Annotated in this window: 46 protein-coding genes and 6 rRNA genes (2 of these 52 only partly in view); 38 read left to right on the top strand and 14 right to left on the bottom strand. The window is 61.9% G+C overall.

The genetic code is table 11. From position 1 onward, the window contains the following. The 5 genes in view from AC0J5Z_RS01420 to AC0J5Z_RS01400 are tightly spaced (at most 56 nt apart) and all read left to right on the top strand, a layout consistent with a single transcriptional unit that may run on beyond the window. Positions 1-943, top strand: partial view of a glycosyltransferase gene (locus AC0J5Z_RS01420; protein ID WP_475036947.1) — the 3' portion only. The gene continues 125 nt to the left of window position 1, outside the view; 943 of the gene's 1,068 nt are visible here — the last part of the coding sequence; the start codon falls outside the window, past its left edge; the stop codon is at positions 941-943. Continuing rightward, entirely contained in the window at positions 940-2,208 is a 1,269-nt protein-coding gene (locus AC0J5Z_RS01415) for a glycosyltransferase (protein ID WP_475036945.1), read from the top strand. The genes AC0J5Z_RS01420 and AC0J5Z_RS01415 overlap by 4 nt, the downstream gene beginning before the upstream one ends. A 56-nt stretch (positions 2,209-2,264) precedes the next feature. After that, positions 2,265-2,924, top strand: a complete 660-nt coding sequence (locus tag AC0J5Z_RS01410) for a D-sedoheptulose-7-phosphate isomerase (RefSeq protein ID WP_475039491.1) — start codon at positions 2,265-2,267, stop codon at positions 2,922-2,924. Beyond that, a complete protein-coding gene (locus tag AC0J5Z_RS01405) occupies positions 2,921-4,330 on the top strand; it encodes a PfkB family carbohydrate kinase (RefSeq protein WP_475036943.1) in 1,410 nt (469 codons plus the stop codon). Before AC0J5Z_RS01410 ends, AC0J5Z_RS01405 begins: the two co-directional genes overlap by 4 nt. Positions 4,331-4,361: 31 nt before the next feature. Beyond that, positions 4,362-5,057 (top strand): SDR family oxidoreductase, encoded by a 696-nt coding sequence (locus AC0J5Z_RS01400; RefSeq protein ID WP_475036941.1) that lies wholly within the window; start codon positions 4,362-4,364, stop codon positions 5,055-5,057. Here the strand turns inward: AC0J5Z_RS01400 and AC0J5Z_RS01395 are convergent. Then, positions 5,023-6,198 (bottom strand): glycosyltransferase family 9 protein, encoded by a 1,176-nt coding sequence (locus AC0J5Z_RS01395; RefSeq protein ID WP_475036939.1) that lies wholly within the window; start codon positions 6,196-6,198, stop codon positions 5,023-5,025. The genes AC0J5Z_RS01400 and AC0J5Z_RS01395 overlap by 35 nt on opposite strands. A gap of 157 nt (positions 6,199-6,355) precedes the next feature. Here AC0J5Z_RS01395 and rfaE2 point away from each other — a divergent pair, with 157 nt between their 5' ends. Continuing rightward, positions 6,356-7,924, top strand: a complete 1,569-nt coding sequence (gene rfaE2 / locus AC0J5Z_RS01390) for a D-glycero-beta-D-manno-heptose 1-phosphate adenylyltransferase (RefSeq protein ID WP_475036937.1) — start codon at positions 6,356-6,358, stop codon at positions 7,922-7,924. Between the two features lie 11 nt (positions 7,925-7,935). Continuing rightward, positions 7,936-8,970, top strand: coding sequence for an NAD-dependent epimerase/dehydratase family protein (locus tag AC0J5Z_RS01385; RefSeq protein WP_475036935.1), 1,035 nt, complete (start codon positions 7,936-7,938; stop codon positions 8,968-8,970). 4 nt (positions 8,971-8,974) lie between these two features. Here the strand turns inward: AC0J5Z_RS01385 and AC0J5Z_RS01380 are convergent, their stop codons facing one another. After that, positions 8,975-10,057, bottom strand: a complete 1,083-nt coding sequence (locus tag AC0J5Z_RS01380; RefSeq protein WP_475036933.1) for an FUSC family protein — start codon at positions 10,055-10,057, stop codon at positions 8,975-8,977. Between the two features lie 183 nt (positions 10,058-10,240). Here AC0J5Z_RS01380 and AC0J5Z_RS01375 point away from each other — a divergent pair, with 183 nt between their 5' ends. Genes AC0J5Z_RS01375 through AC0J5Z_RS01365 form a run of 3 tightly spaced genes read left to right on the top strand, consistent with a single transcriptional unit; the run spans position 10,241 to position 12,158 of the window. Further along, entirely contained in the window at positions 10,241-11,137 is an 897-nt protein-coding gene (locus AC0J5Z_RS01375; protein ID WP_475036931.1) for a hypothetical protein, read from the top strand. Further along, positions 11,134-11,565 (top strand): phage holin family protein, encoded by a 432-nt coding sequence (locus tag AC0J5Z_RS01370; RefSeq protein ID WP_475036929.1) that lies wholly within the window; start codon positions 11,134-11,136, stop codon positions 11,563-11,565. Before AC0J5Z_RS01375 ends, AC0J5Z_RS01370 begins: the two co-directional genes overlap by 4 nt. Continuing rightward, on the top strand, positions 11,562-12,158 hold the full coding sequence (locus AC0J5Z_RS01365) for a DUF3618 domain-containing protein (protein ID WP_475036927.1): 597 nt from the start codon (positions 11,562-11,564) through the stop codon (positions 12,156-12,158). The genes AC0J5Z_RS01370 and AC0J5Z_RS01365 overlap by 4 nt, the downstream gene beginning before the upstream one ends. A gap of 104 nt (positions 12,159-12,262) precedes the next feature. Here AC0J5Z_RS01365 and AC0J5Z_RS01360 read toward each other — a convergent pair whose 3' ends face one another. From AC0J5Z_RS01360 to AC0J5Z_RS01335, 6 genes are all read right to left on the bottom strand, one after another. Next, positions 12,263-12,862 carry a hypothetical protein gene (locus AC0J5Z_RS01360; RefSeq protein ID WP_475036925.1) on the bottom strand — a complete coding sequence of 200 codons (600 nt, stop codon included), beginning with the start codon at positions 12,860-12,862 and terminating at the stop codon, positions 12,263-12,265. A 58-nt stretch (positions 12,863-12,920) separates the two neighbouring features. Beyond that, positions 12,921-13,556, bottom strand: coding sequence for a hypothetical protein (locus AC0J5Z_RS01355; RefSeq protein ID WP_475036923.1), 636 nt, complete (start codon positions 13,554-13,556; stop codon positions 12,921-12,923). After that, entirely contained in the window at positions 13,543-14,178 is a 636-nt protein-coding gene (locus AC0J5Z_RS01350) for an RDD family protein (protein WP_475036921.1), read from the bottom strand. The genes AC0J5Z_RS01355 and AC0J5Z_RS01350 overlap by 14 nt, the downstream gene beginning before the upstream one ends. A gap of 46 nt (positions 14,179-14,224) precedes the next feature. Continuing rightward, a complete protein-coding gene (locus AC0J5Z_RS01345) occupies positions 14,225-15,001 on the bottom strand; it encodes a hypothetical protein (RefSeq protein WP_475036919.1) in 777 nt (258 codons plus the stop codon). Then, complete coding sequence (locus AC0J5Z_RS01340; RefSeq protein ID WP_475036917.1) at positions 14,998-16,011, bottom strand: hypothetical protein; 1,014 nt, start codon at positions 16,009-16,011, stop codon at positions 14,998-15,000. Before AC0J5Z_RS01340 ends, AC0J5Z_RS01345 begins: the two co-directional genes overlap by 4 nt. Positions 16,012-16,190: 179 nt before the next feature. Continuing rightward, positions 16,191-16,679 carry an inorganic diphosphatase gene (locus AC0J5Z_RS01335; RefSeq protein ID WP_014920365.1) on the bottom strand — a complete coding sequence of 163 codons (489 nt, stop codon included), beginning with the start codon at positions 16,677-16,679 and terminating at the stop codon, positions 16,191-16,193. A gap of 146 nt (positions 16,680-16,825) precedes the next feature. Between AC0J5Z_RS01335 and dacB the strand changes: the two genes are divergently transcribed. The 19 genes from dacB (at position 16,826) to rrf (AC0J5Z_RS01240) (ending at position 39,134) form a co-directional block, all read left to right on the top strand. After that, positions 16,826-18,262, top strand: coding sequence for a D-alanyl-D-alanine carboxypeptidase/D-alanyl-D-alanine endopeptidase (gene dacB / locus AC0J5Z_RS01330; protein ID WP_475039489.1), 1,437 nt, complete (start codon positions 16,826-16,828; stop codon positions 18,260-18,262). Between the two features lie 60 nt (positions 18,263-18,322). Further along, positions 18,323-19,444, top strand: a complete 1,122-nt coding sequence (locus tag AC0J5Z_RS01325; protein WP_475036915.1) for a zinc-dependent metalloprotease — start codon at positions 18,323-18,325, stop codon at positions 19,442-19,444. A gap of 92 nt (positions 19,445-19,536) precedes the next feature. Beyond that, positions 19,537-20,607: a tRNA lysidine(34) synthetase TilS gene (tilS, locus tag AC0J5Z_RS01320; RefSeq protein ID WP_475039487.1), complete on the top strand. Its 1,071-nt coding sequence runs from the start codon at positions 19,537-19,539 to the stop codon at positions 20,605-20,607. Between the two features lie 31 nt (positions 20,608-20,638). Beyond that, positions 20,639-21,190, top strand: coding sequence for a hypoxanthine phosphoribosyltransferase (gene hpt / locus AC0J5Z_RS01315; RefSeq protein WP_011772910.1), 552 nt, complete (start codon positions 20,639-20,641; stop codon positions 21,188-21,190). Between the two features lie 131 nt (positions 21,191-21,321). After that, complete coding sequence (locus tag AC0J5Z_RS01310) at positions 21,322-22,146, top strand: hypothetical protein (protein WP_475036913.1); 825 nt, start codon at positions 21,322-21,324, stop codon at positions 22,144-22,146. Between the two features lie 209 nt (positions 22,147-22,355). Further along, a complete protein-coding gene (ftsH, locus tag AC0J5Z_RS01305; RefSeq protein ID WP_475036912.1) occupies positions 22,356-24,425 on the top strand; it encodes an ATP-dependent zinc metalloprotease FtsH in 2,070 nt (689 codons plus the stop codon). Between the two features lie 10 nt (positions 24,426-24,435). Next, the gene (gene folE, locus AC0J5Z_RS01300) at positions 24,436-25,071 is read left to right on the top strand and encodes a GTP cyclohydrolase I FolE (RefSeq protein WP_475036911.1); all 636 of its coding nucleotides are present in this window, start codon (positions 24,436-24,438) and stop codon (positions 25,069-25,071) included. Positions 25,072-25,076: 5 nt separating this feature from the next. Continuing rightward, the gene (gene folP / locus AC0J5Z_RS01295; RefSeq protein ID WP_475036910.1) at positions 25,077-25,982 is read left to right on the top strand and encodes a dihydropteroate synthase; all 906 of its coding nucleotides are present in this window, start codon (positions 25,077-25,079) and stop codon (positions 25,980-25,982) included. Between the two features lie 12 nt (positions 25,983-25,994). Beyond that, positions 25,995-26,354, top strand: coding sequence for a dihydroneopterin aldolase (gene folB, locus AC0J5Z_RS01290; protein ID WP_024818972.1), 360 nt, complete (start codon positions 25,995-25,997; stop codon positions 26,352-26,354). Then, the gene (gene folK / locus AC0J5Z_RS01285; protein WP_475036909.1) at positions 26,351-26,890 is read left to right on the top strand and encodes a 2-amino-4-hydroxy-6-hydroxymethyldihydropteridine diphosphokinase; all 540 of its coding nucleotides are present in this window, start codon (positions 26,351-26,353) and stop codon (positions 26,888-26,890) included. Before folB ends, folK begins: the two co-directional genes overlap by 4 nt. 2 nt (positions 26,891-26,892) lie before the next feature. Next, the gene (locus tag AC0J5Z_RS01280) at positions 26,893-27,414 is read left to right on the top strand and encodes a DUF3180 domain-containing protein (RefSeq protein ID WP_475036908.1); all 522 of its coding nucleotides are present in this window, start codon (positions 26,893-26,895) and stop codon (positions 27,412-27,414) included. Further along, a complete protein-coding gene (locus tag AC0J5Z_RS01275) occupies positions 27,395-27,907 on the top strand; it encodes a PH domain-containing protein (RefSeq protein ID WP_475036907.1) in 513 nt (170 codons plus the stop codon). Before AC0J5Z_RS01280 ends, AC0J5Z_RS01275 begins: the two co-directional genes overlap by 20 nt. Next, positions 27,904-29,475 carry a PH domain-containing protein gene (locus tag AC0J5Z_RS01270; protein WP_475036906.1) on the top strand — a complete coding sequence of 524 codons (1,572 nt, stop codon included), beginning with the start codon at positions 27,904-27,906 and terminating at the stop codon, positions 29,473-29,475. Before AC0J5Z_RS01275 ends, AC0J5Z_RS01270 begins: the two co-directional genes overlap by 4 nt. Further along, positions 29,468-30,376, top strand: coding sequence for a Rossmann-like and DUF2520 domain-containing protein (locus tag AC0J5Z_RS01265; protein WP_475036905.1), 909 nt, complete (start codon positions 29,468-29,470; stop codon positions 30,374-30,376). The genes AC0J5Z_RS01270 and AC0J5Z_RS01265 overlap by 8 nt, the downstream gene beginning before the upstream one ends. A gap of 5 nt (positions 30,377-30,381) precedes the next feature. Then, entirely contained in the window at positions 30,382-31,284 is a 903-nt protein-coding gene (gene panC, locus AC0J5Z_RS01260; protein ID WP_475036904.1) for a pantoate--beta-alanine ligase, read from the top strand. Positions 31,285-31,389: 105 nt separating this feature from the next. Then, a complete protein-coding gene (locus tag AC0J5Z_RS01255) occupies positions 31,390-32,907 on the top strand; it encodes a DHA2 family efflux MFS transporter permease subunit (protein WP_475036903.1) in 1,518 nt (505 codons plus the stop codon). A 743-nt stretch (positions 32,908-33,650) separates the two neighbouring features. Further along, positions 33,651-35,173: ribosomal RNA gene (locus AC0J5Z_RS01250) — 16S ribosomal RNA — on the top strand. Positions 35,174-35,720: 547 nt separating this feature from the next. Further along, positions 35,721-38,876: ribosomal RNA gene (locus tag AC0J5Z_RS01245) — 23S ribosomal RNA — on the top strand. Between the two features lie 141 nt (positions 38,877-39,017). Beyond that, a 5S ribosomal RNA gene (gene rrf, locus AC0J5Z_RS01240) occupies positions 39,018-39,134 on the top strand. The 16S, 23S and 5S rRNA genes sit together here, the layout of an rRNA operon. Positions 39,135-39,408: 274 nt before the next feature. On the opposite strand, the gene AC0J5Z_RS01235 is transcribed toward rrf (AC0J5Z_RS01240), so the two are convergent. Continuing rightward, positions 39,409-39,825: a GNAT family N-acetyltransferase gene (locus tag AC0J5Z_RS01235; RefSeq protein ID WP_475036902.1), complete on the bottom strand. Its 417-nt coding sequence runs from the start codon at positions 39,823-39,825 to the stop codon at positions 39,409-39,411. Positions 39,826-40,105: 280 nt separating this feature from the next. Beyond that, the gene (locus AC0J5Z_RS01230; RefSeq protein WP_475039485.1) at positions 40,106-40,699 is read right to left on the bottom strand and encodes an HhH-GPD-type base excision DNA repair protein; all 594 of its coding nucleotides are present in this window, start codon (positions 40,697-40,699) and stop codon (positions 40,106-40,108) included. Positions 40,700-41,205: 506 nt separating this feature from the next. Between AC0J5Z_RS01230 and AC0J5Z_RS01225 the strand changes: the two genes are divergently transcribed. From AC0J5Z_RS01225 to rrf (AC0J5Z_RS01215), 3 genes are all read left to right on the top strand, one after another. Next, a 16S ribosomal RNA gene (locus tag AC0J5Z_RS01225) occupies positions 41,206-42,728 on the top strand. Between the two features lie 560 nt (positions 42,729-43,288). Beyond that, positions 43,289-46,444, top strand: a 23S ribosomal RNA gene (locus AC0J5Z_RS01220). Positions 46,445-46,585: 141 nt separating this feature from the next. Continuing rightward, a 5S ribosomal RNA gene (gene rrf / locus AC0J5Z_RS01215) occupies positions 46,586-46,702 on the top strand. Positions 46,703-46,835: 133 nt separating this feature from the next. Here rrf (AC0J5Z_RS01215) and AC0J5Z_RS01210 read toward each other — a convergent pair. Beyond that, positions 46,836-48,055 (bottom strand): IS3 family transposase gene (locus AC0J5Z_RS01210; RefSeq protein WP_475036900.1). Its coding sequence is split into 2 segments (ribosomal slippage): positions 46,836-47,788 and positions 47,788-48,055, totalling 1,221 coding nucleotides; the frame shifts between segments, so codons are not numbered across the junction. 17 nt (positions 48,056-48,072) lie between these two features. Beyond that, positions 48,073-48,945, bottom strand: coding sequence for a LysR substrate-binding domain-containing protein (locus AC0J5Z_RS01205; RefSeq protein ID WP_475036899.1), 873 nt, complete (start codon positions 48,943-48,945; stop codon positions 48,073-48,075). 71 nt (positions 48,946-49,016) lie between these two features. Between AC0J5Z_RS01205 and AC0J5Z_RS01200 the strand changes: the two genes are divergently transcribed. Together AC0J5Z_RS01200 and AC0J5Z_RS01195 are read left to right on the top strand one after the other, a co-directional pair. Beyond that, positions 49,017-49,934, top strand: a complete 918-nt coding sequence (locus AC0J5Z_RS01200; RefSeq protein WP_475036898.1) for an alkaline phosphatase family protein — start codon at positions 49,017-49,019, stop codon at positions 49,932-49,934. After that, positions 49,931-50,788, top strand: a complete 858-nt coding sequence (locus AC0J5Z_RS01195; protein WP_475036897.1) for an EamA family transporter — start codon at positions 49,931-49,933, stop codon at positions 50,786-50,788. The genes AC0J5Z_RS01200 and AC0J5Z_RS01195 overlap by 4 nt, the downstream gene beginning before the upstream one ends. 35 nt (positions 50,789-50,823) lie before the next feature. Here AC0J5Z_RS01195 and AC0J5Z_RS01190 read toward each other — a convergent pair whose 3' ends face one another. Further along, positions 50,824-51,657: an alpha/beta fold hydrolase gene (locus AC0J5Z_RS01190; protein WP_475036896.1), complete on the bottom strand. Its 834-nt coding sequence runs from the start codon at positions 51,655-51,657 to the stop codon at positions 50,824-50,826. A 359-nt stretch (positions 51,658-52,016) separates the two neighbouring features. After that, complete coding sequence (locus AC0J5Z_RS01185) at positions 52,017-52,913, bottom strand: alpha/beta fold hydrolase (protein WP_475036895.1); 897 nt, start codon at positions 52,911-52,913, stop codon at positions 52,017-52,019. A gap of 75 nt (positions 52,914-52,988) precedes the next feature. On the opposite strand from AC0J5Z_RS01185, the gene lysS reads away from it, so the two are divergent. The 4 genes from lysS to AC0J5Z_RS01165 form a co-directional block, all read left to right on the top strand. After that, on the top strand, positions 52,989-54,518 hold the full coding sequence (lysS, locus tag AC0J5Z_RS01180; protein WP_475036893.1) for a lysine--tRNA ligase: 1,530 nt from the start codon (positions 52,989-52,991) through the stop codon (positions 54,516-54,518). A 2-nt stretch (positions 54,519-54,520) separates the two neighbouring features. Continuing rightward, positions 54,521-54,694, top strand: a complete 174-nt coding sequence (locus AC0J5Z_RS01175) for a hypothetical protein (protein ID WP_475036890.1) — start codon at positions 54,521-54,523, stop codon at positions 54,692-54,694. A gap of 132 nt (positions 54,695-54,826) precedes the next feature. Further along, a complete protein-coding gene (locus tag AC0J5Z_RS01170; protein ID WP_475036889.1) occupies positions 54,827-55,153 on the top strand; it encodes a histone-like nucleoid-structuring protein Lsr2 in 327 nt (108 codons plus the stop codon). 375 nt (positions 55,154-55,528) lie between these two features. Next, a protein-coding gene (locus AC0J5Z_RS01165) for an ATP-dependent Clp protease ATP-binding subunit (protein WP_475036888.1) crosses the window boundary here: on the top strand, positions 55,529-57,671 show its 5' portion. 350 nt of this gene lie beyond the right edge of the window; 2,143 of the gene's 2,493 nt are visible here — the first part of the coding sequence; its start codon is at positions 55,529-55,531; its stop codon lies off the right edge, out of view.

Raw genomic sequence — 57,671 nt, 5'->3', positions numbered from 1 at the left:
GTGGCCTGCCGCCGCCCAAGAGGTGGACCTGGACAGCCTCGACCCGGACAGTGTGGACGCTGTGGTCCTGCAACGGCCCGAGGAAATCGCAGCTGTCGCCCGGACCCTGGGCCGCCGCCCCGGCATAGACCTGCCCGCCGTGTACCTGGAGCACAACACCCCCAAGGGTGACGTCCCGTTCACGCTCCACCCGCTGGCAGACCAGAGCACTATTCCGGTGGTCCATGTTACCCATTTCAACCAGCTCTTCTGGGACACGGGCACGGCAACCACCACGGTGATCGAGCACGGCATTCCTGATCCCGGGCGCTTGTACACCGGCGAGCAGGAAGAAATGGGTGTGGTGGTCAACGAACCCGTTCGACGCGGCCGCGTCACCGGGACGGACCTCCTGCCCGGATTCGCCAGTGTGGGGCCGCTGCGCGTGTTCGGCATGGGTACAGAAGCTTTGCCGGAAGCGCTGAACCTCAAAGGATTCGGGCTGAGCGAGGAACGGCTCCACATTGCCGGCGACATACAGGCACCAAAACTCCACCAGGAACTGGCCCGCTGCCGCCTATACCTGCACCCGCTCCGCTGGACCTCACTGGGGTTGGCCCTGCTGGAAGCCATGCACCTCGGCATGCCCGTCCTAGCTCTTGCCACTACCGAAGCGAGCCGCGCTATACCGCTCGGGGCCGGCCTGGTCTCCAATGACATCGACGATCTCCAAAGGTTCGCCCGGCGGCTGCTGGACGACCCCGACGACGCGTACGCCATGGGCATGATCGCTCGCGAGGCCGCACTGCAACGCTACGGACTCGACAAGTTCCTTCGAGCCTGGGACGAACTCCTGGCCGAACTCCCCAAGGGCACACGTGGGGGAAGCCGTCCGCAACCCGGTATAGCTTCCGCCGGCCATGCCACAGACGCCAGCCATGACACAGAGAGGACACACCTATGAAAATCTCCATGGTCTCCGAACACGCCAGTCCGCTGGCTGCCTTGGGGGGCGTTGACGCCGGAGGACAGAACGTCCACGTGGCGGCACTTTCATCAGCCCTGGCAGATCGCGGACATCAGGTCACGGTGTATACGCGGCGTGATGACCCCGGCCTACCAGCAAAGGTGCACGTAGGGCAGGGGCTCACCGTCGTTCACGTAGACGCCGGCCCGGCACGCCGCATCGCCAAGGACGAGCTCCTGCCTTTCATGGGGGAGCTGGCCGACGGTATCTGCGAGGACTGGGGAGGCCAGTTGCCGGACGTGATGCACGCGCACTTCTGGATGTCCGGCCTCGCTGCCATCCAAGCGTCCAGACGGGCTGGAGCGGCAGATCCCGTGCCTGTAGTGCAGACTTTTCACGCCCTCGGATCCGTGAAGCGCCGCCACCAAGGGGCCGCGGACACCAGCCCACCCGCCCGGGAATGGCTGGAACCGTGGGTGGGCCGCACCGCCGATTGGGTCATTGCCACATGCCCGGACGAAGTGTTCGAACTCAAGGCCCTGGGCATCAGCCGGTCAAAGATCTCCATTGCCCCCTGCGGCGTGGACCTCACCCTGTTCCCTGGAACGTCCGACGCCGAAACCAAGTCGCGGACGCATCGCATCCTCAGTGTGGGACGCCTCGTGCAACGCAAGGGCGTGGACCTGATCATCCAGGCCCTGCCGCTCCTCGCGGAGGCGGGCTTCAACGACGTCGAGCTCCTGATTGTTGGTGGTTCCGGCGATGCCCTGACACTTGAAGAAGACCCGGAGGCCCAGCGGCTCCATACCTTGGCGAAGGAACTCGGAGTCGAGGACAAGGTAACCATGCGCGGCCAGGTCCCACGGGATGCGATGCCGGGTATTTTCCGGAGCGCGGACGCCGTGGTCTGCGCCCCTTGGTATGAGCCCTTTGGCATCGTGCCGCTCGAAGCCATGGCCTGCGGAGTGCCCGTGGTGGCGGCGGCCGTGGGCGGACTCCGGGAGACGGTCGTTGACCAGAAAACCGGCCTGCACATCCCGCCCCGGGACCCGGAAGCCCTCGCGGAAGCCCTCGGAAAACTGTTGGGAGATCCGGAGCTCCGGGCTGACATGGGGCGGGCCGGGGCTCGCCGGGCCCGCTCCCGCTACTCCTGGGAACGCATCGCAGCGGACACCGAGAAAGCCTATCGGTCCGTCCTGGCTGCCGGGCTGTCCCGGCAAGCCGACCAAGACTTGGAACCCTTGGAAGGAACGGCGCTGTGATTATCAAAGGCCTTGCGACCACCGAATCCACCGTCCCCGCCACTGTCCCGGACACACTGCCGGCCCGTTGGTCCCCGGACGTCAGTAATTCCACGCATCACGCCGAGGTCACAAACCACCTGGACAACGTCTTGCCAGCGCTGGAGTCGTTGCGCTCGCAATCGGGGCGCTTATCCGAGTGGGGAACCGAACTCGCCAACCGGCTGTTGTCCGGGCAACGCTTGCTGGCAGCCGGCAATGGTGGTTCAGCGGCTGAGGCGCAACACCTCACGGCCGAGCTCGTGGGCAGGTTCGATGATGAGCGCGCACCATTCTCCGCGATATCGCTCCACGCCGAGTCCTCCGCCGTCACGGCCCTCTCCAACGACTACGGCTACGAGGAAGTGTTCGCACGCCAAGTCAGGGCGCACGGCCGGGCGGGCGACGTCCTCATTCTTCTTTCTACTAGTGGACGCAGCCCCAACCTGCTCAAAGCCGTCCGCGCAGCACGGGAACGCGGCATCACCACGTGGGCACTTACCGGCACCGGCCCCAACCCGCTCGCCGATGCCTGCGATCAAGCCATTACCGTGGACGCGATCGCCGCGAACGCCCAGGAAGGACACCTCATCGCCGTCCACGCTGTGTGCCGGGCCTTTGATGCCGAGGTGGCCAAGCGTGCCACGTCTTTCGGCGCCGGCTACGGCCCAGGCTCCTCCGGGGGCGGGCAACCATGAGGATCACGATAGTAGGGGACGTTCTCCTCGACGTCGACATCAACGGGGCCGCCACACGACTCAGCCCCGACGCGCCGGTGCCGGTGGTCGATGTGGCCGACATCCGGCGTCGGGCAGGCGGCGCGGGACTCGTGGCTACCGTTCTTGCACAGGACGGCCACGACGTTGCGCTGGTCACCGCACTGTCCGACGACGACGGCGCCAGCCACCTCGGGCGCGCACTGACCGGTGTGTCGGTGCTTGCCGGGGCCCCGCTCGCCCCAACGCCCACCAAGACCCGAGTGCGGATCGGGACGCATCCAGTGGTTCGGTTCGACGAAGGGTGTGGCCCGGCACCGGTTCCGTCGAACACGGGGGAGATGCTTGCTGCCATTGCTTCCGCCGAGGCTGTTGTGGTGGCTGATTATGGCCGTGGGATCACCGCCAACCCGAACATCCGTGCCGCGCTCGCCGAGGCCGCCCGCCGAGTCCCTGTGGTCTGGGATCCGCATCCGGCCGGTTCCGAGCCCGTGGCGGGGGTCGCCGTCGTGACTCCAAACCTCTCCGAAGCGAAGGCATCCGCGAAGGCGGGCGGACTTGAACCGTCCCGCACAGGCGCCGAAGAAGCAGGCCGGTACCTACTGGAAAAGTGGGGGAGTCACGCTGTGCTTGTGACCAGGGGCGAAGACGGGGCGCTCTTGCTGTCAGCGGATGTTGCGGCGCAGGGCATCCCCGCGCCCAGGACCAACGTCAGCGATCCTTGCGGCGCCGGCGATCGACTGGCAGGAAGCCTTGCCGTGTATCTGGGGCTCGGGCTGAAACTCGCGCAGGCCGCCACCCGGGCTGTGGAGGACGCGTCAGCATTCCTCGCCGCTGGGGGAGCGGCGGTGCTGGCGGAGGTGACTGAGGCGCCTGGGGCCAGTCCCGTCGTCGAACTCAAGGGCCTGGAACTGGTTGACACTGGCGACCTTCACCCCGACGGCGTCCAGCTCGCCAGGTCCATCCGCCAATCGGGAGGAACCGTGGTGGCGACGGGCGGATGCTTCGACCTCCTTCACGCAGGTCATGCCCGCACCCTGGCTGCCGCTCGCGGCATGGGAGACTGCCTCATCGTCTGCCTGAACTCCGATAAATCGGTCCGGCGGCTCAAAGGCGCACACCGGCCCATCGTCAGCGTGGAAGACCGCGCGGAATTGCTGCTGGCACTGGAATGTGTTGACGCCGTGGTGGTCTTCGGCGAGGACACCCCCGAAGCCTGCCTCATCGAAATCCGGCCCGATATCTGGGTCAAGGGTGGCGATTACAACCCCGAAGAATTGCCGGAAGCCCGCCTGGTTGCGGGCTGGGGAGGGCAATGCGTCACTGTGCCCTTCCATCCGGCGCGCTCCACCAGCGGCCTGGCTGCGGCGCTTGCCAAGGTCGGCTGACATTCAGCAGAAACCAAACGAAAGGAACCGCATGAACACGCAAACACCTGGCCGCGTCATCGTCACTGGAGGCGGCTCCGGCCTGGGCGCTGCGATCGTGGAAGCCATCCGCGATGCCGGCGGCACGCCGTTCGTCTTCGACCGGGATGTCAGCAATGTCTCCGGTGCCAAGGCGCTGGAAGTGGATGTTTCCAATCGAGAAGCCGTGGAAGCTGCCGTCCAGGAGGCCGCCGAAACCCTTGGGGGACTGGACGGAGTGGTGACGGCGGCAGGCATCGATCGCTGCGGCAAATTGGGCGACGTCCCGGCGGAGGAATGGGAAAAGGTCATCGGAGTGAACCTGTTGGGCACGGTCTCCGTGGTCCGCGCGGCACTACCGTACCTGAAGGAATCCCGCGGCAGGGCCATCACCATCGCCTCCACACTGGGCCTCAGGGCACTGCCGGATGCCACGGCCTACTGCGCCTCAAAGTTTGGCGTCATCGGCTTCAGCCGGGCACTCGCGGCTGAGACCGGGGGCGTCATTGGTGTCACCACCATCATCCCGGGCGGTATGAAGACCCACTTCTTCGACGACCGCGACGAACAGTACAAGCCGCAGGACGCTTCCAAGCTCAACGACCCCGCCAACGTGGCGCAGGCCGTGGTGTTCGCCCTGTCCCAGCCGTTCGGCAGCGAGGTCCGCGAGCTCCTTATTTGCCCCGCAGAAGAAGGCTCGTGGCCGTAAGGTCCAGCACGTCCTGAACAACGTCGGCCACGGCGATGCCCTTGATGAGGGTGTCGTCGTGGCCGCAATGCGGCGCGGTCCAACCCACTTGCGTAACGTCCGCCCCGCAGCGCGGACACAGGATCACCCACGACATATGGACGCGGTGCATGCCCCTGCCCCTCGGGCCCGCATTGAACGCGTTGCCCACCCAATAGATCCCTACCGTCGGAGTCCCCACTGCCTGGGCAAGGTGCCGGGGGCCGCTGTCACTGGCGAGCATCACCGTGGCTTCATTCAGGAGTGCCGCCAAGTCTCCTATCTCCAGTTCGCCGGCCACGGAGCGCACGGCCTGCCGGTCGTTCTCCGCCAGTTGCCGGGCCGTGAGCTCCGCTACTTCCTGCGTCAGGGCCTTCTCTGAACGGTCGCCAACAATCAACACCTGCGCGCCTTCCCGCGCTAATTCCGCCGCCGCTTCAGCAAAGCACGAGGCCGGCCATCGCCTCCGCGGATCGGTGGCACCCGGGTGAACCACCACCAGCGATCTGCGCTGATGGTCCCGGAAACCCGCGATATTCCGTTGATGCTCCGGCGTTGGGAGCAGGGGAGGGGCGACGATCGACGGAGCTCCGGCAAGGCCTGCGACCTCCAGCCAGCGGTCCGGTTCGTTTTGGTAGTACACGTAGTCCAGGTTCCGCTCCAGCCGTTCCGCATCCCTGGTGCGCGTGCCCACAGTATGCCGGGCGCCCAGGCGGAGCAGGAAAGGGTTGGAGAAACGCCCGCCGCCATGCATCTGGAATGCAATATCGAACTCCCTCGCCTGCATCGCCTCGAAAAAGGACTCTTGCGCCGCCACGTCCTCAGCATCATCCTGGAAGCGCTCGCCGTTGCGGGGGCCGTCGTGGACGCCCCGCGTCACGGGCAGCATTTCGACGTCGTCCACCGGACCTTCCGTCGCGGCAACCACCGCCGCGTGGACGGGTGTGCCCAGGACCGTGATGGTGGCACCAGGGTACGCCTCCTTAAGGGCGTGGAGGGCAGGGTAGGTGTAAATCAGGTCGCCCAAACCGCCACCCCTGAGGATCGCAATCCGTTTCACATCGCTGAACTTTTCCAGCACGGGACCCACGCCGGGGCTCAGTTTCGCCAGCGGATTCTCCATGGATGATTCCTTTCGCTGCGAAGACTGCCGGGCGGGTTCTTCCGTAGTTCGGGCCGCAGTGGATCCGTGCGGAAACTCCCGGGTCGGGCGTGTGAAGCGCCTGCCGCGGGGTACCTGAGGGGAACAGGAAACTGTAAGCCCAACCGGAAGGTACCCCATGGCACGCCTCTCCAATCATGAAGGCCTGGCCAATCAAGAAGGTCTGGCTGACTGGTTGCCAGGCCGCTTGGCCGAGGAACGTCCTGTAGTGACGGTCATAGGCGATTCCATCCTGGACGGCTGGTGGGATGGGACGATTGAGCGGTTCTGCCGCGAAGCGCCTGCCCCCGTGGTCCAGGTCCAGCGCCGCGACTTCGCCCCAGGAGGAGCTGCCAACACAGCCATGAACCTCGCCGCGATGGGGGCGGATGTTCGTTTCGTTTCACTGATCGGAGAGGACTCAGGAGGCCGCACGCTCCTCGAGCAGCTCCGGTCGGCAGGCGTGGATGTATCGCACGTCGTGTCGCATGCCGGCATGACCACCACCACCAAATTCCGCGTGAGTAGTGGCGGGCAGGTGATGCTGCGCTTGGACGACGCTGCCATTGAGGTCCCCGCCGATGGCCTCCGCCGCGTGGCCGCGGCCATTCCTGAAGCACTTCCGGGCTCATCGGCCGTTGTGTTGTGCGATTACGGAGCAGGCGCTTTGGAAGGATCCGTGCGCGAGGCCATTCTTGAGAATTTAGCTCCGGCGAGTGAGGACGCGAAAGCCCGCTCAGCAGTAGTCCGGCAGGACACCTTGGTAGTAGTCGACGCACACTATCCGGGACAATGGGCCGACCTCAAGCCTGACCTCGCAACTCCGAATGCGCAGGAAGCGGCCAGATTGCTCGGGAGCGAGTTCCCCGGAGGCGCTGCCAGGTGCCCCTTCGTGGAGGCGCACGCGGACCAGCTCCTTCGTGCCTCAGGTGCGGCCGCCGTCGTCGTTACTTTGGACCGGGAGGGGACCCTGACGATCCGGCCAAACGGCACCTCCCAAAAACCGGCAACCCACCGAACCTGGGCGCGGCCCCAGGCGGAAAAGCAGGCCTCGGGCGCCGGCGATACTTTCGTGGCAGCGTTAACTATTGCCCGTGCTGCGGGTCTGCCGCTGACCACCAGCGTGGATCTTGCCCAAGCTGCAGCCGATGTTGTTGTCCACCGGCCAGGTACCTCCGTCTGCACCACTGACGAACTCGCGAAGCACCTCCGGGGCTTTGCGGATACAGCACTTACGGACGCCGAGTTGGCTCGCCAGGTGGAGGAGCACCGCCGGGAGGGCAAGCGGATTGTGCTCACCAATGGGTGCTTCGATGTCCTCCATCGCGGCCATACGCGATACCTCAATCAGGCCAAGCAACTGGGCGATGTGTTGGTGGTTGCCCTGAACAGCGATTCCTCAGTGCGGAAGCTTAAGGGCCCGGACCGGCCGGTCAACCATGAGGCCGATCGCGCGGCAGTGATCGCGGCATTGAGCTGTGTGGACCATGTCACCGTTTTCGATACTCCGACGCCCATACCACTCATTGAGCTCCTGCAACCGGATGTCTACGCCAAGGGCGGCGACTACACACCCGAAATGCTCCAGGAAACCGAGGCCGTGGAACGCTACGGCGGCACTGTGACCATCCTGGACTACGTGCCCGAGCACTCCACCACAGCGGTCCTGGAACGCATCCGCTCCTCGGGCGAAAGCCCGCAGGCCTAAGGAAGAATGCCATGCGTATTGTCATCACAGGCGCCACCGGCCATGTGGGCACAGAGGTCCTGAAACGGCTTCAGGCCGCCCGGACCGAGGAAGGCGCTGATCTTGAGCTTGTGGGCATCGTCCGCCGGAAGCCCGATCAGGATGCCGCGCCCTATCACGGGGTGGAGTGGCGCACGCTGGACATCGGCGCCATGGAGGATCAGCCGGCATTGGAAGCGGCCATGGCCGGAGCAGACGCTGTGGTGCACCTTGCCTGGCTGATCCAACCGAACCATAACCGCGAACTGCTTCGGCGAACCAACGTGGCGGGAACAGCCCACGTCCTGGCGGCTGCCCGAAAGGCCGGAGTAGGACACATCGTGTGCGCTTCCTCAGTAGGCGCATATTCGCCGGCACCAAAGGACCAGCGGACCAAGGAGGGCTGGCCTGCGGCCGGCGTTGGGACGTCCCACTACAGCGCGGACAAGGCCGCACAGGAGAGGCTGCTGGACGGATTCGCCAAGGACAACCCGCACATTGTGGTTGCGCGGCTTCGTCCCGCCCTGACATTCAGCGCCGGGGGTGGCAGCGAGGTTGGCCGTTACTTCCTGGGGCGGGTCCTGCCGCGACTGGTTCCACGGAAGCCGTGGCTGCCGCTGCTCGCAGTCCCCAAAGAACTGGTGTTCCAGGCAGTGCACGCAGCCGATGTTGCTGATGCCTACTGGCGCGTGCTGGAGCGAAAGGCGGAAGGTGCCTTCAACATCGCCGCCGAGCCGGTCATAGACCCCAACGCCTTGGCATGGATTTTCAACGCCCGGCGGGTGATGCCGTTCCCGCTCCCGGTGCTCCGCGCCGTCGTCGAGGTTAGTTGGCGACTCCGGCTGCAGGTGACCGACGGCGGCTGGGTGGACATGGCCGCCAACGCGCCCATCATGGACACGGCCAGGGCGCACAGCCTCCTGGGGTGGTCGCCGAGGCATTCCTCCTTGGAATCACTGGCGGAAATGCTGGACGGGATCGGTGCGGGTAAGGGCCGGAAGGCCTCGCCTCCGCTCGAACCGCGCTAACCCCCTATTCGGACGACAACACCACCGTGAGGATCCGGCGCAGGCTCATGGCGACTGACGCCGGCGCGTTCACAGGGGACTGACCGGCTGCGGCCTCAGCGACGGCGTTGCTGAGGGCGGCAATGCTGTCCTTCGCCTCCGTTAGACGATTGGCCAATTCGCCCGATTTCGTGTCCCGCCAATGATCAATCACAGCTGCGGACGCCTCCAAGGCCTCCGAAAGGTTGCCCACCACTGCATCCGGGATGACCGTCCCCGCGTCTTTTTCCCAGATGGCGCTGGCCAGGACATCGGTGATGTCCTGGACGTGGAAGGTAAGCCGCTCGAGGGTCCGCAAGCCAGCGAGGTCGCCGGGCAGGCGGGCTGCGCGACGGCGGGACCGGGGATTCGCTTTGGCGCTCAGCTCAGCTTGGTGCACCGCCGTCCGCACAGCTGCCGCGGTGAGCGAGAGTTCGTCGCTGCGGCTCGCCCAGGCCTCATGGTCGGGCGGCCAGGACTCTTCCATGGCCCGGGCCATGTCCTTGAGCTGGCGGGATAAGGCTTCTTGATGGCCCGCAATGGCAGGATCGATCTCATCAAGATGGAGCGGCGGGAACACTAACCAGTTCACGGCGAAGCCCACGGTTACTCCCAACGCCATCTGGAGAACGTAGGCAAAAGAAAACCCTTCGGCGTTCGAGTCACCCAGCACCAGCACGAACAGCGCTGCCATGGGAATCCATTCAGACGCAGTGCCCAGCCGGGGAAGGCCGCCGATAAGCACGCCAAGTCCCACCACCACTGCAACAGCCAGTGCAGTAGGCGCGGCGACGGTGGTGATGGCGAAGGCCATGCCTATCCCCAACGCGAGTCCCAACAGGCTCTGGAGTCCATGTTTAGCAGAGTCCGCCACGGTGGGATGCATGCTCACCAAGGCGCCCAGCGGCGCATAGTACGGGTACGCGGCGGCGGGGCCCGGCATGAAGGGCGCCAGGTACCAGGCGAGGCCTGCTGCAACAGCCGTTTTGGCGGCGAACAGAAGGCGGTGGCGTGTGACGGTTTTTCGAAGCGCGGGAATCAGCCGTCGCCTGAGGGGCATTTGGCTCATCAATCCAACGTTGGCAGGTATGGCTCCCCCTGTCGAGCGGAGAGTGCTGAAAGTGGGCCACAGCATCTTTTGGAATGTGGGGCGATTAGAACCCTGACAAGCGGGTACACACCCATTGATAGTAACGATACTTACTATCCCGGCTGCTGTCCGCAGCCTGCCAACTGTGGAAAGAGAGCGATAATGACTGAGAGCAAATCGCCGCAGGACGGAAGCTTCGCGGCGCCAACCACCGGTGCCCATGCAGGCACCGAACCGTTCACGGGAAACTACCTGGACTCGGCCGATGTTGAGAACCAAACTGCTGGGACCACGGGAATCAGTGGAACCCCCGCCGGTTCGGGAACAGGTTCCGCCAGTTCCGGCAAGGTGGATACTGCCAAGGAGGAAGCTGCGGGTGTAGCAGGTGCCGTAAGCGACGCCGCCGGCGGAGTCGTGGACACCGCCAAAACCGAGGCCGGGCACGTGGCCCGCGAAGTCAAGGTGAATGCCCGCCAACTGCTTACGCAGACCAAGGGTGAGCTGAGCGATCAGGCCCAGGCCCAGCAGCAGCGTGTTGCCGAAGGTTTGCGGTCCATTTCCGACGAACTTTCCACCATGGCCAACTCGACTGAAAACGGTGGCGTTGCCACGGACTTGGTCCAGCAGGCCGCCCAGCGCTCCTCCTCCGTTGCCCAGTGGTTGGAAGGCCGGGATCCCGGCTCGCTGCTGGATGAAGTCAAGGGCTTCGCGCGTCGTAAGCCAGGAACGTTCCTGCTGTTGGCAGCCGGCGCCGGTGTCCTCGCTGGTCGTCTTGGCCGGGGCATGGCAGGCAACGCCTCCGATTCGGCCTCCGCAAGCGGCACGCCAGCCACCATGGAGACGCCTCGTGCCGTTTACTACCCGACTCAGGGCGGCGCGGGAACCACCGCCGGATACGGTTCGGCCACCACCACCGGATACGACGCCGGCACTACTGGCGGCTACGACGGATCCACGCTCCCTTACCCGGAAACGGAGGCCGGAGGCGTCAAGGCCCAAGGCGACCCGCTGGCAGGACCGCGCGATCCCGATGATCCCCAGTACGGAGGTCACCGATGAGCAGTCCCGCCGATCTGCCTCCCACAGAAGCCCACGAAAAGGCGGAGTCCCTTCCCCTTGGTGAGATTCTGAGCGACCTGACACGCGACGTTTCCACGTTGATGCGCCAGGAAGTGGAGCTGGCCAAGGTGGAACTCAAGGAGTCTGCCACCAAGGCCGGCAAGGGCGCGGGAATGCTGGGCGGGGCTGCATACGCCGGCCACATCACCGTGCTGTTCCTGTCCATTGCCCTTTGGTGGGCATTGGGTCAGCTTGTTGGCCTGGGATGGTCCGCTGTTATTGTCGCGGTCATCTGGGGCATCGTCGCAGCAGTTTTGGCTGCCAAGGGCCGCAAGGAACTCAACGCCATCAAAGGCATGCCCCAGACCGCTGAGACGGTCAAAGAAATACCCCCCGCTTTGAAACCGAACACTGAGGAGACACGATGACGCAGAACCCCGACGCCCTGCGCGCCGATATCGAAGAAACTCGCCGGCGGCTCAGTACCAACGTTGATGCCGTGGCTGACAAGGTCACGCCCTCGCACATCGTCAACCGCAGGGTGGACAAGATCAAGACCGCTGTGTTCGGCGCCCGCGATGACGTCAGTGATGCTGCAGGCAACGCTGCACACCGGGCCGGGGACGCTGTTTCCGGCGTGGCCAGCAACGTTTCCGGTGCCGTCTCAGACCTCGGCGACGCCCCGCAGGTGATCACGCGGAAGGCCCAAGGCAGCCCGATCGCCGCTGGCTTGATCGCGTTCGGCGCAGGCCTGCTGGTGTCCTCGCTGTTCCCGGCCTCGGAAAAGGAGCGCGAAGCTGCCCAAGCCGTTAAGGAAGCGGCTCAGCCCCTGACCGATGAGCTCAGCCACGCGGCCCAGGAAGTCGCTGAGCACCTGCGCGAGCCGGCTCAGGATGCGATGCAGAACGTCAAGGACAGCGCCACGGAAGCCGCAGCCAACGTCAAGGACGAGGGCCAGGCAGCAGCCGCCGACGTCCAAGACCGTGCCGGCACGGCCAAGGACAACATCAGTAACCAGTAATTTGCCGCGCCGACCCAACTGAGTCGCAGCAGAGGCCGTTTTGAGCGTTCAAAACGGCCTCTGCTGCTGCTTGGTTGGGTTTGTTGCGCCCTGGGGATATCGGGTCAGCGCACTTCGAGGATCAGCTGCAGCAAGCGGGCGGCGGCCGGACGGGCGGCGTGTTCCTCGGACCACTGCGCACGTGCCAGCGCCTTGCTCACCGCTTGGGTGGTGATGCCAAGTTCCTGCGCCACGGCCCTTTGCTGGCCCCGGACGCCCGGCGTGAGTAGATCCAGCACTCGCCATTCCGCGGCGCTCCGGTGCTGCACAATGTGTCCGAGGAGCCGCAGCACGGCCTCCGCCTCTGAAGCCAGGGCTGTATAGGGACCGTCGACTGCGACGGGGATCCGTTCCTTACCGTTGCGCAGCCGGTCGACTGCCCGGCGGGCGTAAACGAGGCCGTGCCCCGACGCGTCCTTGACCAGATTGGGCAACGGTTCATTGATGGGTCCCACTCCGATTCCCACATACCACTGGCCGGTCCGGAGGGCGATCAGAGCTGTCTCCACTGCCTGATGGCCGGACTCGACGATGCCCTGCACCTCGTCCTCAACCGAGCGGTCGAAATCGAGTCGCGCAGGGATGTGCCGCAGGTCCTTGAGGAGCTGCGGCACGAGGTCGCCGTCGCGGCGACTGTCGCGTTGGTTGATGGTCAGCGTGAACATAGTGGATCAAATGCTACCGGCTGGTAGCCGCTCTGCAAGGGCTTGATTTTCCTGTTTCTTAATCCAGTGCTGTTCGTCCGGTCAATACGACGGCGGGCAACGCACCTGACGTGGCGCGCACGGCATCGGCCATTCCTGCGTCACGCAGACTTTCCTGAATCGCCACAACCAAGGGCCGCGGCTCCTCGTCGGAGGCAAACACCCAGTAGGTGTCCCGGGCTTGGAAAACCACTGCCGTGCACCCACCCGCACCCAGCGAAACCTTCCGGCGTGCCACCAATCGGCGGTCGGGATCACTGCCGTCAGCCGTGGTCACCGCTTTGATGCTCCCGGGCACCATGTCAGTCCAGGGGATCACCACCTGGGTGTGCTCTTGCGAGTACTTGGCCACCACCCCGTGGTCAAACACCAGCAGCTTCCGGAAGCTTCCCAAAAGAGTCATGCCCCACAACAACAAGCCGGTAAGGATGCTCACGGTGACGAACAGTGACGGGTCGCTGAAGTAGCCGGCTTCCCGGGTGGAACGAATGGGGCTGACGAACTCAGCGATGGTCCCGAAGATGAAACCCACCACCAAACAGGGGATCAGCGCCTGCCAAAAGATCCTGCGGGAGGAAGCGACATGGCGCAGCTGGCCGAGCTCAGGCCCGAGCCTGCGCTCCACCCGGCGAACCAGCCAGTTACGGCCGGGCATCAGGACGCTGGCCGTAGAGGTTTGGCATGTTCCGGCGCTCCGCTTCGGCTGCCTGTTCTGCGGCAACTACCTTGGGGTCCGGAACCGGCTGCTGGCCTTGGGCGATGCCCGAGCGGCGGTCAATGGCCGCAAATTTCGGTTCCCAGGTGTCATCCCCGCCGCCACTCACCGCGGAAGCAATGAGCATCACCACGAAGAACGGGAAGAAGGACCAGCAGATGGCGCGCCAGCCGCCCAACCAAGCTCCCGCCGTCGTACCGTCCTTGATCCGCACGGAGCGCATGCCGGCGGCAGCGTCGCCCACACTGCCCACGGACCCCCAGATCATGCCGTAGACGAACAGCCCCACGAACCAAAGAACAACGTAGAGCGTGAGCCACAAGCCGTCGTTGTACCCGAGTGCGGAGCCGCTGTTCATCATGGATTCCCGGAGGACCGCGACGATCGCGGCCAGGACCATGTAGCCAACCAAGAACACCACGGCATCCAACACGCGGCCCCAGAAGTGGGCGCCTCCGGACGCCTGGACGAAGTACGCGCCGGTCTCCGGATGGCGGCGAACGGGGCGGCCGTTGACAGCGTCAAGCAGCGCAGTGAGGGTGGTGGACTTCGAGGTGCTCATAAGGGGCTTTCAGCTCGACGGCGGTGTGCAGCTTGGGTGCGGAACGTCAGGCCAGTCCGGCCAAGCCGCCGAGGACGCCGGCCAGCGAGGTCGCGGACGTTTCCTTCAGTTCCAACGACACCGAGTCGCCATCAACCTGCGGGGTAAGGACGTGGACGCCTGACGGGCCGGTGTAGACCGTAATTGTGGGGAACTCGTTGGTATCCGAATTGAATGCCACCACGGTGCTTGCAGCCAGGGTGTCGGAAAGGGCTGTGGCTGCGTGCTCCTCGAACTGAGCTTCGGTATAGACGGTGGGGTCAGTATCGCGGGCGGCAGCCTTTTCGGGGTCGACGAACTCAGAGAGGCGCTGGGCCAATTGGTCGCGGGTAATGACGGTGAAGCCATGCAAACCGCCTTCGTCCACTTCTTCGAGCAGCACGCCGTCGTCGTGGAGATAGCTGTAGAGCCAGCGCTTGCCGGTGGATACGGTGCGTTCAACGGAAACGACGCTGCTGCCGCTCCGGCGCAGGGTGAGGGCCCCGGTGATTTCCTCCGTAGCGTGCAAGCGCGACGGCTCGCTTTCACCTTCGAAGACCACCGGGTACACGAGTTCCTTGGCGAGCAGTCCGCGCAAGGCGATGGCGCACATCAGTTCCTTGCTGGCGTCCTGGGCCGAAAGCCACGGCAAGGCCACCAATTGTTCGTGCTGCACGCCGTCCAAGGCCACAATTTCTTCGTCGGTCAAGGTGGGCAGGGGCGCTCCGGTGGCGCTGGCCGACGCCAGGACCTTGGCCGCGGCCTGCACGTCCCGTTCGGTCCAATTCATGGTGCTGGCGGTCATCCGAATATCCCTCCGACAAAGTTCCCGACTGATTTGGCGGCGTCACTGACCCCATCTGCCACCTTACTGCCTGCATCTTTCGCGAAGCCCGCCACTTCCTTGGCGCCATCGGCGATGTAGCTGCCCGGGTTGCGGGCGAAGTTGCTGATGGAATCCCAGTTGTCGGCCACCAGGTTACCCAAAGCCCAGGCCCCGGCAACGAGGCCCGCACCAATGACGATCGGCGCACCAATGGGGCCCAACAGGGCCGCGCCGCCTGCAGTCATGAGCATGATGCTGCCCACGCCGCCTACCACTGAAAGGCCGCCGGCCACGCGATCGCCGGTGCCGCGCCAGCCATCGTGTTGGGGGCTGATCATGTCGCTGATGCCGCCCACGATGTTCAGGGGTGCTGCCAAAGCCCCCGCGATGCGCAGGCCCTTGGAGAACTTGCTGGCTTCCTGGAAAGCCTGGCTGTACGGAATGTTGGCCTTGAGGTCGGTGATGACGTCCGTGACCTTTTCACCGTTGCGAAGGGCGGTGATCCCATCCCTCAGGACGGTCCCGCCAGCGCGCCAGTTGGTAAGGATCTCCTTGGTCTTGCCGTACCTCACGTGACGGGGATCGATGACTCCGTTGGGCAGTGGTTTGACGGGCAGGAGGTACCTGACTGCCGCTACCAGCGGACTGACGGCGCCTTTGGCGCCCATCGCGGTGTCGTAAACGTCCCTAAGGACGCCAACCGAGGTGCCTGAGCCATCATTGTGGCTGGCAAACTCCTGCTGGTTGGCGTGCTTCTTCAGTTGGCTCGCGTTTTCGCGCAGCATGGTGGCGGCCTTCATCAGGCTCTGCCGGTGCTGGCTGTTCCAATCGCCCTTGAACACCGTGGCGTCCCTGCCCTGCCACGCCGTCGTGGAGTTGATCGCGTTGGACAACTGCGTACTTTGCAGGCTGATGGCGTCGGCAGCGTTGCCCATCACACCCGCCAGACTGCGAAGCTGCGCGATGTCCGCGCCGTAGAACCCAGCCATATGGAACCCCCTGTGAGCATGCATCGAAAAGTCTCGTTCCAGCCTAGGCGGACCCGCAAGCTGCCGCGATGGGGAGACATGCCCATGTGCATAAACCGTTAAAGAACGACGGCGGCCGGTGAGGTTCGCAGGGAACCGCACCAGCCGCCGTCGAGCGTCAGGCGTTTAGAGCCTTTAAATCAGTGGCCTTCGGCTGAGAAGCGCTTGATGGAGGCTTCCAGCTCGGCTTCGGCAGCGGCGCGGTCGCCCCAGCCCTCGGCCTTGACCCACTTGCCGGGCTCCAAATCCTTGTAACGAGTGAAGAAGTGCTCGATTTCCTTGACCAGGAATTCGCTGACGTCGCTGACTTCCTGGATGTGGTCGAAACGTGCGTCAACGGGGACGCAGAGGACCTTGGCATCTCCGCCGCCGTCGTCGGTCATGTTGAAGACGCCGATGGGGCGGGATTCAACGATGACGCCCGGGTGCAGATCGAAGTCCTGCAGGAGCACCAATGCGTCCAGCGGGTCGCCGTCTTCGCCCAGGGTGTTCTCGAAGAAACCGTAGTGCGTGGGGTACTGCATGGAGGTGAACAGGACGCGGTCCAGGCGGACACGGCCGGTTTCGTGGTCAACTTCGTACTTGACGCGCGATCCCTTGGGGATCTCGATGGTCACGTCGTGCTTCATGGAATGCTCCTTGACGGGTGTGGGTGGGGCGCGGCATGCAAAAGCGCAACCGGCGCCGCCGACTACTATTGAGGATATAGCGAGAGGCCCGGGTTTCTTGAACCGGCGGGGACATTTCAGTACTGACAGGACCAAGCAACTGCATGATGGCCGTTAAAAACCGGGGTGCCCGCAAGTGGGCGTGGGGGCGCTTTACGTGGCCAGTGCTATTGACCACCGTACTGCTGTGCCTGAGCGCTGTGGTGGTGGTCGGAATGGTTCCCGGACTGTTGGGTTTTCCCCGGCCCTCACCTTCGATTCCCGCCTGGCAGCAGGTGCCTGACCGCCTTTCGGGCGTCAACAGTGTGCTTCCGTTGGATGCCGCAGCGCCTATTCCGGCTGCGGGTGAGGTGGCGAAGCTCCTTGACGCTACGTTGAAACCGGATGGTGCGGGCAGTATCAGCGGCGTGGTGATGGATGCGTCCACCGGCCGGGTTCTCTTTGACCGCGAGGCCGACGCCAACCGCATCCCGGCCTCGAACATGAAGCTGCTGACCGCGGTCGCAGCCTTGAAGGCGCTTGGTCCCGAGTCGCGCTTCACCACTAAAGTGCTTGCATCTGACAATCCCTCCACGGTGGTGCTGACCGGGGGAGGGGACGTTCTGCTGGGCGCCTCCGCCTCCGAGCCCACAGCCGTTCTTGGCCGGGCGGGGCTGGTTTCCCTGGCTGCGGACACCGCGGCGGCTTTGGCTTCCGCGGGGATCAAGGGGCCCGTTACCGTGCAGGTGGACGATTCCTTGTTCACGGGGGCGCCCCTTAATCCGGCGTGGAGCCTGGACGATGTCGCGGCCGGGGAAACCGCGCCCCTGTACTCGCTGGCGTTGAACTCCGGCCGCTACGCCCCGGACGTTTTGACCGGACCACGGCCCCAGGATTCCGCTGTCATCGCCGCCCAAGCGTTCGCCGAGCAGTTGGCGGCTGCCGGCGTCGCCGTGAGTCCCGGCGTCGAACGCGGCAGGGGCCTCCCCGCCAAGGTGCTGGCTGCTGCTGAGTCCGCCACGGTCAGCGAGCAAGTGGACCTCATGCTCGAATCCTCGGACAACTTCCTCGCCGAAGCGCTGGGGCGGATGACTGCCTTGGCGTCTGGTCAAGAGGGTACGTACGACGGCGCCACTGCCGCCGTGCGGCAACGGCTGGGGGAGTTGGGGATCACCACGGATTCGATGCAGTTGGCCGACGTTTCGGGCCTTGCCCTGGAGAACCAAGTCACCGCCCGCCAGTTCGCCGAGGTCGTCCGTGCCATCACCAGCGGTCCGGACCTTGCATTGCGGACCGCGCTGGATGGTTTCCCGGTGGCCGGGCTCACCGGGACTCTGGATGACAGATACGTGGACGCCGGTACGTCCGAGGGCGCCGGGCTGGTCCGTGCCAAGACCGGGACGTTGAATACCGTGATCGCGTTGAGCGGCTACGTGGTGGACGCCGATGGGCGGCTGCTGGTGTTCTCGTTTATCGGCAATGGCCTGGACGCGGGTGCTGCGGGTAACAAGGTGGCCATGGATCGATCGGCGTCGGTTCTGGCCTCGTGCGGCTGCCGGGGCTGACTCCTCCGCGCGGAGCGAACTTAAGGCTTACTGTCAGCCACCTGTGGTGTGATGGACCGTATGGTGTCATCTGCCCGAGATTCGTCAGCAGGGGCCCCGTCCCTGATCAATTGGGACTTGGCCGCCTCTACGGCTGCCCGGCTTGCCCCTCCCGGTCCGGAGCTTAGCGCCGGGGAAATCGGCAAGGCGGTGGACAATCTGCGCTTCAACGCGGATATCTCGGTCCCGCACGTGCACGACATCACCGGCTTGGATGCCGCGCGCGACCTGCGTGATTCGCACGTCCTGGTTGTTGACCGTGCCTCGTGGTCAAAGGCCAATACGCAGAGCTTCTCGGTAATGCTCCAACCCGCCTTGCAGAAGATGCTGGAGAGCCGCAGCGGAGTAGCGATGACTCCTGCCGCCGCTGCTGCCAGCGGTGCCATCACGGGCACCCAGCTCGGGGCCGTGCTCGCGTTCCTTTCCAGCAAGGTCCTGGGCCAGTATGATCCCTTTGCCGCCTTGGCCCCTGATGCCAATGTTCCGCCGGGAGGTCGACTCCTCCTCGTGGCGCCGAATATCATCTCCGTAGAGCGCGAACTCAACGTCCACCCTGATGATTTCCGTCTCTGGGTCTGCCTGCACGAACAAACCCACCGGGTCCAGTTTGCGGCTGCCCCGTGGCTGCGGCACCACATGCTGGACGAAATCGAGAAACTCAGCGGCAATCTCCTGGGCAACGTGGATTCTCTGGTAGAGCGGGCCAGCGCCGTGGCCAAGTCCCTGCGCGACCGCAATCCCTCTGACAAGACTCCGGGCCGTGGCGCCATTCTGGATCTCCTGCAGAACCCCGAGGAAAAGGCGTCACTGTCCCACATCACGGCCGTCATGAGCCTCCTCGAGGGTCATGCCAACGTGGTGATGGATGCTGTGGATTCGAGCATTGTTCCCTCCGTCAAGACCATTCGCCAGCGCTTCAACGAGCGCGGCAAGGATCGTGGCGTGGTGGAGAAGTTCATCCGCAACCTCCTCGGCCTGGACGCCAAGATGCGCCAGTACACGGACGGCGCCAAGTTCGTCCGTGAGGTTGTTGCCGTGGCTGGCATGGAGGGCTTCAACCGGGTGTGGGAATCCGCCGAGTACCTCCCCACCGAAGAAGAGATCCACAACTCCAGGCTTTGGCTTGATCGGATGGGGCTTTGAGCGTAGCTTCCGGTTCCGCTGTCGGTCCCGCCGGTAAGGGGCGACGGCGGCCGGGGCGTTTGGCGCCGGTGGTCGGCAAGGCTCGGAAGCAGTTGCAGAACGCATTGGCCTCTGCGGGCTACCCGTCACGTGTGCTTGTAGCCTGCAGCGGAGGCCCGGATTCCTTGGCTCTGGCAGCGATAGCCGCTTACTTTGGTCGGCGCGGGCACGTTGACGGGCACCCGGTGTCCGTTGCCGGCGTGGTGGTTGATCACCAACTGCAGGCGGGCTCTTCGGAAGTGGCTGCGAGCACCGCAGGTGTGCTGCGTGAGTTGGGCCTCTCTCCCGTGGAAGTGCGCGCTGTGGAAGTAGCCTCCACTGGCTTTGGGCCTGAAGCCGCCGCCCGGGATGCCCGTCACGCTGCGTTGGAGTCCGCCGCCGATGACCTTGGCTGTGACGCGATCCTGCTGGGCCACACCTTGGATGACCAAGCTGAACAGGTGCTCCTGGGGTTGGCCCGGGGATCCGGAACGCGCTCACTCGCGGGGATGAGGCCCGCTCGGGGACGCCTGCTCCGACCATTCCTGGGCCTGCGCCGTGAGGAGACTCTGGAAATCTGCGAGGTCGAGGAACTGGATCCGTGGCACGATCCGAGTAACGCCGATCCCGCCTTTGCCCGCTCCCGGACCCGTGTGGAAGTCATGCCGGTCTTGGAAGAGAAGCTAGGGCCGGGTGTTGCGGAGTCGCTGGCTCGGACAGCGGCTATCCTGCAGCAGGACGCAGACTTCCTTGAAGATCTGGCCAACGAGACCTATCTCTCACTTGTGCAGCGGGAAGGAGGCGACGCCTGGCTGCCCGAGGACGCCGTCCGTGAGTTGCCGGCAGCGCTCAGGTTCCGCGTGATCGCGAAGGCGGCGGCCGACGTCGGGGGCCAACAACCCGGCTACGGACGGCTTCAAGCTGCGGAAGCGCTGCTTCGCCGGCAGGGGTCGGCAGGGCCCGTGGAGCTTCCCGGGCACGTCAGTGTGTATCGCTTGTCCCTCAGTGATTTGGAGCAGGAACGGCCTGTTTCCACGGGTGCTTCGCCTGCTTTTTCGGCGGGTGCTGCGGCCGATGGCGTTCCCCGAGTGGCCTCCCGCTGTGGGAAGCTAGTATTCCGGCATCAGAAACCGTCCCAACAGTAGCCGCACCCGAGCATCAAAACAGGAGCCATTGGTGGATTCAAACGACGTCCAGGCAGATCTCAAGCACGTTCTTTACACCAAAGAGCAAATCCAAACGCGCATCGCGGAACTTGCGGCACAGATCGACAAGGACTACGAAGGCCGCGACATCCTCATCGTCGGTGTCCTCAAGGGTGCCGTGATGGTCATGGCCGACCTGGCGCGTGCGCTGCACAGCCACGTCAGCATGGACTGGATGGCTGTCTCGTCCTACGGTTCGGGCACCCAGTCCTCCGGTGTTGTCCGGATCCTCAAGGACCTCGATACCGACCTCATGGGCAAGGATGTCCTGATCGTCGAGGACATTATTGACTCCGGCCTGACCCTGTCCTGGCTCAAGTCCAACCTTGAATCCCGCGGCACGGCCAGCGTCGAAATCTGCACGGCTTTCCGCAAGCCGACCGCCGCCAAGGTGGAAATCGACGTCAAGTACGTCGGCTACGACATCCCCAACGAATTCGTCGTCGGTTACGGCTTGGACTACGCCGAGAAGTACCGCAACCTGGACTTCGTGGGAACCCTGGCCCCGCACGTTTACGAGTAGGCGTCCCCCGCTTACCAGCCGCGCCCCTTTCCGCCGTTTGCACCCGTAACCCTTGGTGCGTTTGGCGGGAGTGGGTGCGGCGTTGGCGTTTAAGGGGTGCCCTGCTTTGGGACCTGGAGCTAAACTGAGCCATGACCGGTGCCCCTGCCCGTCTGTTGGCGTGGCTCGTCGTCGTGGCGACCCTCCTCACGGCCTGCACTCCTGCGGTAGATCTCAACGAGCCAGCTGCGGGTCAATCCAGCGCAATCGCGTCTGCCCAACCAACCGGGGGTGATGTCGCAGCTCCTTCGCTCGACCCGTCCCCGCCTCCTGCGCCCGAGCCTCCTCCAGCGCCTGCGCCACCGGTGGCGCCCCAGGCTTTCGCCCTGAACCTCTACCAAGAAGGCGACTTCGTGCCGCAGTACACCTTTGACTGGTGTGTTGCCGCGAGCATCCAGATGGCGCACAACCTCATCGACGACACCGGGGGAGGGTCGTGGGCATCCTCCGCACAGCAAAGCGAGCTGTGGGAGATGGCGCGTTCGCGGTCATCCAATTCGTTCAACGGCGCCAACCCGCGGGGTTGGGCGCAGGTGCTGACCGAGGTTGGAATGGGGCCGTACACGGTGGTCAGCATCGGCAACTACGAGGACACGCTGCAGACGGCAGCGCGTGCCATAGCCGAAACTGGCCGGCCGGTGGGGCTGGTCATGTGGAGCGGACGCCATGCGTGGGTGATGAGTGGATTCGAGTCGATGGGCGACCCTGCACAGTTCCCGGAGTTCCAGGTATCGGGGATCCGCGTCCTGGACCCGCTGTACCCGCATGGCAGCGGACAATGGGGCCCGTCCCCGGAGCCCAACAGCCTGGTCACCCCGGAGCAGCTGGCCACACAGTTCGTGGTCCGTGAGCCGCGACGCTGGAGCACTGACCTGCCCACCGGTTACTTGCTGGTGCTCCCGGTCGCCACAGTCTGACGAGTCGCCGGAGCAACCCGGTGAGCAATAAACCCTGTCCCAGCGCGCCCAACGCGAGTATCCTGTGTACGCCCAGAGGGAACTTTTGGACTTTCCGGTGCGTGAATTACTGGGAACGGTGTATAGCTTGAAACTGAAGCAGCACCACTCGCGCGCAGAAGTTGCGCCTTGCAGCACTACCAGGAGGGACGGGGCAAAACCCCGATCAGATGAAAGCTAAGAGTTTCTTCAAGGGCCCGGGCATCTGGATTGTTGTCGTCGTTGGCTTGCTCCTGGTGGCATTCGCAACACTGGCTCCGGGCGGTTCCACGCGCATTGACACCAAGGACGGCCTCGAACTCCTTTCCCAAAGCGGGAAAGTTGAGCAGGCCAAGATTTTCGACGCCGAGAACCGCGTTGACCTGGTGCTTAAGGACAACCTGAACCTGGACGGCCAGGACAAGGGCAAGAACGTTCAGTTCTTCTACGTCACGGATCGCGGTCCGGATGTGGTGAAGGCTGTCACCAACGCCAACCCGGACAAGGGCTTCACTGACCAGCCGGTGGAGAACAACTGGTTCTCCGGTCTGTTCTCCCTGCTCATCCCTGTGCTGCTGCTCGGTGTTCTGTTCTGGTTCCTGCTTTCCCGCATGCAGGGCGGCGGCTCAAAGGTGATGCAGTTCGGCAAGTCCAAGGCCAAGCTGGTCAACAAGGACATGCCGCAGGTGACTTTCTCTGACGTCGCCGGTGCTGACGAAGCCGTGGAAGAGCTCCAGGAAATCAAGGAGTTCCTCCAGGAACCGGCAAAGTTCCAGGCCGTTGGCGCCAAGATCCCCAAGGGTGTGCTGCTTTACGGCCCTCCAGGTACTGGTAAGACGCTGCTTGCCCGTGCTGTTGCCGGCGAGGCCGGCGTACCCTTCTTCTCCATCTCGGGCTCGGACTTCGTCGAAATGTTCGTCGGCGTTGGTGCTTCCCGTGTCCGCGACCTCTTCGAACAGGCCAAAGGAAGCTCCCCGGCCATCATCTTCGTTGATGAAATCGACGCCGTTGGACGCCACCGTGGTGCCGGCATCGGCGGCGGCAATGATGAGCGCGAGCAGACCTTGAACCAGCTCCTCGTCGAGATGGACGGCTTTGACGTCAAGACCAACGTCATCCTCATCGCGGCAACCAACCGCCCCGACGTCCTGGACCCCGCCCTGCTGCGCCCGGGCCGTTTCGACCGCCAGATCACCGTGGAAGCCCCGGATATGATCGGTCGCGAACAGATCCTTAACGTCCACGCCAAGGGCAAGCCGATGGCCCCCGGCATCGACCTCAGGGGTGTTGCCAAGAAGACTCCCGGCTACACGGGTGCGGACCTGGCCAACGTCCTGAACGAAGCCGCGTTGCTGACTGCGCGTTCAAATGCCAATCTGATCGACGACCGCGCACTGGACGAGGCAATCGACCGCGTCATGGCAGGCCCGCAGAAGCGCAGCCGCGTCATGAAGGAACTCGAGCGCAAGATCACCGCGTACCACGAAGGTGGCCACGCACTGGTTGCTGCTGCGCTGCGTAACTCCGCCCCGGTCACCAAAATCACCATCCTTCCCCGCGGCCGTGCACTCGGCTACACCATGGTGATTCCTGAGGACGATAAGTACTCGGTCACCCGCAACGAGCTGCTGGACCAGATGGCTTACGCCATGGGTGGCCGTGTTGCCGAGGAAATCGTCTTCCACGATCCCTCCACGGGCGCTTCCAACGACATCGAAAAGGCCACCTCCACGGCCCGCAAGATGGTCACGCAGTATGGCATGAGCGAACGCGTTGGTGCCGTGAAGCTGGGCCAGGGCGGCGGTGAGCCGTTCCTCGGCCGCGACGCTGCACAGGAGCGCAACTTCTCGGACCAGATCGCCTACGTTGTGGACGAGGAAGTGCGCCGCCTGATCGACCAAGCACACGACGAGGCTTACGCCATCCTCACGGAAAACCGGGACGTTTTGGATCGTCTGGCACTGGAACTGCTGGAACGGGAAACCCTGAACCAGGCGGAGATCGCCGAGATCTTCCACGACATCCGGAAGCGCGATTTCCGCGAGATCTGGCTGTCCAAGGAATCCCGCCCGGTCCAGTCCATCCCTCCCGTGGAATCCCGCGCCGAGAAGGCAGAGCGCGAAGCTCAGGAAGAGGCCAAGAAGGCCCGCCTGGACGAGCCGCTGGACGTCGTAGCCCCGCATGCCCAGGGAGTCGGCAGCCAGGAGTCCTTCCAGGCCCCGCACCCCGACGGCGGCAACGACCACCCGCATCACGGCTAAGCTTTCTGCTGTGACTCATTTCGACGACGACGACGACCTCGCCGCCGCCCCCGGTTCCGCCGCGGGCTCCAAGCATGCCCACAAAGTGGACCGTCCGCGCATTGAAGCGGCTGTCCGTGAGATCCTCCTGGCGATAGGTGAAGACCCTGAGCGCGGAGGCCTGCTGGACACGCCCAAACGCGTCGCAAAGGCGTACGCGGAGATGTTCGCTGGGCTGCATCAACACCCGGTGGATGTCCTGTCCACCACGTTCGACCTCGACCATGAAGAGCTTGTCCTGGTGAAGGACATCCCCTTCTACTCGACGTGCGAGCATCATCTGGTGCCGTTTCACGGAGTCGCGCATGTTGGTTACATTCCGTCACATGACGGCAAAGTGACCGGCCTGAGCAAGTTGGCGCGGCTTGTCGATATCTACGCGCGCAGGCCGCAGGTACAGGAACGCCTCACCACGCAGATCGTTGAGGCGCTCGTGAAGCACCTCAACCCACGCGGGGCCATTGTGGTCGTCGAATGTGAACACATGTGTATGTCCATGCGCGGCATTCGCAAGCCGGGCGCAAAGACCGTCACCAGTGCGGTGCGCGGTCAACTCCATGACCCGGCCACCCGCGCCGAGGCCATGAGCCTCATACTCGGAAGGTAAGCACTATGGACTCCCTCGCTGCAGCACCTGGAACCGGCCCGGCCACAAGCCCGCTGCCGATTCTCCGCAAACCGCGACCCGCTGCCAGGTTCGAGGACCTGCCAACGGACCGCACGCTCGTCATGGGAATCCTCAATGTCACCCCGGATTCCTTCAGCGACGGCGGCACCCACCGGACACCGGACACCGCCATCGCGCTCGGCCTGCGCATGTTTTACGCAGGCGCAGACATCATCGACGTCGGTGGTGAATCCACCCGTTCGGGCGCTGAACCGGTTTCCCCCGAAGAAGAACAACGCCGCGTTATCCCGGTGATTCAAGCCTTGGTGAAAGCGGGCGCGCTGGTCAGCATCGACACGATGCACACGTCCACCGCCGCCGCTGCCATTGAGGCGGGGGCAGCCATCATCAACGATGTTTCCGGCCTGACGATCGAACCGGACATGCCCGAGCTCGTTGCCCGAACCAAGGTTCCGTACATCCTCACGCACCGTCGTGGCGACGCCCTGACCATGGACGGCCTCACGGACTACAACAACGTGACCGAGGACGTCGTGGCTGAGCTCAGCGGCATCCGGGACAAGCTGTATGCAGCCGGAGTTTCCCCTGAGCAGATCATCATCGATCCCGGCGTCGGTTTCTCCAAAAACGAGGACCAGAACTGGGAGATCCTGAAGAACCTGGACCAGCTCTTCTCGCTGGGCCACAAGGTGATGGTGGCTGCTTCCCGTAAGCGGTTCCTTGGTTCGCTTCTCACCGTGGCCGGCAAGTCCGCAGCTCCTTTGGAACGTGACGCCGCCACCGCGGCTATTACCGCCTTGAGCGCCACCAAGGGCGCCTGGGCTGTCCGCGTTCACGACGTCGGCCCCAGCCTTGACGCCGTCAAGGTCGCCGCCCGCATTACGCGCTGATTGGATACCGCTGTGGACAGGATCACGCTGACCGGCGTCACCGCCGTCGGTTATCACGGAGTGTTCGATTTCGAACGCCGTGACGGACAGCCTTTCGTGGTGGACGCCGTGCTGCACACGGACTTCACCAAGGCGGCCGAGACGGATGATCTCCAGTACACGGCGCACTACGGTGAAGTGGCTGAACTGATCACCAAGCACATCGAGGGCGAGCCCCTGAACTTGATCGAGGGCCTGGCCGTCAGGATCGCCGAGGGCATCCTCGAAAACTACAACGTGGCCGCCGTCGATATCACTGTCCACAAGCCCAAGGCGCCCATTGAGGTACCGTTTGGCGACGTCACTGTCAGCGTCCACCGGGAGCGATCATGACGTCCGGCTATACAAAGGCCATCCTGGCGCTCGGCAGTAACCTGGGGGAGCGTAACGACACTCTGTCCACAGCCGTGGCGGATCTGGTGGACCCGCCTGAGGTGCGTCTCCTGGGTGTCTCGCCGGTGGTGCAGACCAAGGCAGTTGGTGGTCCTGAGGGCCAACCCGATTTCCTGAACATGGTGATGGCTGTCGAAACAACGTTGACTCCGTTGGAGCTACTCAAGCACTGCCACGGCGTGGAGCAGAAGCATCACCGCACCCGCGAGGTGCGGTGGGGTCCAAGGACGCTGGACGTGGACATCATTGTGTTCGGCGACGTCGAAAGTGACGATCCGATCCTCACCATCCCCCACCCGCGGGCAGTTGAGCGCGCTTTCGTGCTCTACCCGTGGTCACTGCTGGAGCCGCACGCCACGCTGAACGGCCAGAGCGTAGCCGAGCTGGCCGCCGTCGCCGCCGACATGCCGGACATCCGCCGCTTTGACGGTTACGGTGACGTTGCCGGTGTGCCGGCAACGGGAGCGGTGGAGTAGCCATGAAAGCAATGCGCCCCGTGGTTCTGGTGCTCATCGCCGTCATCGCTGCCGTTATCGGCTGGTTGGCCACGGTCACAACCAACCGTTTCAGCATGCCTACCCCGGTCCTGCCAGTCTCGGCGTTGATCACCATGGGTGTCATCGCTGGTCTGACCTTGGTCATGGGCGTTCGCGTCCTGCGTTGGCGCAACGGCAAGAAGAAGAACCTACTCAACCCGATCCTGGCTGCAAGGACCCTGATTCTGGCTCAGGCCTGCGCCTACGCCGGGACGCTGCTCCTTGGCTGGCATGCGGGGATCGCGGTGGATCTTCTCCGCATTGGCGGTCTGCGCGGAGGCGAAGGCATCCTGTGGAATGCCCTGCTTATGGGCGGCGGTGGCGTAGTGATGGTCGTCGTCGGGCTCGTGGTGGAGCGGTTCTGCCGGATTCCCCCGGAAGATCTTGAAGGCGGTAGCGCCGGACCGGAGACCCGTCGCGGCGAAGCTAAAGGTGAAGGCGAATATGCATACCGAGGCGATTGATCCTCCCGGAATCCAGTGGCTGCGGGTGTCCCCGAAGTACGTCACTGTCCGCTTGGTGGAGTGGGCTATCGGCAACGTAGTGATGCTGGCGGTCCTTAGCTTGCCTCTCATTTTCGTGCTGCTCGGGTGGTGGCGATGGCCACCGTTGTGGCTCGCCATCACGGTTCCCGCGGTGATGCTGGTGTTGGCGCTGTGGCGGCTCGTGCTGATTCCGCGCCAAGTACGTGCAATCGGCTATGCCGAGCGCGACGACGACCTCCTCATCCGCCGCGGCATCTTCTTCCAGCGCACCATGGTGGTTCCTTACGGCCGGATGCAATACGTTGACGTTGCGGTTGGTCCCGTCGAACGCAGCTTGGGACTGTGCACGTTGAAACTCCACACGGCGTCGGCCGGGACCAACGCGCACCTGCCTGGCCTTCCCTCGGCGGAAGGCGCACGCTTGCGCGAACAGCTTTCGGCTCGCGGAGAAGCCAGGTTGGCCGGGCTGTGAGCCTGGAAAACAACGCTACTGAGAGCCTCGCGGGCAAGCCGGAACCAACGGCTGACGGCGGCTGGAACCGCGTTCACCCCGCGTCACCGTTCGTTCGCGGCTGGGTGGCGCTTGCCGCCGTCGGGTTCTTCTTCGGCCGCGATGCTTTCGAGCGAATGCTGCAAGGCCGGGATTTCATGGATCCGAACCTCAACGGCCGGGTGCCGTGGCTCTTGGCTGGCGGCGCCGTGGTGCTGCTGTTGACCGTAGGCGGCTTCATCCTCAGCTGGTATTTCACGCGATACCAGGTGGCTGAGGGGTATGTGCGCGTCAACACCGGCTTCCTGTTCAAGCAGCAACGGCAGGCGCGCTTGGACCGCGTTCAGGCAATCGACATTGTGCAACCGCTTCTGGCTCGGATCTTCGGGCTCGCTGAACTCAAGTTTGAAGTGGCCGACGCCGGGGAGTCGGCAGTGCGGCTTGCCTACCTCCCGCTGGACCAGGCCAAGCAGTTGCGCGCCACCATCCTTGCGCGGGCGGCCGGCGTTGTCAGGGGGCCCGAGACGGCAGAGGAAGTTCCTGAGGCTCCCGAGCACGTTGTGCTGTCCGTGCCACCGTCCCGGCTCATCGGTTCCCTGCTGCTGAGCGAGCAGACCATCGGAATCCTGGTCGGTGCCGCAGTTGTGGTTGCCGTTTCCGTTTTCACGCAGAACCAGACTCTATTCCTGGCGCTTATCCCAGGCATTTTGGGCATAGGTGCCGCGTACTGGACCTCCTTCAACAAGGGCTACAACTTCACTGCGGCGATCTCCCCGGACGGTATCCGCCTTCGTTACGGTCTCCTGGATACCCAGGCCCAGACCGTTCCGCCGGGACGCATCCAGGCGCTCATGGTGACGCAGCCGCCCCTTTGGAGGATCTTTGGCTGGTACCGGATGCACGTTAATGTCGCGGGTTACGGGGTGTCTGCCAGTACGGAGGGCGCCGCCCGCACCATGTTGCTCCCCGTGGGCGTGAAGTCCGAGGTCCTGCGCATGATGTCGTTGGTGCTCCCTGATCCGGGAGTTGAGGATCCGGAACGCGTGTTCACCGCTGGGCTTGACGGATTGGCGCCGGTCGGATCGCTCTCCGCCGAGAGCGACGGCTTCACCACTACTCCCCGCCGCGCGCGCTTGCTGGCCCCGCTGGGGTGGCGGCGCAACGGATTCTTCGCCACCAAAACCGCATTGCTGATCCGGTCCGGACGCTGGTGGCACACGCTGGTTATGGTTCCGCATCAGCGGACGCAATCCATGGCACTGCACCAGGGCCCGTGGGCCAGGCGCTTCAGAGTGGCCGATCTTGTCCTGCATACTACGGCCGGGCCCGTTTCTCCCCGAGTGTTCCAAGCTGGCGTCGAGCAGGCAGTGGAACTCTTCGACCAGCAGGCCGCCCGGGCCCGGGAAGCACGGAAGCGGCAAACCAGTGAACAATGGCTGGCCCAGGTTGCGCCGCAGGCACCGGAGGTCGCAGCCGTAATTCCAGGACAACCGAGTCAGCCCGAACACCCCCACACTTCACCGCAACAGGAGGACCGCCACGATGGCTAGGCCAGGACGACTCGGCGTCGGGATCATCGGTGCCGGCAAGGTCGGTGCCGTGTTGGGAGCCGCCTTGCGCGCGGCCGAGCACGCCGTCGTCGGGGTTTCTGCTGTGTCGGAGGCTAGCCGCGAGCGTGCCGAGAACCTACTTCCCGGCGTCCCGATTCTGGAGATCCAGGACATCGTGGAGCGCTCGGAGCTCGTTCTGCTTGCCGTTCCGGACGACGCCCTCGGCGAGTTGGTAGCGGGGCTGGCCAAGCTCGGAGCCTGGCAGCCCGGCCAACTGGTGGCGCATACGTCAGGCCGGTTCGGCGTCGGAATCCTCAACCCGGTCCGTGCGGTCGGTGCGATTCCGCTGGCACTTCATCCCGCCATGACCTTCACGGGCATGAGCCTGGACCTGACCCGGCTCATGGACTGCACGTTCGGTGTCACCGCCGATGCCGCCATGCTGCCGATCGCCCAGGCGCTGGTTGTGGAGATGGGCGCAGAGCCGGTGGTTATCGCTGAAGCCGACCGCACCCTCTATCACGCGGCCCTCGCGCACAGCTCCAATCACATGGTCACGCTGGTGGCGCAGGCATCGCAGATGCTGCGGGAGATCGGCGTCGAAACGCCGGAGTCCATGCTCGGTCCGCTGCTGCGCGCAACCCTTGAGAACGCTCTCGCGTCCGGCGAATCTGCGTTGACCGGTCCCGTAGCGCGCGGGGATGTGGGTACAGTTTCCGCGCACGCCCAGGCGCTGAAGGAGTACGACGGCGGTGCAGGCGGCGATGTGCTGGCGGCCTACCAGGCCATGGCGAGGGCCACTGCCCGCAGGGCGGGAAACCGCGGACTGCTGCGCCCCGAACAAATGAATGAGATTGACGAGGCCTTGGGTGCCGAACCCGAGCCTCCGGAAGGAAACTGAACAGCATGGCCATCAAACTCGTGACCACCGCGACGGAACTGCGGGCGGAGAGTGCCAAGCTCCTGGCCGCCAAAGGTGGAAATTCGCAGGGATTGGTGCCCACTATGGGAGCCTTGCACTCCGGCCACGCCGCACTTGCCCGAACCGCCGTTGCCGGGAACGACGTCGTGGTGGCCACGATCTTCGTCAACCCGCTCCAGTTCGGCGACGCCGTGGACTTGGACCGCTACCCGCGCACGCTCGACGCAGACATGGCCCTGCTTGATGCCGAAGGCGTTGACCTTGTCTTTGCGCCTTCCGTAGACGAGGTGTATCCCGGCGGACAGCCGCTGGTGCGGGTGACATCCGGCCCACTTGGCGAAAAGTGGGAAGGCGCCTCGCGCCCCGGGCACTTCGACGGCGCCCTCACCGTGGTGGCCAAACTACTGCACTACGGGCTCCCGGGGGGTGCCGCTGCGGACGGCACGACGGCGGCCTACCGGGCCTACTTTGGCCAGAAGGACGCGCAGCAGTTGGCGTTGGTGAAGCGGATGGTCGCCGACCTGAATTTCCCCGTGGAGATTGTCCCCGTGCCCATAGTTCGCAGTGAGGACGGCTTGGCGCTCTCGAGCCGCAATCGGTTCCTTTCCGACGAGGAACGCGAAGCGGCGTTGGTGTTGTCGCGGGCTTTGCGCCTTATCGAGTCCCGCGCCAACGCGCACGAACCGCTGGACCTGGATTCCGCCGTCGCGCTTGTTGAATCGCAGCCGCTGGTGGAACTGGACTATTTCGACGTCGTCCATCCCGTCACACTGGAACCGCTCGCAGAGAACTGCAAGGAGACTCCTTTCCGCGGTGAGGGCCTGGCAATCATCGCCGCCAAAGTCGGGCCCGTGCGCCTCATCGACAACGCTCCTTTGTTTTCCTAACGTTTGGAATTTTTCTGCTGACGGGAATTGGATGGGCGTTTAGACTGTTTTAGTCTTCACCGGCACAGATCGCCGGACACCAAATCCAAACCTTGGGGAACCCTCATGTCTACCGACGTCACGTCCGACGCCAACGGCAAGCCTGAATCAGGCGCTTCCGGCACCGTCACCGCCGCAGAGGCGGCGCCGCCGCAAGCCGCGATGTCAGAGGCTCCCGTCTCGCAGGCTCCCGTGTCCGGCAAGATGTCACGCGAATCCGTGACCGTCATCGTCACGCTGCTGGTGGCAACCTTCGTGGTGATCCTCAACGAGACCATCATGAACGTCGCCCTCCAGCGACTCATGACTGACCTTCAAGTGAGTGCGTCCACTGTGCAGTGGCTGGCCACGGGCTTCATGCTGACCATGGCTGTTGTCATCCCCACCACCGGGTTCATCCTGCAGAGGATGAGCACGCGCGGGGCATTCATGCTGGCCATGGGACTCTTCAGCGGCGGAACGTTGCTCGCTGCATTGGCGCCGGGTTTCCTGGTGTTGCTGGTGGCACGCATTGTTCAGGCAGGTGGTACTGCCATCATGCTGCCGTTGCTGATGACCACCATCCTTACGTTGGTGCCGATGTCCAAGCGCGGCGCGGTCATGGGCAACGTCAGCATTGCCATCTCGGTTGCTCCGGCCATGGGACCCACCGTTTCCGGCATCATCCTGGACCACTTCTCCTGGCGCTTCATGTTCGTGTTCGTGCTGCCGGTTGCCCTGGCAGCGTTCGCGATCGGTGCCAAGTACCTCACCAACGTGGGGGAGCGTGAGAAGACCACTTTGGACGTGCCTTCCGTGATCCTGACTGTGCCCGCGTTTGGTGGCTTGGTTTACGGCTTGAGCCAGATCGGTGGCGCCGAGGCAGGCGTTGTTCCCGTCATTGCACTGGTGGTCGGTGTTCTCTGCCTGGCACTTTTTGTCTTCCGGCAGCTCAAGCTCCAGAAGTCCGACGCCCCGCTGCTGGATCTCCGTGCCTTCAAGTTCCGCATGTTCACGGTTTCCACGCTGCTGATGGTCGTTGCCATGATGGCCCTGTTCGGCGGCGTAATCCTGTTGCCGCTGTACCTCCAGAACACCCTGCACCTGCAGCCTTTGGAGACCGGGTTGGCTCTGCTGCCGGGTGGTTTGGCCATGGGCTTGCTGGGGCCGGTCATCGGGCGGATCTTCGACAAAGTCGGTCCGCTCCCGCTGACAGTGACAGGCTCAGTGCTGATGGTCCTGACCCTCTGGCAGTTCTCGCGTCTGGATGAGGGAAGTGCTCTCGGCTGGGTCATTGCCCTGCACGTCACCCTGAGCCTTGGACTGGCCCTGCTGTTCACGCCGGCGTTCACCACTGGCCTCAACCCGTTGCCCCCGCACCTCTACTCCCACGGTTCGGCGATCATCAGTACCGCTCAGCAGGTCGCCGGTGCAGCCGGGACGGCGTTGCTCGTGTCCATCTATGCTGTGGTCTCCGCGTCTTCGGGCGAGGTGGCCGGCATGCAGGCAGCCTTCCTGGCCGCGACCGTCATTGCCCTGGCTGCTGTGGTGCTCGGCGCCATGATGCGCAAGACCGAAGGCGCCGGAGGACACGGAGGCCACTGACGTTGGTTAGCCACCCCCTCTTCGGACGTTCTCTCACATCCCTCGGGTTTGAGCGGCACGTTCTCTCACATCCCTCGGGTCTCAGCTCAGCGCTCTCCCACTTCGGTGGGGGAGCGTTGCTGTTTAAGGGTTGGTTCCTCGGTTTGGTTGGGTGTTCGACGGCGGTGGTTTGGTTTTGCGTTTTGGTGGCCCTTTTGTGGGGTTGGGTGGTGTGACGGGCTTCACTGAAACTTGTTGGTGGTGTTTTGGTGTTGTTTTGCGGTGTGGTGGGGTTGTTTGTCTTGTGTTTGCGGGGGTTTTGGGTGGTGTTGGGGTGGATTTGGTGTGGGGGTTGGGCGCGTGTAAAGTTATTCGAGTCGCCGCCGCTGATGCGGAAAGATGGCGACCGACTCCCTTCAAATCACCGGTTCCGGTAGTGCTTTTGTGTGCTTCTGGTTGGTGGGGGAGGCCCGGGTTTGGTTTGCTTTGTGCGGCTGGTTCGGGTAAGTTTGAAAAGTTGCTCCGGAGCGATCCTGGGACCCTGTTGGGGGTTTTGGTGGTGCCGGTAGTGTCTGTTGTTTGAGAACTCAATAGTGTGCCAAGTTTGTTGATACCGATTGTTTTTCAATTGGTTGAAATTATGGCTGGACCCTGCGCACCCCCGTGTGTGGTGGTCTGGTTTTCAGCTGGTTTCGAATTTTGTGCAGCCGCGTTTGCCGTTATTTCCGGTGGGTGTGGTTGTGTCTGTTTGGTTTTGTTTTACTTCAACGGAGAGTTTGATCCTGGCTCAGGATGAACGCTGGCGGCGTGCTTAACACATGCAAGTCGAACGATGATCCCAGCTTGCTGGGGGATTAGTGGCGAACGGGTGAGTAACACGTGAGTAACCTGCCCTTGACTCTGGGATAAGCCTGGGAAACTGGGTCTAATACCGGATACGACCATCTGGCGCATGTCATGGTGGTGGAAAGCTTTTGTGGTTTTGGATGGACTCGCGGCCTATCAGCTTGTTGGTGGGGTAATGGCCTACCAAGGCGACGACGGGTAGCCGGCCTGAGAGGGTGACCGGCCACACTGGGACTGAGACACGGCCCAGACTCCTACGGGAGGCAGCAGTGGGGAATATTGCACAATGGGCGAAAGCCTGATGCAGCGACGCCGCGTGAGGGATGACGGCCTTCGGGTTGTAAACCTCTTTCAGTAGGGAAGAAGCCGCAAGGTGACGGTACCTGCAGAAGAAGCGCCGGCTAACTACGTGCCAGCAGCCGCGGTAATACGTAGGGCGCAAGCGTTATCCGGAATTATTGGGCGTAAAGAGCTCGTAGGCGGTTTGTCGCGTCTGCTGTGAAAGACCGGGGCTCAACTCCGGTTCTGCAGTGGGTACGGGCAGACTAGAGTGCAGTAGGGGAGACTGGAATTCCTGGTGTAGCGGTGAAATGCGCAGATATCAGGAGGAACACCGATGGCGAAGGCAGGTCTCTGGGCTGTAACTGACGCTGAGGAGCGAAAGCATGGGGAGCGAACAGGATTAGATACCCTGGTAGTCCATGCCGTAAACGTTGGGCACTAGGTGTGGGGGACATTCCACGTTTTCCGCGCCGTAGCTAACGCATTAAGTGCCCCGCCTGGGGAGTACGGCCGCAAGGCTAAAACTCAAAGGAATTGACGGGGGCCCGCACAAGCGGCGGAGCATGCGGATTAATTCGATGCAACGCGAAGAACCTTACCAAGGCTTGACATGAACCGGAAAGACCTGGAAACAGGTGCCCCGCTTGCGGTCGGTTTACAGGTGGTGCATGGTTGTCGTCAGCTCGTGTCGTGAGATGTTGGGTTAAGTCCCGCAACGAGCGCAACCCTCGTTCTATGTTGCCAGCGCGTGATGGCGGGGACTCATAGGAGACTGCCGGGGTCAACTCGGAGGAAGGTGGGGACGACGTCAAATCATCATGCCCCTTATGTCTTGGGCTTCACGCATGCTACAATGGCCGGTACAAAGGGTTGCGATACTGTGAGGTGGAGCTAATCCCAAAAAGCCGGTCTCAGTTCGGATTGGGGTCTGCAACTCGACCCCATGAAGTCGGAGTCGCTAGTAATCGCAGATCAGCAACGCTGCGGTGAATACGTTCCCGGGCCTTGTACACACCGCCCGTCAAGTCACGAAAGTTGGTAACACCCGAAGCCGGTGGCCTAACCCTTGTGGGGGGAGCCGTCGAAGGTGGGACCGGCGATTGGGACTAAGTCGTAACAAGGTAGCCGTACCGGAAGGTGCGGCTGGATCACCTCCTTTCTAAGGAGCTGCTAACAGCTGTGTTGTTTGCCTGCATGGGTGGATGACGGGTTGTCAGTGTTGCCCATTGCGCAGGCGTCTGTTCTGCGGTGGGTGCTCATGGGTGGAATATCAACGAATCAAACTTGTTTGGCATGGCCTTTACCGGTTGTGTCCTGGTGTCAGTACGGCAGCATCTGTGTCCCTTTTTGGGGGTGTGGTGTTGTCAGGAAAGCTGCCGGGGCGTGCGGTTGTGGGGGTTGTGTTTGGCGCACTGTTGGGTCCTGAGGCAACAGGACCTTTTTGCAGCAATGCAGGGGGGCACTTCTGGTGTTTCTTTTGTTCCTGCTTCCGGTACTTGCCATCTGTCCGCTTTTGCGGGGTGGTGGTGGTCTGGTTGACGGGGTTGTTGTTTGAGAACTACATAGTGGACGCGAGCATCTAGAACACACACGTGGCTGATCGCTTTTTTGGGTTTGGTGTGTGTGTTCTTACAGCAATTTCTTATGAATGAACCTTGGGCCTGTGTGGCGCATGGTTCTCTCGAGTAAGTTTTTGATCTTTGTGTGGTCAAGTTTTTAAGGGCACACGGTGGATGCCTTGGCATTAGGAGCCGAAGAAGGACGTAGGAATCTGCGATAAGCCTGGGGGAGTTGATAACCGAGCGTTGATCCCAGGATGTCCGAATGGGGAAACCCCGCACAACGCTGTCAAAAGTGATTGTGTGACCCGCATCTGAACACATAGGGTGCGTGGGGGGAACGCGGGGAAGTGAAACATCTCAGTACCCGCAGGAAGAGAAAACAATAGTGATTCCGTTAGTAGTGGCGAGCGAACGCGGATCAGGCTAAACCGTTTCCATGTGTGATAGCCGGCGGGCGTTGCATGGGCGGGGTTGTGGGACTTTCCGTTCTGGTTCTGCCGGACCAGTGAGGTGAGGTGCAGGCATAGGTGAACGGTCTTGAAAGGCCGGCCAGAGAGGGTGTGAGCCCCGTAACCGTAATGTTGTGCACGGCCTGGGGAGTATCCCAAGTAGCACGGGGCCCGAGAAATCCCGTGCGAATCTGTCAGGACCACCTGATAAGCCTAAATACTTCCTAATGACCGATAGCGGACCAGTACCGTGAGGGAAAGGTGAAAAGTACCCCGGGAGGGGAGTGAAACAGTACCTGAAACCGTGTGCTTACAATCCGTCGGAGCAACCGCGAGTGATCGCATAGTAGTTGTGACGGCGTGCCTTTTGAAGAATGAGCCTGCGAGTTAGTGTTACGTCGCGAGGTTAACCCGTGTGGGGTAGCCGTAGCGAAAGCGAGTCTGAATAGGGCGAGTGTAGTGGCGTGATCTAGACCCGAAGCGGAGTGATCTACCCATGGCCAGGTTGAAGCGACGGTAAGACGTCGTGGAGGACCGAACCCACTTCAGTTGAAAATGGAGGGGATGAGCTGTGGGTAGGGGTGAAAGGCCAATCAAACTCCGTGATAGCTGGTTCTCCCCGAAATGCATTTAGGTGCAGCGTTGCGTGTTTCTTGCCGGAGGTAGAGCTACTGGATGGCCGATGGGCCCTACAAGGTTACTGACGTCAGCCAAACTCCGAATGCCGGTAAGTCAGAGCGCAGCAGTGAGACTGTGGGGGATAAGCTTCATAGTCGAGAGGGAAACAGCCCAGACCACCAACTAAGGCCCCTAAGCGTGTGCTAAGTGGGAAAGGATGTGGAGTTGCGAAGACAACCAGGAGGTTGGCTTAGAAGCAGCCATCCTTGAAAGAGTGCGTAATAGCTCACTGGTCAAGTGATTCCGCGCCGACAATGTAGCGGGGCTCAAGTACACCGCCGAAGTTGTGGATTTCACATAATGCCCTAGCCTTCGTGGTTCAGGGGTGTGGAGTGGTAGGGGAGCGTCGTGTGGGCAGTGAAGTCGCGGTGGAAACCAGCGGTGGAGCCTACACGAGTGAGAATGCAGGCATGAGTAGCGAAAGACGGGTGAGAAACCCGTCCGCCGAATGATCAAGGGTTCCAGGGTCAAGCTAATCTGCCCTGGGTAAGTCGGGACCTAAGGCGAGGCCGACAGGCGTAGTCGATGGACAACGGGTTGATATTCCCGTACCGGCGAAAAACCGCCCATGCCAAGCGGGGGATACTAACCGCCCGGAGCCTGCCCGCCCACCCTTGTGGTGTGTGGGTTTTGGCCGAGCGCGGGACCTGATCCCGGGAGGTAAGCGTATTAACAGGTGTGACGCAGGAAGGTAGCCGGGCCGGGCGATGGTTGCCCCGGTCTAAGGATGTAGGGTCAGGGATAGGCAAATCCGTTCCTGTGTGTTCAATCACGGTCCTGAGATCTGATGGGACCCCCGTATGGGGGGATCCGGTGATCCTATGCTGCCAAGAAAAGCATCGACGCGAGGTTTTAGCCGCCCGTACCCCAAACCGACACAGGTGATCAGGTAGAGAATACCAAGGCGATCGAGAGAATTATGGTTAAGGAACTCGGCAAAATGCCCCCGTAACTTCGGGAGAAGGGGGGCCTGCCCCGTGATGGAGACTTGCTCTCCGTGAGCGGGTGTGGGCCGCAGAGACCAGGGGGAAGCGACTGTTTACTAAAAACACAGGTCCGTGCGAAGTCGCAAGACGATGTATACGGACTGACTCCTGCCCGGTGCTGGAAGGTTAAGAGGACCGGTTAGCCCCTTGCGGGCGAAGCTGAGAATTTAAGCCCCAGTAAACGGCGGTGGTAACTATAACCATCCTAAGGTAGCGAAATTCCTTGTCGGGTAAGTTCCGACCTGCACGAATGGAGTAACGACTTCCCCGCTGTCTCAACCATAAACTCGGCGAAATTGCAGTACGAGTAAAGATGCTCGTTACGCGCAGCAGGACGGAAAGACCCCGAGACCTTTACTATAGTTTGGTATTGGTGTTCGGAGTGGCTTGTGTAGGATAGGTGGGAGACGTTGAAACCCGGACGCCAGTTCGGGTGGAGTCATCGTTGAAATACCACTCTGGTCACTTTGGACATCTAACTTCGGCCCGTGATCCGGGTCAGGGACAGTGCCTGATGGGTAGTTTAACTGGGGCGGTTGCCTCCTAAAAAGTAACGGAGGCGCCCAAAGGTTCCCTCAGCCTGGTTGGCAATCAGGTGTCGAGTGTAAGTGCACAAGGGAGCTTGACTGTGAGAGAGACATCTCAAGCAGGGACGAAAGTCGGGACTAGTGATCCGGCGGTACATTGTGGAATGGCCGTCGCTCAACGGATAAAAGGTACCTCGGGGATAACAGGCTGATCTTGCCCAAGAGTCCATATCGACGGCATGGTTTGGCACCTCGATGTCGGCTCGTCGCATCCTGGGGCTGGAGTAGGTCCCAAGGGTTGGGCTGTTCGCCCATTAAAGCGGTACGCGAGCTGGGTTTAGAACGTCGTGAGACAGTTCGGTCCCTATCCGCTGCGCGCGCAGGAAATTTGAGAAGGGCTGTCCTTAGTACGAGAGGACCGGGACGGACGAACCTCTGGTGTGTCAGTTGTACTGCCAAGTGCATCGCTGATTAGCTACGTTCGGATGGGATAACCGCTGAAAGCATCTAAGCGGGAAGCTCGCTTCAAGATGAGATTTCCATACACATCATGTGTGAGAGGCCCCCAGCCAGACCACTGGGTTGATAGGCCGGATGTGGAAGCGAGGACTAAAGACTCGTGAAGCTGACCGGTACTAATAGGCCAACAACTTACACCACACAACACACTGCACGCGTCCACTATGTGGTTCCCGAACAACAACCGTTCCAGGAACCAAACAACTACATAACAACACCACAGTTGTAACCACAGATTTCCCACCACCAGGGCCCCGAACCCTGCTGGACGGGTAACAGAGTTACGGCGGTCATAGCGTGGGGGAAACGCCCGGTCCCATTCCGAACCCGGAAGCTAAGACCCACAGCGCCGATGGTACTGCACCCGGGAGGGTGTGGGAGAGTAGGACACCGCCGGACAACCATTCACGGGAAGCCCCGACCACCAGGTCGGGGCTCCCCGCATTTAACCACCAAAACCCCAAGCCTGCCAAATAGCTACCACGGGGGCCTCGCTGGCATCACCAGCCGCGGCAACCAGCTGTCAGCTTCAGAAGCCAGCTGCGCAGAATGTCAGAAGTCATCTGCACAAATGGGACCGACATAGTTTTAGTAGGCAGTTGCCCGCAAGGGGATCCGTCAGCGAGGCGAACTTGCAATCGGATCTTCAGCCCAGCGCGCGCTGGTGGATGGGTCAACGAACATGAGCCATCATTCTTGATGGCTCGGCCAGCTCGGTGAAGCCGTATTGGGCGTAAAGACCGTGAGCGTCGGCAGTTGAGAGCAGAATCCGATTCAGGTCTAGGGGTTCCAGGTCAGCCATCACACCGGCGGCGAGCATCTTACCGATGCCCTGCCCTCGCACTTCGGTAGCAACGAACACGTCGCAAAGCCAAGCAAACGTGACGCCGTCAGTCACGACGCGACCGTAAGCCACCTGCTCTCCAGTTCGGATGTCGTACACCCCGTAGTTCCGAGAGGCGTCGATAGCAGCATCCTGCTTCTGACGGCTCCGACCTTGCGCCCAATAGGACTGCTCACTGAGCCACTGGTGCACGCGGGCACGATCAACTCTGTCGGCTTCGGCGGAGAAGAAATAGCGTTCAGTCATGACAACACCCTAGGGGACCGTACTTCGGTGGTCTCAACTGGTGGTTGATTATCGGCAACACCCCAGCGTCGTGGCGGGACGGCGGCTCACTGGAGCCACTTCCCGAAGCTGGTGAGCTAGCGATTGCGATGCCAAGTTCAACATGCGTGCCCTTCCACCTGGAAGATGCTCAAGCCAAACGGACAACCGTGCATTCGCCGGACGAAGTCATCAACATCCCTACGGTGCGGCGCAGCTCAAAGTGTGCGGGCCTTTTGTTTTTCGGGGACGGACCTGCGGCTTAGGAGCCAGACGGCTTCGCAGCTTTTGCGGCCGCCTTAGCCGCTTGCTTGCTGGCGCGCACTTTGACCAGGGACTCGGGGTCCACAATGTCGGCGACCGAGAGGTACGAGCCTTCCTCACCGTAGTGGCCGGCCGCCTCCCGCCACCCCTCCGCCTGCAGATCGCATTGTTTGCCGAGCAGTGCCAGGAAGATCTTTGCTTTCTGTTCGCCAAAGCCTGGCAGGGCCTTGAGCCGACGGAGTACTTCAGGGCCATCGGGATTTCCGCTGGTCCAGATGGCGGTCGCGTCTCCGTCCCACTCACGATGTACTGTCTCGGCGAGGGCTTGGACCCTTCCGGCCATGGAGCCTGGGAACCTATGGACGGCAGGGCGTTCCTTGAAGACTTCTACGAACTCGGCGGGGTCGTACTCCGCGATCGTGCCAGGTTCGAGGGAGCCCAAGCGGGTGCGGATCTTCTCCGGGCCAGCAAAAGCCGACTCCATAGTGACTTGTTGATCGAGCAACATACCTGTCAACAACGCAAAGGCGTCGTCACTGAGCAGTTGGTCCGCGGCGGCATCTCCTGTGATGTGCAGTTCCATGCGTCCCATCCTGCCACCACGCAGCGGGTCCGTCATGGGCCCGTCCGGCTCGGTTATGTCCGGAGTTGAGGGCAGCACTCACCGCTAGAGAGCAGGTGTTCGACGGCGGTTTGGTGTGGGTTTTGGGGGTGTGTGGGGTGGGGTTGGGGGTGGAGTTGCGTTGGGGGTGTGGGGCGTGTATTGTTTTCTGAGTCGCCGGGTGCGAAACGGAAAGCCGGAAGGTGTGTACGGTTCGGTAGGCGGCCAAAAAATAACTCTTCTTTTCCAATGGCCCTGTTGGGTGCGCTGCTTTGTGGTGTGCTGTGGGTGATGTTTTGGGGGGTCTGTTGTTTGAGAACTCAATAGTGTGCCAAGTTTGTTGATACCGATTGTTTTTCAATTGGTTGAAATTATGGCTGGACCCTGCGCACCCCCGTGTGTGGTGGTCTGGTTTTCAGCTGGTTTCGAATTTTGTGCAGCCGCGTTTGCCGTTATTTCCGGTGGGTGTGGTTGTGTCTGTTTGGTTTTGTTTTACTTCAACGGAGAGTTTGATCCTGGCTCAGGATGAACGCTGGCGGCGTGCTTAACACATGCAAGTCGAACGATGATCCCAGCTTGCTGGGGGATTAGTGGCGAACGGGTGAGTAACACGTGAGTAACCTGCCCTTGACTCTGGGATAAGCCTGGGAAACTGGGTCTAATACCGGATACGACCATCTGGCGCATGTCATGGTGGTGGAAAGCTTTTGTGGTTTTGGATGGACTCGCGGCCTATCAGCTTGTTGGTGGGGTAATGGCCTACCAAGGCGACGACGGGTAGCCGGCCTGAGAGGGTGACCGGCCACACTGGGACTGAGACACGGCCCAGACTCCTACGGGAGGCAGCAGTGGGGAATATTGCACAATGGGCGAAAGCCTGATGCAGCGACGCCGCGTGAGGGATGACGGCCTTCGGGTTGTAAACCTCTTTCAGTAGGGAAGAAGCCGCAAGGTGACGGTACCTGCAGAAGAAGCGCCGGCTAACTACGTGCCAGCAGCCGCGGTAATACGTAGGGCGCAAGCGTTATCCGGAATTATTGGGCGTAAAGAGCTCGTAGGCGGTTTGTCGCGTCTGCTGTGAAAGACCGGGGCTCAACTCCGGTTCTGCAGTGGGTACGGGCAGACTAGAGTGCAGTAGGGGAGACTGGAATTCCTGGTGTAGCGGTGAAATGCGCAGATATCAGGAGGAACACCGATGGCGAAGGCAGGTCTCTGGGCTGTAACTGACGCTGAGGAGCGAAAGCATGGGGAGCGAACAGGATTAGATACCCTGGTAGTCCATGCCGTAAACGTTGGGCACTAGGTGTGGGGGACATTCCACGTTTTCCGCGCCGTAGCTAACGCATTAAGTGCCCCGCCTGGGGAGTACGGCCGCAAGGCTAAAACTCAAAGGAATTGACGGGGGCCCGCACAAGCGGCGGAGCATGCGGATTAATTCGATGCAACGCGAAGAACCTTACCAAGGCTTGACATGAACCGGAAAGACCTGGAAACAGGTGCCCCGCTTGCGGTCGGTTTACAGGTGGTGCATGGTTGTCGTCAGCTCGTGTCGTGAGATGTTGGGTTAAGTCCCGCAACGAGCGCAACCCTCGTTCTATGTTGCCAGCGCGTGATGGCGGGGACTCATAGGAGACTGCCGGGGTCAACTCGGAGGAAGGTGGGGACGACGTCAAATCATCATGCCCCTTATGTCTTGGGCTTCACGCATGCTACAATGGCCGGTACAAAGGGTTGCGATACTGTGAGGTGGAGCTAATCCCAAAAAGCCGGTCTCAGTTCGGATTGGGGTCTGCAACTCGACCCCATGAAGTCGGAGTCGCTAGTAATCGCAGATCAGCAACGCTGCGGTGAATACGTTCCCGGGCCTTGTACACACCGCCCGTCAAGTCACGAAAGTTGGTAACACCCGAAGCCGGTGGCCTAACCCTTGTGGGGGGAGCCGTCGAAGGTGGGACCGGCGATTGGGACTAAGTCGTAACAAGGTAGCCGTACCGGAAGGTGCGGCTGGATCACCTCCTTTCTAAGGAGCTGCTAACAGCTGTGTTGTTTGCCTGCATGGGTGAATGACGGGTTGTCAGTGTTGCCCATTGCGCAGGCGTCTGTTCTGCGGTGGGTGCTCATGGGTGGAATATCAACGAATCAAACTTGTTTGGCATGGCCTTTACCGGTTGTGTCCTGGTGTCAGTACGGCAGCATCTGTGTCCCTTTTTGGGGGTGTGGTGTTGTCAGGAAAGCTGCCGGGGCGTGCGGTTGTGGGGGTTGTGTTTGGCGCACTGTTGGGTCCTGAGGCAACAGGACCTTTTTGCAGCAATGCAGGGGGGCACTTCTGGTGTTTCTTTTGTTCCTGCTTCCGGTACTTGCCATCTGTCCGCTTTTGCGGGGTGGTGGTGGTCTGGTTGACGGGGTTGTTGTTTGAGAACTACATAGTGGACGCGAGCATCTAGAACACACACGGTGGCTGATCGTCTTTACCTTTTGGGTGGGGTGGTTGGTGTGTGTGTTCTTACAGCAATTTCTTATGAATGAACCTTGGGCCTGTGTGGCGCATGGTTCTCTCGAGTAAGTTTTTGATCTTTGTGTGGTCAAGTTTTTAAGGGCACACGGTGGATGCCTTGGCATTAGGAGCCGAAGAAGGACGTAGGAATCTGCGATAAGCCTGGGGGAGTTGATAACCGAGCGTTGATCCCAGGATGTCCGAATGGGGAAACCCCGCACAACGCTGTCAAAAGTGATTGTGTGACCCGCATCTGAACACATAGGGTGCGTGGGGGGAACGCGGGGAAGTGAAACATCTCAGTACCCGCAGGAAGAGAAAACAATAGTGATTCCGTTAGTAGTGGCGAGCGAACGCGGATCAGGCTAAACCGTTTCCATGTGTGATAGCCGGCGGGCGTTGCATGGGCGGGGTTGTGGGACTTTCCGTTCTGGTTCTGCCGGACCAGTGAGGTGAGGTGCAGGCATAGGTGAACGGTCTTGAAAGGCCGGCCAGAGAGGGTGTGAGCCCCGTAACCGTAATGTTGTGCACGGCCTGGGGAGTATCCCAAGTAGCACGGGGCCCGAGAAATCCCGTGCGAATCTGTCAGGACCACCTGATAAGCCTAAATACTTCCTAATGACCGATAGCGGACCAGTACCGTGAGGGAAAGGTGAAAAGTACCCCGGGAGGGGAGTGAAACAGTACCTGAAACCGTGTGCTTACAATCCGTCGGAGCAACCGCGAGTGATCGCATAGTAGTTGTGACGGCGTGCCTTTTGAAGAATGAGCCTGCGAGTTAGTGTTACGTCGCGAGGTTAACCCGTGTGGGGTAGCCGTAGCGAAAGCGAGTCTGAATAGGGCGAGTGTAGTGGCGTGATCTAGACCCGAAGCGGAGTGATCTACCCATGGCCAGGTTGAAGCGACGGTAAGACGTCGTGGAGGACCGAACCCACTTCAGTTGAAAATGGAGGGGATGAGCTGTGGGTAGGGGTGAAAGGCCAATCAAACTCCGTGATAGCTGGTTCTCCCCGAAATGCATTTAGGTGCAGCGTTGCGTGTTTCTTGCCGGAGGTAGAGCTACTGGATGGCCGATGGGCCCTACAAGGTTACTGACGTCAGCCAAACTCCGAATGCCGGTAAGTCAGAGCGCAGCAGTGAGACTGTGGGGGATAAGCTTCATAGTCGAGAGGGAAACAGCCCAGACCACCAACTAAGGCCCCTAAGCGTGTGCTAAGTGGGAAAGGATGTGGAGTTGCGAAGACAACCAGGAGGTTGGCTTAGAAGCAGCCATCCTTGAAAGAGTGCGTAATAGCTCACTGGTCAAGTGATTCCGCGCCGACAATGTAGCGGGGCTCAAGTACACCGCCGAAGTTGTGGATTTCACATAATGCCCTAGCCTTCGTGGTTCAGGGGTGTGGAGTGGTAGGGGAGCGTCGTGTGGGCAGTGAAGTCGCGGTGGAAACCAGCGGTGGAGCCTACACGAGTGAGAATGCAGGCATGAGTAGCGAAAGACGGGTGAGAAACCCGTCCGCCGAATGATCAAGGGTTCCAGGGTCAAGCTAATCTGCCCTGGGTAAGTCGGGACCTAAGGCGAGGCCGACAGGCGTAGTCGATGGACAACGGGTTGATATTCCCGTACCGGCGAAAAACCGCCCATGCCAAGCGGGGGATACTAACCGCCCGGAGCCTGCCCGCCCACCCTTGTGGTGTGTGGGTTTTGGCCGAGCGCGGGACCTGATCCCGGGAGGTAAGCGTATTAACAGGTGTGACGCAGGAAGGTAGCCGGGCCGGGCGATGGTTGCCCCGGTCTAAGGATGTAGGGTCAGGGATAGGCAAATCCGTTCCTGTGTGTTCAATCACGGTCCTGAGATCTGATGGGACCCCCGTATGGGGGGATCCGGTGATCCTATGCTGCCAAGAAAAGCATCGACGCGAGGTTTTAGCCGCCCGTACCCCAAACCGACACAGGTGATCAGGTAGAGAATACCAAGGCGATCGAGAGAATTATGGTTAAGGAACTCGGCAAAATGCCCCCGTAACTTCGGGAGAAGGGGGGCCTGCCCCGTGATGGAGACTTGCTCTCCGTGAGCGGGTGTGGGCCGCAGAGACCAGGGGGAAGCGACTGTTTACTAAAAACACAGGTCCGTGCGAAGTCGCAAGACGATGTATACGGACTGACTCCTGCCCGGTGCTGGAAGGTTAAGAGGACCGGTTAGCCCCTTGCGGGCGAAGCTGAGAATTTAAGCCCCAGTAAACGGCGGTGGTAACTATAACCATCCTAAGGTAGCGAAATTCCTTGTCGGGTAAGTTCCGACCTGCACGAATGGAGTAACGACTTCCCCGCTGTCTCAACCATAAACTCGGCGAAATTGCAGTACGAGTAAAGATGCTCGTTACGCGCAGCAGGACGGAAAGACCCCGAGACCTTTACTATAGTTTGGTATTGGTGTTCGGAGTGGCTTGTGTAGGATAGGTGGGAGACGTTGAAACCCGGACGCCAGTTCGGGTGGAGTCATCGTTGAAATACCACTCTGGTCACTTTGGACATCTAACTTCGGCCCGTGATCCGGGTCAGGGACAGTGCCTGATGGGTAGTTTAACTGGGGCGGTTGCCTCCTAAAAAGTAACGGAGGCGCCCAAAGGTTCCCTCAGCCTGGTTGGCAATCAGGTGTCGAGTGTAAGTGCACAAGGGAGCTTGACTGTGAGAGAGACATCTCAAGCAGGGACGAAAGTCGGGACTAGTGATCCGGCGGTACATTGTGGAATGGCCGTCGCTCAACGGATAAAAGGTACCTCGGGGATAACAGGCTGATCTTGCCCAAGAGTCCATATCGACGGCATGGTTTGGCACCTCGATGTCGGCTCGTCGCATCCTGGGGCTGGAGTAGGTCCCAAGGGTTGGGCTGTTCGCCCATTAAAGCGGTACGCGAGCTGGGTTTAGAACGTCGTGAGACAGTTCGGTCCCTATCCGCTGCGCGCGCAGGAAATTTGAGAAGGGCTGTCCTTAGTACGAGAGGACCGGGACGGACGAACCTCTGGTGTGTCAGTTGTACTGCCAAGTGCATCGCTGATTAGCTACGTTCGGATGGGATAACCGCTGAAAGCATCTAAGCGGGAAGCTCGCTTCAAGATGAGATTTCCATACACATCATGTGTGAGAGGCCCCCAGCCAGACCACTGGGTTGATAGGCCGGATGTGGAAGCGAGGACTAAAGACTCGTGAAGCTGACCGGTACTAATAGGCCAACAACTTACACCACACAACACACTGCACGCGTCCACTATGTGGTTCCCGAACAACAACCGTTCCAGGAACCAAACAACTACATAACAACACCACAGTTGTAACCACAGATTTCCCACCACCAGGGCCCCGAACCCTGCTGGACGGGTAACAGAGTTACGGCGGTCATAGCGTGGGGGAAACGCCCGGTCCCATTCCGAACCCGGAAGCTAAGACCCACAGCGCCGATGGTACTGCACCCGGGAGGGTGTGGGAGAGTAGGACACCGCCGGACAACCATTCACGGGAAGCCCCGACCACCAGGTCGGGGCTCCCCGCATTTAACCACCAAAACCCAAAAACGCCTATCGCACACACTCCAACACCGGCGCTCGTCAAGTTTTTGAGACAGGCTTCGTTGTTGTTGGTTAGGCGGCCAGTGGTTCCTGGGCGCGGGTTGGGTTGGTGGCGTGGGCTTGGGCGGGCGGGACACCGCCGGCTCGTTTGTTGGGTCGGCGGCGGTTGTACCAGCCTTCGATGTATGCCATCACTCCGGTCCGGGCAGCGATCCGGGAGGTGAAGCGTTGGTGGTGGTAGAACTCGGTTTTCAGGTGTGAGAAGAAGTTCTCGGCGACCGCGTTGTCCCAGCACACCCCGACTTTGCCCATGGATTGGGTTACCCCGTTCGTGCCGCACCAGTTCTGGAATTCGTCGGAGGTGTACTGGGTGCCCCGGTCGGAGTGGAAAATAACTGTAGTTCCGTCGAAGCGGCCGTGGTTCCGGGCCATCTGCAGTGCGGCCGTGCACAGGCTCGCGCGCATGTGGGCGGCCATGGCCCAGCCGATGACCATGCCGGAAAACAGGTCAATGACGGTGGCCAGGTAGAGCCAGCCCTCACCGGTGCGCAGGTAGGTGATGTCACCGACCAGCCTGGTCCCGGGCACTGATGAGGTGAAGTCCCGTTTGCCCTCTGCGTCGAGCATGTGATTTTCGATGTGGCCGGTCTTGGCTTGCGGGTCCTGGACTGTGGTCGTTTTCCAGGCTTGGGTGCGCACCGCCCGCAACCCGTTCGCCCGCATGATCGCCCCAACGGTCGGGGCCGAAACCTTCACGCCCTTCTCATTGAGCATCAAGGTCAGCTGGTCCCGCCCGGCACGCCCTTCCTCAACCGTGTACAAGCTGGTCACAGCGGTGACCAGCTCTTCATGCCGGACCGCCCGCGGTGACCTCACCGCCGGCCTGCGCCAGCGGTAATACGAGGCCCGGGAAATCTTCAACGCCCGGCATAGCCACACCACCGAATGGTTGGCCTTCTCTGCTTCGATGAACTCGTAGAAGTCCTCTACTTTTGCTTCGCGGCAAAGAAGGCGCTGACTTTTCCCAGGAACTCGACCTCGGCCTTCAACCTCTCGTTCTCAGCCAAAGCCTTCCGGTGTTCCTCCCACGCGACCGGCCCACGATCTTGAACCGGGACCGGGACAGGCCCGTCCGACGAACGCGCACGGGCCCGCGCGAGCCAGTTCCCCAGCGTGCTTTCCTTCACCCCGATCTCCTCAGCGACTTGCTTCACCGAACGATCAGTGGACAAAACCAGCCGCACAGCTTCCTCACGGAACGCGGCATCGTATTTTCTTCTGGGCGTGGTCATCCGAAACGAATCTCCCATCAAGCTGTCTCAGAAAACCATACGGCCGCAACCGCTTTCACAACATGGCTGCGTTGGTTGTCTGTGCGGAAGACCAGGTATTCGGTGATGGGCTGGAGAGAGTCTGCGAAGTCGAGCAGAACCAGACGAGGATCGTCGTTGAACTCGTCCTCGGCTATCACTCCGATTCCGAGACCGGCGATGACGGCTGCGTGGACCGCTTCCCTGCTGTCCGTCTCAAGTACTTCGGTGGGCTGGAGCTGTGCGTCCGAGAGCGCCTTCTCTATCGATCTACGCGTAACGGAGCCGATCTCACGGATGATCAACGGGTGGTTTACCAGCTCACGGAGGTGGATGACTTTGGCACCCGCAAGGGCATGATCATGCCTCACGAACGCCACTAGATCCTGCGTGCCCAGTACACGGGCAGTGAGGTCGGGGTGGGGTGTTTCATCCGCAATAATGCCCACCTCCACTGTTCCAGCCAGTACGCGTTGGCGGATTTCCGAAGAGTTCCCGCTCACGAGTTGAATGCTGACTCCGGGATTGCTTCGGCGAAACGTACTAAGGACACCCACTGCGTTGATGGGTGCATCTGTGCCGAATCGCAGTTCTCCCTGCATCACTTGGCGTGCCTTGGCCAGGACTGCCTCGGCTTCGAGCTCCGCGGCGAACAACTTGGATGACACCGCCAACAGCTTGCTTCCCAGCGGGGTGAGCTCCACGGACCGCCCCGCACGCTGCAGCAGGCGGACTCCGTGGTTCCGCTCCAGAAGACGAACTTGCTCAGACAACGTCGGCTGGCTGACGTTAGCTGCCGCAGCTGCTGCTACATAACTGCCGTAAGTGGCCACCTTATGGAAGGCCCGCAGGTGAGTGAGGTTCATAGGCATGGCCTAAGTCTTCTATAGATTTGGATGGCTGTCCCTATGCGTTGTTAACTGAGCCAAGTACCGTCTTCGATGTGACGAATGAACCCCACGTACTTGTCGTCGGCATCGACGGCGTCCGTTATGACTCGCTCAGAACCGCAGCCACCCCCGCCGTGGATCTGATTACCGATCATGGCTTTCTGATCCCCGTTCGCGTCCACGACAAGAACGCCACCATCTCTGGTCCAGTGTGGGCCACAGTTGCAACCGGCGTTTACGCCGACCGGCACAAGGTGTCGGGTAACGTCCGTCATCCACCCGAGCTCAGCGCTTTCCAGGACTTCACCGCGGTTCTCCGCGCGGCCCGTCCGGAGTTGCAGACCATGATCGCCGCCAGTTGGCACCCCCTCGCGACCCGGACGGAATGCGGACCTCTTTTTTCCTCCCGTGGTTGGGTGCCGGCGCCGGACCCTGAAGAAGCGAACGACGCCGACAGTTGGATCCGTGCAGACGACGCCGTTGCGGATTTTGCGGCTCAGCGCTTGATATTCGAGGATCTCGCCGTCTCGTTCGTCTACTTCGGGGAGGCCGACGTGGAGGCCCATAACAACGGGACGGGTGTCGGATACATTTCAGCCATTGAACGGTGCGACTCCCGCCTGAACGCTTTGCTCGAAGCAATTGCGGCAAGACCCAACCGGCGTGAAGAGGACTGGACCGTCATTGTCGTTACCGACCATGGCCACCTCGATGCTGGCGGCCACGGCGGAGAGACCGATGCTGAGCGCACCGCCTGGATCGCTGCCAGCGGCACAAGCCTTCTCCGAGAGGTCACAGCCGTGGACCACGCAGATATCTTTCCCCAAGTACTCGCCACCTTCGGCGTCGCCGCTGGGGACTCCGACGGTGTACCGTTCGGTGCCAGGCAAGATCCACGGCAAGACCCACGGCGAGACCCGCCCAACAGTGCCCAACGGGCCTGCACGCAAAACGTAGCAGGCATCCGTTGACCCTCACGGTGACGGCCGCCGTGCTCCTGGCTGCGGTCCTGCACAGCGCGTGGAATGCCATTGCCAAGGCCATTCCGGACCGGCTCGCGTCCTCCACGATGATTGCCTTGGCCTATTTGGCGTCAGGCCTGGTTGGCGTGGCCGTTTTCGGGGTTCCCCTGCAGCAGTCCTGGCCGTACGTCCTGGTCTCGGCAGCACTCCAGACGTGCTACCTCATCCTGCTCACCACGTCCTATAAACACGGGGACTTCTCCCAGGTCTATCCGTTGGCCCGTGGTCTTGCCGTTCTCCTGGTCACCGCAACTGCCACAACATTCCTGGCGGAGAGGCTGAGCGTCTGGCAGTTGGTAGGGGTGGCCGTCGTCGCCGGTTCCTTGCTAAGCCTGGCCCTCGCGAGACGAAACAAAGCAACCACCACCAACGGGGGCCGCAAGGGCACCCTCTTCGCAGTGCTCACGGGGGTGGCTATCGCGGGCTATACCGTGGTGGACGGCATTGGAGTCCGGATGTCCGGGCAGCCGATGGCGTATATCTCGTGGCTGTTCCTGCTACAGGGCGTGCTCATTCCCGTGGTGTGCTGGTGCATGGCTACGGATCGCCGCACGTTCCCGCAACGGGTGGCGCAGTTTTGGAGGCCTGGATTTGTCGGCGGACTGGTGTCCTTGCTTGCCTATGGAATCGTGGTGTTGGCGCAGAGCTTGGCACCCTTGGCCTTGGTGGCCGCCCTGCGGGAGACCAGCGTACTCTTGGCAGGAATCATCGGCGCAGTGTTCTTCAGGGAAAAGTTCAGCCGCCTCCGGGGCGCCGTTACAGTCGTGGCGGTGGTTGGTATCGCCGCCATCCAGCTCGGCTAGGTCCTCGCCGGGACCAGGCAGCCGCACCAGCCAGGCTAGCCTGAGAAGAACTCCGACAACTCCGAGATCAGCTTGTCCGGTGCCTTGATGGGTCCGTCGTGCCCGAACCCGGGCAGGATGGTGTAGCTGGATCCGGACAGGACGTCGTGGATCTGGCCGCAGGCAACACCGAAGTATGCGGGGCTCTTTTCGCCCACCACAATCAGCGTCTCCAACGGCAGAGCCAGGAACGGCTCGGCAGGCATGTCGGCGGCGATGACGGCCTTGATTTCCCGGACACCACAGGTCATCAGCTCGCGCATCTGCTTGCCCAGGGGTGTCCCGGCGGCCAGCTTGTTCGCGAGCGTCAGCATGGATAGCGGCATTCGCGCGAAGGCACCGCCGGTCTCGACTCCCTTGATGAGAACGGCGAGGGCGCGATCGTAGTCTCCCGCCGCCGTCGCGCGTTCATAATCCGGCGTCCAGTCGGCCTTGACGCTGTGGTTGACCGAGACCGCGGGGTCGTAAACCGCGAGGCGCTCCACCGGCAGAGTCCGCGCTGCGTGCAGCGCCACGGCGCCACCGAAGCTGTGCCCAAATACGTCGGTACTGGACGTCTGTTTCATGACGGCCTCAAGGTCCCGAATGTCGGCTTCGAGCGTGTAATCCTCGGATTGCGGTGACGAATCCCCGCGCCCACGCCGGTTGAAGGTGTGGATGGGACGGCCAAGGGATTCGCTGAGTTTCTGGGCGAAACGCGAGTAGTCGGCGGCCGTGACCATGGAGGCAGGAACGACGACGACACCGGAACCGGCTGCTGCCAGCTCACCGCCTGTGGTGAGTACTTCGAGGTGTCCGCCGTCGTGGGTCATGATGATGTCGCGCGTCATGACTTGAGCCTAACCGAGCGACCTGAATGCAGGCAGCATGCCGGCCCGTATGTGGAAAAACGGTCAGCGCTTGAAGTAGTCGGAATATCGGAGACGAGCTCGCTGACCGCAGCAGGTACCGAACCGTGGGAGCCCTTTGGGAGACCTCCAAGGTGCTGCCTGGACGGCCCTGTTCAGGCGTGCGGCAGTGACCTTGTAGAACCGGGGACCTTCTTTCCCACCATGAAGTGCGTGCCGGGAGGCATGCCACGTTTCATCCGGGCCATCGCATGCCCGGCCGCGTCTTCGGTGCCGTAGCTTACAAGGCGAGCTTGCCGCCGTCGTGCGTTCTGATGTCCCGTTCCTTCACAGGAAAATTCCTAGGTGGCACTGCCGGGTTCTTCCTCCAGATGGTTCCCCGACAGGAACCGCGCGATGCGTGACGCCAGTCGTTTTCCGGGCCGGAGCGGACCTTCATGGAACTGCAAGGGCACAATCGCAAAGTCGATCGCGGGCACGGCCCCGGCCAGAATCCGCCCGGTCTCTGCGAAGTACGACGGACTCCAACCACCGCTGAGCATGAGTGTGGGGGTAGAGAGTGTCATGAAGTCGTGAAGGTGCGCGTCGGCATCGAGGACTGCCCGCATTTCCGTGACGGCAGTGGGCAGGAGGGAGCGCATCTCCAGCCCCAGCCGGGTCCGCGCCGAGAGAACGCTGAGCGTACGCAGTGCCCCCATGGGCAGGTACGAAATTGGTCCGGCAGTCCCCAGCCCCTGCACCAAGTGGGCCCAGGCATGATCCAGCTGGCCGGCAGTTACAGCTTCCTCAAGCTCGGGCCGCCACCGGCCGTTGAGGTTGCCGGAGAGTGACACTGCGGCGTCGTAGGTGACCAAGCGGTTGATTCCGGCGCGGCGGGCGGCCTGCAGCGCGACAAAGCCGCCATAACTGTGAGCCACAACGTCAGTGGAACCGCTTGTGTCCATGACGACCTGAAGGTCTGCGATCTCGGTGTCGACGGAATATCCGGGCGGCTGCGGTGCTGATTTCCCGCGGCCACGGCGGTTGTAGCTGTGAACAGGGCGCCCCAGCATGACGCTCAACGTCCGGGCGAATGGCCAATACAGTGAATCGGTCACCAAGGTGCCATGAACAAGCACGACGCCGGCTGGTTCAGCAGGTGCCTTCGAACCCGGAAACGAAGCACCGGACACCGGCCGGAAGGTATGCACCTCAAGCTGCCCGCCGCCGTCGTTCGTTTCAACCGTCCACGTTTCCACAGCCCGAGTCTATGCGTTTCCCTGATCTTGATGCCCGGAAGTAAAGGCCCGCAATCACCGGTAAACTTAAGGACTGTGACTTCCGCAAACACCCCCGCCCTGAACACCTCCGCAGAGCCCATCGACGCCAGTGAGCAAATGCGCATCCGTATGGAGAAGCGCGCAAAGCTGATCGAGCGGGGCACCGAGGCTTATCCCGTGGGTGTTGAACGGACCCATTCCCTCAGCGAAATCCGCGAGAAATATGCGCACCTCGAAGCTGACGAAACCACGGGCGACACAGTGGGCGTCACCGGCCGGGTCGTGTTCGTGCGCAACACCGGAAAGCTCTGCTTCGCTACCCTCCAGGAAGGTGGCGTTGACGGCAAGGGCGTCCGTCTCCAGGCAATGCTGAGCCTGGCCAATGTGGGCGAGGAAGCACTGGCCGATTGGAAAGCCCTGGTTGACCTTGGGGATCACGTATTCATCAAGGGCGAGGTCATCTCCTCCCGCCGCGGTGAGCTCTCCGTTATGGCCGATTCCTGGTCCATGGCCTCCAAGGCACTGCGCCCGCTCCCGGTCCTGCATGCGGAACTCAACGAAGAAACCCGTGTTCGCCAGCGCTACGTGGACCTCATGGTCCGCGATGAGGCCCGCGAGATGGTCTACAAGCGTGCAGCCATCACCAGGTCTGTCCGTGACACCCTTGACCGCCACGGTTACGTGGAGGTGGAGACCCCCATCCTGCAGTTGGTCCACGGTGGCGCGACGGCCCGTCCGTTCGAGACGCACATGAACGCGTTCGATCAGAAGATGACCCTGCGCATCGCTACGGAACTCTTCCTCAAACGCGCCGTTGTGGGCGGCATCGACCGCGTCTACGACATGGGCCGCGTATTCCGGAACGAAGGCGTCGACTCCACGCACAGCCCCGAATTCACCACCCTTGAGTGCTACGAAGCCTGGGCTGACCAGTTCGTCATGGCCGAGCGCATGAAGGAAATCATCCTGAACGTGGCGGACGTCGTTGGTACCCGCACCATCCAGACGGATGCCGGTGAGATCAACCTCGACGGCGAATGGGCTTGGGTTGCGGTGTACCCAGGTATTTCCGAAGCAGTGGGTGTGGAAATTACTCCGGACACCACGGTGCAGGAGTTGCTGGCAATCGCTGCCAAGCACGAGGTCAAGGTGGACCCGCAGTGGGACGCGGAGAAGATCGTGGTTGAGCTCTTTGGCGAGATTGTGGAACCTACGCTGCTGAACCCCACGTTTGTCTACGATTACCCGCCGTCCGCCCAGCCGCTGGCGCGTCCGCACCGCGAAGACGGCCGGCTCATCGAGGCCTGGGACCTGATCATCGGCGGCATGGAGCGCGGTACGGCGTTCTCGGAGCTCATTGATCCTGTGATCCAGCGTGAACGCCTTACAGAGCAGTCCCGCCGATCCGCTGCCGGCGATGAGGAAGCCATGCAGTTGGACGAGGACTTCCTCCGCGCCCTTGAATACGGTGCTCCGCCCATGGGTGGTATCGGGCTGGGCATCGACCGCCTGGTGATGCTCTTCACCGGTGCCGGTATCCGCGAAACCATACTGTTCCCGTTGCTGAAGCCCGAAGGTCACTGATCATGGAGTACATCGCAGTCCTGGCGCCGTCCATTGTGGTCGGATTGATCTTCTGGTTTGCCATGAAGTCGATCTTCAATGCCGACAAATCAGAACGGGAGGCCGAAGCCAAGGCGCAGGCCGAAGCGAATTCGAAAAATTCAGGACCTGCGTCCGAGGGTCCTGGAGCTAAATAGACCTTCCAATTGGCTTCCGCTTACTGAAGAGAATCCAATTACGCTTTGACGTGCATGCTTGCCGTGAACGATAATCATCAAAGGAACCCGGGGAATTTCTGATTATCCAACCCTCCAAATGAGAGGCAACTCATGGCACAGAAAGTAAAAATCATCCTCGTCGATGACCTGGATGAAGGGGCTGCGGACGAAACTGTCCGCTTTGGCCTGGATGGCGTGAGCTACGAGATGGACCTGTCCACTGCTAACGCAGCCTCGCTGCGCAAAGCAATGGAGCCCTACGTCGCAAAGGCCAGGAAGACGTCTTCCGGCCGCGCAACCCGGGGCCGTGCCACAGCCGCACGGAACCAGGATTCCGCACAAATCCGCCAGTGGGCCCGTGACAACGGTTACACGGTCAACAGCCGCGGACGTATTCAGGCTGAAATTCAGGAAGCGTACCAAAAGGCCAATTCCTGATTCACCGCTTCAATGCCCCGGCAGTCACTGCCGGGGCATTGGCGTTTAAGCCGGCAGTTTGCGGAGCCCTGTCCAGGGGCTTGGAATATTCTGTGAAGAGCCGGGATCCAGAAGATCCGAATACCGTGCTCTAAAGGGTTACAACAAAGCGACAGGCCAGTGTGGAAGGCCAGTGTGCCGCAAAATACTTACGGCTGGCCGTCGCTCAGTGCTGTCGGGCCGGGCGGGAGGGTGCCACCGCGGGCGGGCGGCGGTCAAGGGCTGGAACCGGATTTATTCCACAACCACGTCATGTTTCCCCTGTGGCGAACACGCTCCAAAAGTGTTGCTCCGGCACGTAGCATCAAAGTACGTCGTAGCTAGGAGTGTGGCGAAATGTTTGAGAGATTTACGGACCGTGCCCGTCGCGTGGTCGTCCTTGCCCAAGAAGAGGCACGGATGCTCAACCACAATTACATCGGTACCGAGCACATCCTCTTGGGTCTGATCCACGAGGGTGAAGGCGTTGCTGCCAAGGCGCTCGAGTCCCTGAGCATTTCGCTCGATGGCGTTCGCGAACAGGTGCAGGAGATCATTGGCCAGGGCCAGCAGGCCCCGTCCGGTCACATCCCCTTCACCCCGCGTGCCAAGAAGGTGCTCGAGCTTTCCCTTCGAGAAGCTCTGCAGCTCGGCCACAACTACATCGGTACTGAGCACATCCTGCTCGGCCTCATTCGCGAAGGCGAAGGCGTGGCCGCCCAGGTGCTGGTGAAGCTTGGTGCGGACCTGAACAGGGTCCGCCAGCAGGTCATCCAGCTGCTCTCCGGCTACCAGGGCAAGGAGACTGCAGGCAGCGGCTCGGGCCAGGGCCAGCCGGAAGGTACTCCTGCCGGTTCGGTGGTGCTTGACCAGTTCGGCCGCAACCTGACCCAGGCTGCCCGCGAAAACAAGCTCGATCCTGTGATCGGCCGCGAGCAGGAGATGGAACGCGTCATGCAGGTCCTCTCCCGCCGTACCAAGAACAACCCGGTCCTGATCGGTGAGCCCGGCGTCGGTAAGACTGCCGTCGTCGAAGGTCTCGCCCAGGCGATCGTCCGAGGCGATGTCCCGGAGACCATCAAGGACAAGCAGCTGTACACGCTCGACCTCGGCTCCTTGGTTGCCGGTTCCCGCTACCGCGGTGACTTCGAAGAGCGCCTGAAGAAGGTGCTCAAGGAAATCCGCACACGTGGCGACATCATCCTCTTCATCGACGAGATCCACACCCTCGTTGGTGCAGGTGCTGCCGAAGGCGCCATCGATGCTGCGTCCATCCTGAAGCCGATGCTCGCCCGTGGTGAACTCCAGACCATTGGTGCCACCACGCTGGACGAGTACCGCAAGCACATTGAGAAGGACGCAGCGCTTGAGCGCCGCTTCCAGCCGATCCAGGTCAAGGAACCCTCCGTTGCTCACGCGATTGAGATCCTTAAGGGCCTGCGTGACCGTTACGAGGCACACCACCGCGTCACGATTACCGACGGCGCCCTCGCCTCCGCTGCGCAGCTGGCCGAGCGTTACATTTCGGACCGCTTCCTGCCGGACAAGGCGATCGACCTCATCGATGAAGCCGGCGCGCGCCTGCGCATCCGTCGCATGACCGCTCCGCCGGAGCTCAAGGCCATGGACGAGCGCATTGCGGACGTGAAGATGGAGAAGGAATCCGCCATCGACGCCCAGGACTTTGAAGGTGCTGCCTCGCTGCGCGACAAGGAGCAGAAGCTCATTGCCGAACGCGCAGAGAAGGAACGCAACTGGAAGTCCGGCGGCATGGACGATATCTCCGAGGTTGACGAAGACCTTATCGCTGAAGTTCTTGCGAACTCCACCGGTATCCCCGTCTTCAAGCTCACCGAGGAAGAGTCCTCGCGCCTGCTCAAGATGGAAGACGAACTGCACAAGCGCGTCGTCGGCCAGAACGAGGCCATCAAGGCCCTGTCGCAGGCCATCCGCCGTACCCGTGCAGGCCTGAAGGACCCCAAGCGTCCCGGTGGCTCGTTCATCTTCGCCGGCCCCACCGGCGTCGGCAAGACTGAGCTCGCCAAGGCGCTTGCCGAGTTCTTGTTCGGTGAAGAGGACGCCCTCATCACGCTGGACATGTCCGAGTACTCCGAGAAGCACACGGTTTCGCGTCTCTTCGGTGCACCTCCGGGCTACGTCGGCTACGAAGAAGGTGGCCAGCTGACCGAGAAGGTTCGCCGGCGTCCGTTCTCCGTGGTCCTGTTTGACGAAGTTGAGAAGGCCCACGCGGACCTCTTCAACTCGCTGCTGCAGATTCTGGAAGACGGCCGACTGACCGACTCCCAGGGCCGTGTTGTGGACTTCAAGAACACCGTGATCATCATGACCACCAACCTTGGTACCCGCGATATCTCCAAGAGCGTGGCAACGGGCTTCCAGTCCGGCACGGACACCCAGACCGGCTACAACCGGATGCGTGCCCGGGTCACGGAAGAGCTCAAGCAGCACTTCCGCCCCGAGTTCCTCAACCGCGTTGACG

The sequence above is a fragment of the Paenarthrobacter sp. TRD_SC_7 genome (assembly GCF_056156245.1).
Note: the sequence above shows the minus strand (reverse complement) of the source record. Positions and strands in the feature narration are given on the sequence as shown.

Bases quoted from the DNA above. Each gene is read 5' to 3' on its own strand.
- AC0J5Z_RS01340 (WP_475036917.1), bottom strand. From the start codon at position 16,011: ATGGCTGGGTTCTACGGCGCGGACATCGCGCAGCTTCGCAGTCTGGCG.
- AC0J5Z_RS01310 (WP_475036913.1), top strand. From the start codon at position 21,322: ATGACCGGTGCCCCTGCCCGTCTGTTGGCGTGGCTCGTCGTCGTGGCG.
- AC0J5Z_RS01385 (WP_475036935.1), top strand. From the start codon at position 7,936: ATGCGTATTGTCATCACAGGCGCCACCGGCCATGTGGGCACAGAGGTC.
- rfaE2 (WP_475036937.1), top strand. From the start codon at position 6,356: ATGGCACGCCTCTCCAATCATGAAGGCCTGGCCAATCAAGAAGGTCTG.
- AC0J5Z_RS01345 (WP_475036919.1), bottom strand. From the start codon at position 15,001: ATGACCGCCAGCACCATGAATTGGACCGAACGGGACGTGCAGGCCGCG.
- AC0J5Z_RS01190 (WP_475036896.1), bottom strand. From the start codon at position 51,657: ATGACGCGCGACATCATCATGACCCACGACGGCGGACACCTCGAAGTA.
- ftsH (WP_475036912.1), top strand. From the start codon at position 22,356: ATGAAAGCTAAGAGTTTCTTCAAGGGCCCGGGCATCTGGATTGTTGTC.
- AC0J5Z_RS01365 (WP_475036927.1), top strand. From the start codon at position 11,562: ATGACGCAGAACCCCGACGCCCTGCGCGCCGATATCGAAGAAACTCGC.
- AC0J5Z_RS01395 (WP_475036939.1), bottom strand. From the start codon at position 6,198: ATGGAGAATCCGCTGGCGAAACTGAGCCCCGGCGTGGGTCCCGTGCTG.
- AC0J5Z_RS01360 (WP_475036925.1), bottom strand. From the start codon at position 12,862: ATGTTCACGCTGACCATCAACCAACGCGACAGTCGCCGCGACGGCGAC.
- AC0J5Z_RS01170 (WP_475036889.1), top strand. From the start codon at position 54,827: ATGGCACAGAAAGTAAAAATCATCCTCGTCGATGACCTGGATGAAGGG.
- AC0J5Z_RS01205 (WP_475036899.1), bottom strand. From the start codon at position 48,945: ATGCCTATGAACCTCACTCACCTGCGGGCCTTCCATAAGGTGGCCACT.
- AC0J5Z_RS01325 (WP_475036915.1), top strand. From the start codon at position 18,323: ATGGTGTCATCTGCCCGAGATTCGTCAGCAGGGGCCCCGTCCCTGATC.
- AC0J5Z_RS01230 (WP_475039485.1), bottom strand. From the start codon at position 40,699: ATGGGACGCATGGAACTGCACATCACAGGAGATGCCGCCGCGGACCAA.
- AC0J5Z_RS01280 (WP_475036908.1), top strand. From the start codon at position 26,893: ATGAAAGCAATGCGCCCCGTGGTTCTGGTGCTCATCGCCGTCATCGCT.
- AC0J5Z_RS01275 (WP_475036907.1), top strand. From the start codon at position 27,395: ATGCATACCGAGGCGATTGATCCTCCCGGAATCCAGTGGCTGCGGGTG.
- AC0J5Z_RS01370 (WP_475036929.1), top strand. From the start codon at position 11,134: ATGAGCAGTCCCGCCGATCTGCCTCCCACAGAAGCCCACGAAAAGGCG.
- AC0J5Z_RS01375 (WP_475036931.1), top strand. From the start codon at position 10,241: ATGACTGAGAGCAAATCGCCGCAGGACGGAAGCTTCGCGGCGCCAACC.
- AC0J5Z_RS01175 (WP_475036890.1), top strand. From the start codon at position 54,521: ATGGAGTACATCGCAGTCCTGGCGCCGTCCATTGTGGTCGGATTGATC.
- folP (WP_475036910.1), top strand. From the start codon at position 25,077: ATGGACTCCCTCGCTGCAGCACCTGGAACCGGCCCGGCCACAAGCCCG.
- AC0J5Z_RS01235 (WP_475036902.1), bottom strand. From the start codon at position 39,825: ATGACTGAACGCTATTTCTTCTCCGCCGAAGCCGACAGAGTTGATCGT.
- AC0J5Z_RS01350 (WP_475036921.1), bottom strand. From the start codon at position 14,178: ATGAGCACCTCGAAGTCCACCACCCTCACTGCGCTGCTTGACGCTGTC.
- AC0J5Z_RS01415 (WP_475036945.1), top strand. From the start codon at position 940: ATGAAAATCTCCATGGTCTCCGAACACGCCAGTCCGCTGGCTGCCTTG.
- panC (WP_475036904.1), top strand. From the start codon at position 30,382: ATGGCCATCAAACTCGTGACCACCGCGACGGAACTGCGGGCGGAGAGT.
- AC0J5Z_RS01405 (WP_475036943.1), top strand. From the start codon at position 2,921: ATGAGGATCACGATAGTAGGGGACGTTCTCCTCGACGTCGACATCAAC.
- AC0J5Z_RS01380 (WP_475036933.1), bottom strand. From the start codon at position 10,057: ATGAGCCAAATGCCCCTCAGGCGACGGCTGATTCCCGCGCTTCGAAAA.
- AC0J5Z_RS01265 (WP_475036905.1), top strand. From the start codon at position 29,468: ATGGCTAGGCCAGGACGACTCGGCGTCGGGATCATCGGTGCCGGCAAG.
- AC0J5Z_RS01355 (WP_475036923.1), bottom strand. From the start codon at position 13,556: ATGCCCGGCCGTAACTGGCTGGTTCGCCGGGTGGAGCGCAGGCTCGGG.
- folK (WP_475036909.1), top strand. From the start codon at position 26,351: ATGACGTCCGGCTATACAAAGGCCATCCTGGCGCTCGGCAGTAACCTG.
- AC0J5Z_RS01400 (WP_475036941.1), top strand. From the start codon at position 4,362: ATGAACACGCAAACACCTGGCCGCGTCATCGTCACTGGAGGCGGCTCC.
- dacB (WP_475039489.1), top strand. From the start codon at position 16,826: ATGGCCGTTAAAAACCGGGGTGCCCGCAAGTGGGCGTGGGGGCGCTTT.
- AC0J5Z_RS01255 (WP_475036903.1), top strand. From the start codon at position 31,390: ATGTCTACCGACGTCACGTCCGACGCCAACGGCAAGCCTGAATCAGGC.
- AC0J5Z_RS01335 (WP_014920365.1), bottom strand. From the start codon at position 16,679: ATGAAGCACGACGTGACCATCGAGATCCCCAAGGGATCGCGCGTCAAG.